The sequence below is a fragment of the Taishania pollutisoli genome (genome assembly GCF_014518315.1).
GTDB lineage: Bacteria > Bacteroidota > Bacteroidia > Flavobacteriales_D > Crocinitomicaceae > Taishania > Taishania pollutisoli.
Genome location: NZ_JACVEL010000005.1, coordinates 57,672 through 115,342 on the forward strand (window position 1 = coordinate 57,672; position 57,671 = coordinate 115,342).

A 57,671-nucleotide genomic window follows, 5' to 3' on the forward strand; every position below is an offset into this window, starting at 1 on the left:
TGAACAAGTGGTATGACGAAGGACATATCATTACGTTTTTTACCTCACGAACGGAAGAACACCGTCCGGTAACAGAAGAATGGCTGAACAAAAACGGGTTTAAATACCATGGTATTTTGTTCGGAAAACCACGGGGAGGAAATTATCACTGGATCGATAATCACCTGGTAAAGGCGACGCGATTCGAAGGTAAGTTTACCGACCTGGAGGAACGGGAAGTGAAGATACAAGTATTTAAAAAATAGTTGTTTTATGAGTAATCTGAGAGTGCCGACAATGGCAGAACTAATGGCAAGCGGAGAAACAGCCGAAATCCTTTTCTGGGTAGGTTGTTCGGGGAGTTTTGATGACCGTGCGAAAAAAATTACCAAGGCCATTGTCAAAATATTGAATCATTGTGATGTAAAATTTGGAGTACTGGGAACAGAAGAAAGCTGTACCGGTGATCCTGCAAAACGTGCCGGGAATGAGTTTACATTCCAGATGCAGGCAATGATGAATATTCAGGTGCTGGACGGTTATGAAGTAAAAAAAATCGTTACCGGATGCCCACATTGCTTCAATACATTGAAAAATGAATATCCGGAACTGGGAGGAACCTACGAAGTCATTCACCATACGCAATTGATCCAGGAACTGATCGATTCAGGGAAACTGACGGTACAGGGCGGAACATACAAAGGGAAAAAAATCACCTTCCATGATCCGTGCTACCTCGGGCGCGCCAATGATGTGTACGAAGCCCCGCGCGAGCTGATCACCAAACTGGACGCGGAACTGGTCGAAATGAAACGCTGCAAGACCAACGGACTGTGCTGTGGTGCAGGAGGAGCGCAAATGTTTAAAGAAGCTGAAAAAGGCAACAAGGAAGTCAACGTATTGCGTACAGAAGATGCATTGGAGGTTGCCCCTGAAATCATCGCGACTGGTTGTCCTTTCTGCAATACCATGATGACCGACGGTGTGAAACACTTCGAGAAGGAACAGGAAATTAAAGTGTTGGACGTAGCAGAATTGATCGCAAATGCAGCAGACTTATAACAATTTATTTGAACACCTTCCCGATTCAAGCAAAATCTGGATTTATCAGAATCAGGGAGCGATTCCACAGGAGGTACAGAAAGCAATTCAAGCGAAATTAGATGTATTCGTTCGCCAATGGGCCGCACACAAAGTACAATTGTACGGCGCTTCTGCTATCCTGGAAGATTATTTCATTGTACTGGCAGTTGACGAAAATATGACAGCCGCTTCCGGTTGTTCCATTGACAGTTCTGTTCATTTCATCAAAGAACTGGAAAAGGAATTCAACCTCCGCTTGTTTGACCGGTTGCACGTCCTGATTGAAGAGAACGGGGAAAAGAAAATCGTTCACTTTTCAGATGTAAGCAAGCATAAAGGAGCAACGTTTTTTGACCCGATGGTAACATGCCTTGGAGAGTTGAGAACAACCTGGATGAAGGTAGTTGAGTGAATTGGTAATTTTGAATACTGAATTTAAATGGATTTGGTATCACGTACAATGATCCGTGATTCTCTTTTATTCAGCATTTATTTCATTTTTTGATTAAATTTAGCAACGAATCTGTTCAGCTAAAGGATGTCGCGAATGAACTACATACTGCCCTTACTTTTTATCACACTTTTTTCCGTCCAAACGTTTGCGTGTTCGATCATCTATTACGTCGACAGTAAAACAGGCCACATCTATTTTGTCAACAATGAGGATTACTGGTATGATGTAAAACCCTACATTCAGATTGTCCCGGCTTCACACAATGAATTGGGGAGAATCTGGTATGGTTGGAAAAATTTCGGGCAGGGCGGTGTGAACGAGAAAGGACTGGTCATCGACGGTGCAACAACACCCGAGCAAAACATCCCGGAAGGATATAGCTCCTCTCCAACCGGCAATCTTACAGACGAACTACTGGCAAACTGCAGTACGGTAAATGAAGCTGTCCTCTATTTAGAAGAACAGAAAGTAGCTCTGAAAAACGCACACATTGTACTCGGAGACAGAACGGGTAGTGCCGTAATTATCGAATGGGTGAATGGTCGTCAACAGCTTGTCCCCATCCAGAACAACCGACTTGTTGCAACCAATTTTAATCTTTCGGACACCAATCAAATGGAAACTTGCTGGCGTTATCCCCTCATCCAGGAAGGTTTGGATCAACTGGATGCAGCGAATCCAACAGAAACAATTGATCTGAAGGCAGTTGGGAATGTACTGGGAAAGGTAGTTCAACTTCCTCAACCGGATGCTACCGGTAAAATAGGAGGTACACTTTATACGACTTTCATTGACCTGACGGAAATGAAACTCGTTCTGGTATACCAACTGGACAATTCAAAGGTCCACAAGCTGGATATTCTAGCGGAGTTGGAAACGGGTAAAAAAAGAAAGATTAAATTGGGGTAGTTACAAGCAAAGACACTTCTCACACGAAAACGTAAAAAATGAAGATCAGAACAGTGAAAATACGACGGAAAAACACGCCTTCGATCGCCAAATTAAACAATACGACAATTGCTGTTCACACACGATTTGTAACAAAAGGGAGTGAATGGCACATGACTATTCCGACTCAAATTATCATTGAGGAAAACAAAAACGAAACATTCATCACTTGCTACGGACAAATGACCAAACCGTTTCTCCTGTCATTGGCTTTTGGGTTAGTTTGTCCTTTTCCCGCACTTGTTAGCAACCAGTTGCTGATATACCTTCTTCTATGCCTTGGATTGTTCGCAATTTTGTTTGTTTTTTTCATGAATCGCATTGTATATACAACCAAAGATTATCTGAAAAGATTGCAAATATAAGCCATTCATGAATTAATCCCTATATCCGAAAAATTGAATAGTTTTAACCTGAAAATCGTTCACATCACTTCCATCGAATAAAAAAAGTAAAATGAAGTTAAAATTACTAGCTACAATCACATTACCCCTCTTCTTCAGTCCGTTTTCTTTTTCCCAAAATAATGTGAAAGACTTATTGGAGAAAGCGCATCTGGCACGCCAGGAAACGGGTATAGAAACAGCAATTGAGTTGTATACAAAAGTGATCGAATTAGATCCGACAAACATAGATGCTTATTATTACAGAGCAGATATTCTGGCCGTGTTCAATGCAACAAGCAGCATTGAGGACTTTCTAAAAGTAATCGAATTAGACTCCTTACATGAAGAAGCACTGCATGGTGCGGCATACTATTATTCGTTCAACGGTAATCATGAAAAAGCAGCGTATTATTTAGAAAAGGCACTCGCTGTAAATCCGCAAAGTACGAACAATCTTTTTCTACAAGTGAAACGTGAAATTCGCAAGGAAAATTACGAAAAGGCTTTAATAATGTGTAATCAAATCATATCCCAACAGGATGAGTCATCCATTTGGCCAACTTTATTAGAACGTGGACGCATCTATTTCTTTACGGGAAAAAATCAAGAAGCAATTTCAGATTTTGAAACATGTTTCAAGGATGATATGTACGGCAAGTACAGTTCACAAGACTTTGAAATGTGCGGAGATGCCTATGAGAAAATAGGAGAATTGGAACAGGCGTGTGAAAAATGGGATCTGGCAATCAACCATTTTGATGTAGACGTACCTTCCGAAACGGCCATTCAAAAAGTGGAGAACAAATGCAAAAAGTAACCGCTTATACGATTACCTTAGCCTGTGTGAAACTGATTTTGCTTTGTGTATAATTAATTGAATGCCTTTAAGAACAACCACCATGTACAATTTCAAAAACGATTATTCCGAAGGGACGCATCCCAACATTATCAACAAATTGGTAGAAACCAACCTGCTTCAGCAATCCGGTTATGGAGAAGACGCCTACTCCATTGCTGCCAAAGAACGGTTACAACAACAGTTGAACAATTCCGAAGCTGCCATCTATTTCGTATCGGGTGGTACGCAGGCCAATCTATTGGTGATTTCGGCAACACTACGTATCCATGAAGCAGTCATCAGTGCAGAGACGGGCCATATTTTTGCGCACGAAACGGGTGCAATCGAAGCAATCGGGCACCGGGTGATCACCGTTACTACCACTGACGGGAAATTATCTCCGAAAGCGATTCAAACAGTATTAACCGATTATTCATTGCGACCGCACGTAGTAAAACCGAAGCTGGTATACATCTCTAATTCAACCGAAATCGGTACCATTTACAGCAAGAAAGAACTACAGGAACTATCTGCTTGTTGCAAAGCACACCAATTGATCCTGTTTATGGATGGTGCACGATTAGGGCACGCATTAACGGCAGAAAACAATGACCTGACACTGGCAGATCTTTCTAAATTGACAGACGTATTTTACATCGGCGGAACAAAAAACGGAGCATTATTGGAGGAAGCCATTGTATTTAACTCTCCCGATTTAGCTCCTGAATTTGATTATGTATTGAAGCAAAAAGGAGCGTTGTTGGCAAAAGGCAGGATATTGGGAATTCAGTTTCTCGAATTGTTTAAAGACAATTTGTACTTCGACCTTGCAAAACACGCCAACAGGATGGCCGGGAAGATTGCAACAGCAATTCAAGAAAACGGTTATTCATTTTTAACTCCTCCTGTAACCAATCAGCTCTTCCCTATCTTGCCTCAATCGCTCATCAAACAACTCAGCGAAAAGTATGTATTTTACGAATGGAAAGTAATGGATGACCAACATTCAGTCGTCCGGCTGATTACCTCCTGGGCTACGGATGAACACATGGTCGATGAATTGATCCATGATTTAAACACATGGCATCGGTAGATCGGGAAAAGTCGTTGTGAAATTCAGCAAAAAGTGCGTATTCGTCAGACGGTAAATCTGTTGACTTTCTGTGCCTTCTCTTTTTTATTTCAAAAAATCGTTTATTTTTGGATAGAAATGATGATAGAACCGATCATCTGTAAAAAGTGTACAACAACCCTGAATTTGTATTAACAGATTGGTATCCTTTCAACGGACATTTGCAACATCATCTTAAAAACAGGAAAAAATGAAAAAAGTAATTGTAATTACAGGTGCAAGTTCAGGAATGGGAAAAGAAGCTGTAAAACTGCTCATCAATCAAGGACACTCCGTCTATGCATTGGCAAGACGCATGGATGAAATGCAGGACCTTCAACAACTTGGTGGACATCCCATGCAACTGGATATCACACATGAAGAGAACGTCCGGCAAGTCGTGGAGACCATTGTTCAGCGGGAAGGAAAAATCGACGTATTGATTAACAATGCAGGTTATGGTTCCTACGGTGCTGTTGAAGATGTTTCCATTGAGGAAGCGAAACGCCAGTTTGAAGTGAACCTGTTCGGGTTGGCCCGGATTACACAAGCGGTGCTTCCCATCATGCGGAAAAACAAATCGGGCCGGATTGTCAACATCTCTTCCATCGGAGGAAAAATTTATACCCCATTCGGTGCCTGGTATCATGCGACCAAACACGCATTGGAAGGCTGGTCGGACTGTCTGCGGATTGAAACAAAACCATTTGGAATTGATGTCGTTATTGTAGAACCGGGTGGTGTGTTGACTCCCTGGGGAACCATCGCAGCTGAAAATCTGAAAAAAACAGCTGAAAACAGTGCTTATCAAACACGTGTCAACAAAACAGCCGACTACATGATCAAAATGTATACGGAAGACAACAACCTGTCTTCCCCTGTCACAGTTGCTGCTAAGATCGTTAAGGCAAGTACCGTTCGAAAACCACGAACACGCTACGCGACCGGGTATATGGCAAAACCGATTTTATTTATCCGGCGTTGGGTGAGTGACAGAATGTTTGATTGGATTATCTCACGGTTCGGATAGGAAGGTCATGAAACCAATTATCAGCCTCCAACGCATCAGTGATATCGGGAAGTTTGATCCCGCCATCCGGATTATGCATCCGCTTGTCGCAATCGTTGATTTTAGTAAAATTGATGAGTCCCTGGAAGAAGGTACCCGCATCAGCTGTGATTTCTACACCATCATGTTTAAAAATTACTGTGTCAATACGCTACGGTACGGCAGGCAAACCTACGATTTCCAGGAAGGAAGCCTGATCTGTATCGCTCCCAAACAAGTGGTGACCATGGACAGTGAAATTGAGAAGAAAGAAAACATGATGGGCTGGGGATTGTTTTTTCACCCGGATTTATTGCGCGGAACTTCGTTGGCGAATAAAATGGCTGACTATACCTTCTTTGCCTATGAAACATCGGAGGCGTTGCATTTATCAGACAAGGAAAAACAAACGCTGCACGATTGCGTTCAAAAAATACAACAGGAATTACACGAAAACATTGATGATTACAGTCAGTCATTGATCGTTTCCAATATTGAACTGTTACTGAATTATTGTACCCGTTACTACGGAAGGCAATTCATTACCCGAAAAAACAGTAATTCAGGGACGGTAGCACAGGTGGAGCAACTGTTAAAGCAGTATTTCAAAACTGACAAAGCGCAACAGGAAGGATTTCCAACGGTAAAATACCTGGCGGACCAAGTCCGTTTATCGGCTAATTATCTGAGTGATTTGCTAAAAAAAGAAACGGGAATGAGCGCACAGGATCACATTCACTATCACGTCATTGAAGCAGCCAAAAATTTGTTATTGAATTCAGATAAGACTGTAGGAGAACTGTCTTTCATGCTGGGTTTTGAATACCCGCAATATTTCTCCCGTCTGTTCAAATCCAAAACGGGTCTGACACCCCTCGAATACCGGAATTTAAATTAATCGATAAACAGCAATTATGGTTCGAAAACAGCTTTAGCAAATGTGCACCATAAAATCGACAATAATTCAGCCTGTTTTGTATTTTTGAAGGGAAAATAGAAATATGTTTGAAATGTATTGAACTTATTCTTCCATGTATGTACTACAAATAAAGCCATCATGAAAAACATCTTTTTAGTACTGCTTCTTTTTGTCTGCTCATACCAGGTACATGCACAGGACCACCGTTTTCAAAACCGTATCCACACGCAATTTGAACTTCACGTTGATTCGTTGGAGCGTTGTACAGTGGCGCACAAACAGTATGTCGACACCGTTTATTGGTTACATTTCTCTGTAAAAAACACTTCCGGAGACACCCTTACGTATGTCACCAATTCCTGTTTTTACTACAATCATTTTACGATGATAATCGGTAGGGTACAATTTGAAGTCAATGAGAATGGGGGCTGTCTGTTTAATGAGCAGCAGCCACATATAGTAGCTCCCGGAGCATCAGTTCGCATCTCCGAATGGATTACTTCCGCAAAATTGAATCAGCTGGACACCGGAGAATGGGATGGAAAGGTAATCATTCCGCTGATACGGGACACGGAACAAATCTACCGGGTAGACGGAAGATATTTAACGCAACACGGTAACGATGTTGTCGGACAGGAAGAATACCTCATTTTTGAAGGCCGAATAAACATCGTCCAAACGTATACTGAAGGATTCAAGGGAAAAAAGAAAGGGAAATCAAAATCCAAAAAGAACGCATGAACATACAACAAACAAAACAACTGACGGACATTCAATTTCAGCAAATCAATCAACTGTGGAATGACGAATACCCGGTGACCTTGAAAGACCGGTTCGGATTGTTACTGGACGGAGTAGAAAACTATACACACTACCTCATCGAAGATGCGCAAAAAAACATCATCGCATGGGCTGTTGATTTTGAAAAAGACAATGAAATCCGGTTTTCGATCATTGTTGACGCGCAACAGCAGGGAAAAGGATTGGGACAACTCCTGATCAATCGGTTGAAAGAGGCACTTGATGAAGTGTATGGTTGGGTGATTGACCACAACAACGATCTGAAAGCAAACGGTGAATACTACCAGTCACCACTGTCTTTTTACGAGAAACAAGGTTTTGAAGTTCTCCGGGACATCCGTGTTGATACGGAAATGCTGAAAGCCGTAAAAATCAAATGGGCAAAACACCCGGTTTCAAACACCTAACAGATCCATTTGTGAGCACTACACCTTATAATTTACTTCCGCGGCGCATAAAGCTACTGTATCGGATAATCTACAGCGAACTGGTTTCGGATGACCTGACCATTTTCAAAAATAGTTCAGGTAAATGGGGAGTTCTGAAAAAAGAACAAAAATGGGGATTTACTTCCTGGTATACCTGTATTGTCAAACCACGTTACCATTCAGTCGGGTACAACAAACAACTCGAGATGATAGAAGCTGTAGAAATAGTGAACAATGAATGGGACAGTACCACCAATATTTTTTATTACTACAATACTTCCGGCAAGTTGCTTCGTCAATTGGAAAAAGGAACTTCTGCCAACATCGATCAGCATGGAAACATCATTCGAAAGAAAAATGGTTTGTACGGTCTGTTTGATACGAATTTTAATGTACTGATTGAACCGCAGTATGAGCAGCTTAGAGCAATTGACAATACGTATTTTATTGCCTCTAAAAATCAACTATTTGGTATCATTTCCGTCACGGATCAACCCATCCTGGAATTTGCATACACTGAAATTTTTGACAAAACCATCAACAACCGGGTGATCGTCGTAAAAAACTCAGCTTATTTTTCATTTGACATGATCAATCAAACACTGGAATCCTTGCCATTTGATCAGGTGTTACGTCCCACCAGTAATACATACGGTGCTCCGACTCGTAACAGTTTATCGCTCTTTAAAGCAATTTCCGATTGTACAAAAAAGGAAGACATGGAAGAAGAAGACATGGCAAAATACAGGGGAAAATGGGGAATCATAGAAGCAGACGGTAGTATTAAAATTCCATTGGAATACGACTACATTGACTTTTTACGCAATCCCCGATTCTTTAAAGTATGTAAAGGAAATCTGGTTGTCAATGACTGGGAAGATGTGGAAAGTGATTACCGGTTAAACGTCAGTGGTAATGCAAAATGGGGAATCGTTGACGCTGAAAACAATAGTATCGTACCGATTGAATACGATTGGATCGATGAAGTAGAATCTACTATCTGGGTAGTTTACAAAGGTGGTCAGGTGTACTACAATGACGATTACCAGGAAAATTACTGGACGATAAAAGGCGGAAAACTGGGAGTTTACAACGGAAAACAATTGATTACACCTATTGAATATGCTTCCATTGACAAAAACTGGTTCCGGGTAAAAGATTATATTTTTGTCCGAAAAGAAGACCACCCGGCAGATTACGATGTCTACACCTTTGACGGGAAAAAAATTGAAGCAAACAAACCTAATCCACGTGATCATGTGTATTATGGTGGATAACAATTAAGTTCAACAGTAATACAAACAGACAAAAAAAGAATGCGACAACTGGTAATGATAATGATCTTACTACTTACGGTTACAGGATGCTCTGACCAACCTCAGGTAGACAACAAACAGGAACAGGAATTGATCCAGGCATTGCTGTACCGACATGAGTTTAAAGTTTCATCAATTGTTGATGAACTTATAAAAACAGGCAGCATCGATCAAAAAATACCAACGGAACGTGTTGCCCGGACTGCTAACTTCTGGACGCCCTTGTCGTATGCCGCATTTATTGGAAATGTTGCTGCGGTAAAATTGTTCATCGAAAAAGGAGCAAATATCCATTACACGGATGCTAACGGCCAGACTCCTTTGATTTTAGCTGCTATCAGTGGGAATATGGAAGTGATTGAAATCCTGTTACAGGCCGGGGCAAACATCAACGCAATGGATATCAATAATCGTACGGCTCTTGTTCATGCTGCAACTGCAGGAAATCTATTGACGGTCAAATACCTGATAGAAAAGGGATGTGATCCCACCACTCCCCACGCGAAACAAAATGCGCTCGATTTTGCACTATTTTATCAGCACACAGAAATTGTCGACTACCTCAAAAGCAAAGGATTAACTCCCCATAATTAATCACAACCGGAACCATAACTGGTTGGAATTAGCCCTAAACCCTGATTGGAATAATGAAATACATACTGGAGACAAATCGATTGCTGTTGAGAGAACTTACTCCGAATGATGCAGAATGGTTTTACAGGTTAAATAGTAATCCCAATGTCATAAAGTACACCGGGAATACAGCATTTAAATCAATAACCGAAGCAAAGGACTTTCTTGAAAATTATTCTGATTATGCGTTGAATGGTTATGGGAGGTGGGCTGTCCTTCATAAATCAACGGGCAAAAATCTGGGTTGGTGTGGGCTAAAATACGACGCGGTAAATAATGAAACAGACATCGGGTTTCGTTTCTTTGAAGAAGAATGGAACAATGGATATGCAACCGAAAGCGCCGTCGCTTGTATAATGTATGGATTTGAAAAATTCGAATTGACACGAATCATCGGAAGGACGATGAAAGAAAATAGCAATTCTGTCAACGTGCTTGAGAAATTGGGAATGATTTACAAAGAAATGTTTGACTTCGACGGGCAGACAGGAGTGATTTATGAGCTCACACAACAGGATTTCAAGCAAAAAAGTATAAATCACAAGCCATAATCTCTTACAAATACCAGCAGAAAAGTAAAAATCCGTCCGATTCATTTATTTTTGCATAGCAGTATGCCTTTTTAAATACGGGATTTGCATACGTTATTAAAGTTGTTATGAAGAAGATAATCACATGTTTCCTGATTTGTATTTCTGGCTTTTCACATGCACAAAACATCAGTATACAAACAGCAAAAAAGCAGAGCCTTACCGGACCAGTTAAGTCTGTTTCAGAAAAATCAGTGATGCTTCCGGAAGAAGGTGAACCGTATGAACTTTTGCGCAATTACACGGAATATAACAAAGAAGGAAATCAGGTGGTGCATAAATCCATCACAAACATATATGAACAGACATTTTCCCTGACTTCAACAACCTATACCGAAACACAGCAATTGCTGGAAGTGAACATGTATGAAGACACTACATTGATTGAAACAAGACGTTATGAATACGATGCTGAAAACCGTGTAACAAAAGAATCCATGTACAAAGGGAACGGTTATTTATTTCAAAAATCCGTTTTTTCCTACGATGCTTCCGGAAACCTGTCCGAAATGCAATTGTGGAGTTCCGATACCTATTTTGTGCTGAAACAACTCTACGAGTACGATCAAAACGGAAACCGACTGAGTTTAAAAAATTACACCAATGAGCAGGTGCTCTCCTACGAATACACCTATGAATACGGCGGCAATAACAACAAAACAAAAATGGTGTATCAAAAATTAAAGTCTCCGATTATTCAGACAACCAACTATACATACAACAAAAAGAACGAATTGATCAAACTCGAACGTTACGACAACGACAAGTTAGTGCATACCATGGAGTACGTCTACAATGAACAAGGAATTGTGACAGAAACAATCAACCGTGGAATTTCCTCACAGTTTAAGACCGTTGCCCGATTTGATGAAAAAGGTTCACCCATTGAAACCCTCGAATATAAAACTGATGAGTTGACCGTCCGGCAGGTGAATTCGTACGAATACGATTCTCAAGGTAACTGGACAAAACGATCCAATTCATACAACGGAGAATCGCCCAGTATAACAGTGCGGGAAATTGTGTATTATTAGCAATAAAAGGTTTATGAACACTGTTATTTTCCCAATAGTAGTTCTCGCTTCCCCCTCTAAGAGAGGACTGAAGGGGAGGAATTTTTACTCTACCAAATAGAAACAACTACTAAAACAATTTGATAGTTTCTCAATTTTTAGTTAACTTCGTTACCATCCAACTAATTGTTAATCCATTATGAAAAAATTTCACCCGTTTTTCAGCATCGGAACCATCGGAATGGTAGTTGCTGCTTGTTTGCACATCTTTTTAGCATGGGGACTGTCATTAACAGGTGTCCATATGTCGTTTATGGTGCTTTACACACTGTTTTCAGGATTCCTGATGATGGGGGTTGCACTGACGCTAAAAGCACAGAAAGAAGCAAACTAATCTGATTTACTGTTTGGGCTCCTTCGATTGAAAATATACCTCAATCATCTCAAAAAGTCAGAAATAATGATGTTAAATCTGTTTACTTCTATACGATACCAGCACCAAATCAATAAATCGATCGGTATCAAGATACATATGAGCAGTAAAATTCGCTGCCACCAAACTCCTTCAATCGGATAGTTAAAAACGCTTAAATGAGGGAAAAATAATATTCCGCAAATAATACTCAAATGCAGGAAGACAAGCAGTAGGTACCATAGTTCAGAAAATTTTATTTTCACATGTACCATTGTGCGATTCTCTGACAGTTGTACAAGTTTTATATGAGCATCTGGTACAATCCGTACATTTTCAAATGGTTTTGCACGACGGGACAGAACAAATTTATCGTAATTAAACTCACCTGAATAGGCTAGCTCACCGGCAAAAAAGTTATTTTGTTTCATCACATACGTTCCGACAAATGTCTTTTTCAACCGATCGTTTAGATCAGCAATAGGCTGGTTCACCTCAAATTGTTTCCTTCGTAACGTAAAACATTATCTTGATTTGCTACATGAATTCGTTCAATGCAGAAACTTGATAAAATTACTATTTTTAATGTCCACAACGAAAAATTATAAAAAAACAGAAAAATTAAGAACCCTTCAAATCAATAGAAAAAGGTAATTATGATACTACTACATAGGAGTAGTTCTATGATTAAATCTACCTGATTCTATCTATTTTTGTAGCAAAACAGCATAAATGAGCATTCACATCCAACCGTACAAAACTGAATACAGAGAAGAGCTGCTTTCTGTGTGGGAAAAATCCGTTGTAGCCACCCATCATTTCCTGAAAACGGAAGATTTCCTGGAAATCAAGCAATTTCTCCGGGAGTTTGATTTTGAAACCATCACCGTTTTCTGCCTGCTGGAAGAAACAAAAGTTGTCGGATTTATCGGTATTGAAAACGCAAAAATCGAAATGTTATTTTTAGATCCTGCCCACAGCAGACAAGGATGGGGAACGCGGTTAACAGCATTTGCAATTGAACAGTTCGGAGTCAATCGTGTTGATGTAAATGAACAAAATACAGCAGCAAAACACTTTTATGAAAAGCAAGGGTTCGAAGTCGTTGAACGAACAGAAAAAGATGATCTGGGAAAAGATTATCCTTTGCTGAGAATGCAATTAAAAAACAAGAACAAATGAACATAATCTCCGTTAGAGAGTATCCTGAATACGAACAAAAAGCCATTCAGTACCTGCAAACCAGTTGGCCGGAAGTGGCTCCTGTCATTTATGCAGATTGTATTTCCAATTGCCTGCATGCCGAACAACCATTACCACAATGGTACCTGTTGGAAAAAGAAGGGCAAATAATCGGCTGTGCAGGCCTGATTACCAATGATTTTATCAGCAGAATGGACCTGTATCCCTGGCTGTGCGCACTGTTTATCGATGAACAACACCGTGGAAATAATTACGCCTCCCTGCTCATTGAACACGCAAAAAAAGACACGAAAAAGTTCGGTTTTTCGACCTTGAATCTCTCTACCGATCACATCGGATATTATGAGAAATTGGGGTTTGAGTACATCGGACAAGGATACCATCCGTGGGAAGAAGAATCACGGATTTACCAGGTGAAGGTGTAAAAGAATAGTAGTTTTATCATTGATATAAACCAACTGGCAAGATGAATGAACAAGCATTACAACAGCAACACGCGAATAATTGCGCTCAATTGAAAAAACTAATCTACTCCTGGCACCTTATTCCTGCAGCTTCGCCAAATGAGTTTGAGCGCTTGGCCAATACATTATTGAATCAGTTATATCAAGCTGCTGACCAACATAAAATCGAACGGGTACTATCAGGTGAACTTACTGTAGTATACGGTATGCATTCATCAGAATTTGATGCTCAAAAGCACACGGAATCTATCTTCAGCTGGTGGAAAGAAAATAAGAACCGGTAACACCCTTTTTTCAGTAACTTTAAATCCAAATCCAAGACGCAATCACATGAAAAGTAATAATACACGTGTTTACAAAATGTCATTTGCAGGTGTCTACCCGCATTACATCCACAAAGCGGAGAAAAAAGGACGGACAAAGGAAGAAGTAGACGAAATTATTTTCTGGCTGACGGGCTACGATCAGCAAACATTTCAACAACACCTGGATGCGAAAACCGATTTTGAAAACTTCTTTGCTCAGGCACCCCGGATCAATCCGAATGCAGCGAAAATTACAGGAGTTATCTGCGGTTACCGGGTAGAAGAAATTGAAGACAAACTAATGCAACAGATTCGCTACCTGGACAAACTGGTTGATGAGTTGGCGAAAGGAAAAGCAATGGAGAAAATTCTGAGAACGTAAATGAGACAGCCAACAATGCACATAACAATCCGGCAAGAACGAATCAACGACCAGGCAGAAGTATACGAAATCAATACGCTGGCATTCGGACAGGAAAACGAAGCTATACTGGTCGACCGGTTGCGAAAAAGTCCTTCATTTATACCTGAACTTTCCCTGGTTGCCACCATTGATGACCAACCGACAGGACACATTCTCTTCTCAAAAATCTACATCATTGACAGTAACCGGAACAAAGTTGAAAGTCTGGCACTTGCTCCAATGGCTGTGAAACCGGAGTTTCAACGACAAGGTATTGGCGGGCAGCTCATTCAAGCAGGACTCAACAAAGCACGTGAACTGAAGTACGCATCCGTTATTGTGTTGGGGCACGAACACTACTATCCGAAATTCGGTTTTTTGCCTGCGGAAAAATGGGGAATTCATGCTCCGTATGATGTCCCTTCGTCTTTTTTCATGGCATTGGAGTTGATTCCGGACGGACTGAAAGGTGTGCATGGAATGGTAAGCTACCCGGAGGAATTTGATGGGGTGTAATCACTGAATTGTACGTTTAGGAATACAAGAACTACCGTTCAAATAGCAGAATGTCAGTCACCTCTTTCATAAATTTGCTTTATGTTTACACAATCCGAAAGCACATTCATCTTGCCCGGTTGTCTGGTAAAACCACTACGATTAGTTGTATGCAAACACATAAAATTCAATAAAATGAAAACCAACGTACGCATTTTTCTGCTCGTTTTTAGCTCCTTCTCCCTATTCGCGCAAGAAAAAAAACAGTTGACCAACCCGGAAACGGATGCATTTATCAATCAACTGTCTGCAAATCTGCAGCAGACGTATTTTAACGCTGAAAAAGCAAAAGAATTAAGTACTGTCTTGAAACAAAAACTAAAGAAAAAAGAATTGTACAACATACCTCGCGATTCATTGACCAAAAAACTGACACTGCTTTTACAAGAAAAAACCAATGACATTCATTTTTATGTCGGGCAACACGTTCCGGAGAAACAACGGCCAAAGCAGTACTTTAACGGCGGCTTCACGGAAGTGAAAATAATGGACAACAACATCGGGTACATCAAATGGGATCGGTGCATTGCAGATGATGCAGCATTCAAAAAGATCAAAAGTGCACTGGTATTTTTGGAAGGAGTAGATTATTTAATCATCGATATTTCAACCAATCCCGGAGGGGACGGACGAAGCGGCGGTTTTATCAATCAACATCTCTATGCAGATCCCGCCTATCAAAATTTACTGCTGAAAAAATGTGTAGGAGAAGAATCCTGGTATCAAAGTGAAGTTCCCTACAATTACTCGGACGCACCTAAATTCTATTCAACCCCTGTGTATATCATTACCTCCGGAAATACAGGGTCGGCCGCCGAATACTTTGCATTCATCGCACAGGAAACAGGCAGGGCAACGATTCTCGGAACAACAACCGCCGGTGCAGGAAACCCGGTGACAATGGTAACGATGGACGATTTTTTCGTCTACATCCCGGTTTGCGAAATTAAGACACAAGACGGAAAATCCATCGAAGCAAAAGGTGTTGTCCCTGACGTACTGCTTTCTTCCGACAACTGGCTGGATGAAACGATCAACTACATTATCCGTCAGAAAAATAAGTAATGAGAGAAAAACGACCTGTCATTCTGTCAGAAAAATGAAAGTGGAATGATTTATGACTGTACCGTTGAAAATTAACGAGAGTTTTTCACCACAGAAGCACGAAAATATCTTATTTTTGGCTTCCATTAAAATTAAGGTACAATGTTATCAAGCTTATTAAAAAAGATTATCGGAGATAAATCTGTTAAAGACCGTAAAGAATATCAACCATACATAGACAAAGCGCGTTCTTTTCAGGACCAGTTCAAGTCAATTTCGGATGATGAATTAAGAGCTAAAACAGTCGGGTTTCAGAACCTGGTGAAACAACAGATTCAACCATTGGAAGATGAAGTAGCCGAATTGAAGGCAAAGGTGGAAAACAAAGACCTGTCAATTACGGATAAAGAAGCATTGTACGACAAAATTGATTCGATGACCAAAGTCATTGATGAAAAAATTGAAGAAACATTAACGACGATCTTACCGGAAGCATTTGCTGTTGTTGTTGAAACGGCGCGAAGATGGGCAGAAAACGGAAAACTGGTTGTAACCACACAAGATTTTGACCGTGAATTAGCTGCACGAAAAGACGGAATTACAATCGACGGAGATACTGCTACATGGCACAACAAATGGACAGCAGCCGGAGCAGAAATTACCTGGAACATGGTTCACTATGATGTGCAGTTGATGGGTGGAGCCGTGCTGCATACCGGTAAAATTTCCGAAATGCAAACAGGGGAAGGAAAAACATTGGTGGCAACGCTTCCTGTTTACCTCAACGCATTGTCAGGAAAAGGAGTACACGTGGTAACTGTCAATGACTACCTGGCAAAACGTGACTCTGAGTGGATGGGACCACTGTACCAGTTCCACGGGTTAGTTGTTGATTGTATCGACAAGCACCGTCCGAATTCCGCAGAAAGAAGAAAAGCATACAAAGCAGATATCACATTTGGTACCAACAATGAATTTGGTTTTGACTACCTGCGTGACAACATGTCAGGGCATCCGGATGAATTGGTACAACAAAAACACCATTTTGCAATCGTCGATGAGGTCGATTCCGTATTGATTGACGATGCGCGTACCCCATTGATCATTTCAGGGCCAACTCCGAAAGGTGACGAACACGAGTTTCATCAATTAAAGCCGCGTGTTGAAAACATTGTTGCGGCACAACGCCAGTATGTAAACCAATGTCTGGCGGACGCGAAAAAAATGCTGACCGTGATTCAGGATGGATTCGAAGACAAAAAGAACGGAAAAGAGATGCTGGAGCAGGGAGGAATCGCATTGCTTCGTGCACACAGAGGATTACCGAAGAATAAAGCATTAATCAAATACCTTTCCGAACCGGGAATCAAAGCACACCTTCAGAAAACAGAAAATTTCTACATGCAGGAGCAAGGAAAACGCATGAAAGAAATTGACAAAGAGTTGTTTTTCGTCATCGATGAGAAACAAAATACAATTGAATTAACAGACAAAGGAATTGACCTGATCTCAGGAAAAGACGACAGAGACTTCTTCGTCATGCCGGATATCGGGTTGCAAATTGCTGCATTGACAAAAGAAAACCTTCCTGCTGAACAATTCCAGGAACGAAAAGCAGATGTCATCCGTGATTACAGTATCAAATCAGAACGTATTCACTCGGTAAGCCAGTTATTGAAAGCGTATACGCTCTTCGAGAAAGAAGTAGAATACGTAATCATCGACGGAAAAATCAAAATCGTTGACGAGTCGACAGGGCGAATCATGGAAGGTCGCCGTTATTCCGATGGTTTGCACCAGGCAATCGAGGCAAAAGAAAATGTAACGGTAGAGGCGGCAACACAAACATACGCGACAATTACGTTGCAAAACTACTTCCGTATGTACCACAAACTGGCTGGTATGACCGGAACAGCGGAAACAGAAGCAAAAGAATTCTGGGACATCTACAAATTGGATGTAGTGGTGATCCCGACCAACAAGCCGATCCTGAGAAAAGACCAGAACGACCTGGTATTCAAAACAGCACGTGAGAAATTCTCGGCAGTTATTTCAGAAACGGAAAAATTAGTTGCACAAGGTCGCCCGGTATTGGTGGGTACAACAACGGTTGAAATTTCCGAATTACTGAGCCGTATGCTGCAAATGAAAGGCATCAAACACAATGTATTGAATGCCAAGCAGCACCAGAAAGAAGCCGAAATCGTTTCGGAAGCAGGTAAAGCAGGAGCGGTAACAATCGCAACAAACATGGCCGGTCGTGGTACCGATATCAAATTGGGGGAAGGAGTGAAAGAAGCCGGAGGTTTGGCAATCATCGCAACGGAACGACACGATTCCCGCCGTGTGGACAGACAGTTGAGAGGACGTTCCGGACGTCAGGGAGATCCGGGTTCTTCCCAATTCTTTGTGTCACTGGAAGACGACCTGATGCGCAAATTCGGTTCCGAGCGCATTGCGAAGTTGATGGACCGAATGGGATTGAAAGAGGGAGAAGTCATCACCCACTCAATGGTTTCCAAATCAATTGAGCGTGCTCAGAAAAAAGTGGAAGAAAACAACTTCGGAATGCGTAAACGTCTCCTCGAATACGATGACGTGATGAACGCACAACGAAAAGCAATCTATAAAAAGCGAAAAAATGCGTTGTTCGGAGAACGCCTGGATGTCGATGTCGATAACATGTTCTACGATACGGCTGAACACATCGTTACCTCTTACTGGAAAGGGAATTTTGAAGAATTTGAAAACGAATTACTGCGCGATTTAAGCATCCAGGCCCCGGTTACCAAAGAAGAATTTGCCGCGGCAGACCAGGTAACACTTACGGAAAAAGTATACATGGCAATGATTCGTCGTTACAACGACAAGAACGAACGCATTGTCAACCTTTGCTGGCCGCAAATCAAATACGTACAGGAAAATGAATCCAATCGTTACAAGACAATGGCGATTCCGTTAACAGACGGGCGGCGTATGATGCAGGTTGGTGTTCAATTAGAAGATGCTTACAATGCGGAAGGAAGAAACATTCCGAAGCAATTGGAAAAAGCCATCGTTCTCGGAATTATTGACAACGAGTGGAAAGAGCACCTGCGTGAAATGGACGACTTGCGCTCTGCGGTTAACAACGCACAATACGAGCAAAAAGATCCGTTGTTGGTCTACAAACTGGAATCGTTCGAACTGTTCAAATCCATGTTGAACCGTCTGAATAAAGAAGCAGTTGAATTGTTGATGAAACTGGACCTGGAGATTGAAAATAAAGTAGAGGCTTCTGCAAAGGAAATCCGCCAGGAAAACCAGTACGCCAAACAAACAACCAGCTCTGCCGAAGCTCCTCAAAAAATTGAAGGAAGTCAGGGATATCAGCAAGCCGTTCAGAACTCTGTCAATCAACCCGTGAAACAAGCTCCTGTTGTCGCAGAAGATAAGATCGGAAGAAACGAACCTTGTCCATGCGGAAGCGGTAAAAAATACAAACAGTGTCACGGTAAATAAATACGGAATATTGAATACTGAATATTGAATGATGAATGCTATTCAATATTCAGTATTCATCATTTATAATTCAACAGTCGGAGTGACAACAGTGGGTATCATCGGATCGGGAAATGTTGCATGGCATTTAACACGGGGATTAAACAGTGCCGCCGGAGTCGAAATCGCATGGGTATATAGCAGAAATCACACAACACGTGATGAACTTGCACATTTTTTTGATGTACCTGTAGCAGGAACTCTCCTCCCCGCCCCTACTGACCTGGTATTGATTTGTGTCAACGATGATTCAGTTCAAAGCATGCTCGATCTGCTTCCGGAAGAAACGAACGTCGCCTATACCTCCGGAACTGTTTCCCTGGAAAAACTGCATGTAAAACAAAAAAATTGCGGGGTGTTTTACCCACTTCAGTCATTTACCCGAAAGGCGCCTGTTGACCTGGAAAACGTACCGTTTCTCATTGAGGCAACCACTCCGGAATATGCACTGGAACTGGAACAAATTGCACAAAAACTGAGTACCAATGTCCGACAGATGAATTCGGAACAACGAAGGCAATTACACATTGCTGCCGTATTTTCCAATAATTTTGTCAATCACTTATTATTCCTGGCTCAGGAACACCTGAAAGACCGACACATACCCGCAGAATTACTGCAACCATTGATCGCGGAAACCATCCGAAAAGCAGCGGAACTGGGACCTTTTCATGCACAAAGCGGACCAGCCAGACGTTTTGACGAACAAACCATTCAAACGCATTTATCCGAATTACACGGATTGCCCAAAGAAATTTATTCCCTCATCACCGAAAGTATCAAGAAAACATATTCCACATGATGACTTACAAAGAACGACTGAATTACATTACCACCTTTATTTTTGACATTGATGGCGTACTGACCAACGGAGATGTTACCATTCACAAAGATGAAATCGTTCGTACACTAAACAGCCGTGACGGGTTTGCCATGCAACTGGCTGCTAAAATGGGATTCAATGTGTTTATCATTTCAGGAGGGAGTTCCGAACCTGTAAAAGAACGCTTGCTTCACCTGGGAGTAAAAGAAGTGTTTCTCCGCGCCTCCAACAAAGTAACGGTCTACAATGAACTGACCGAACGGTACGGACTCCGCAATGAAGAAATTTTATACATGGGAGACGACCTCCCGGATTACAAGGTAATGCAACTCGTGGGATGTGCCACTTGTCCGCAGGATGCCGCCATAGAAATAAAAGAAATCTCGCATTACCAATCTCCGTTTTACGGAGGTCGGTTCGCTGTGCGTGATATCATTGAGCAAACACTTCGTGTACAGGAAAAATGGCTGACGGAACACGCATTTGAATGGTAAAGAAAAAAGAAGCATCCAACTGCTAATCTTCGCTGAAAACGCGGAAAAATTCAATTGGTTTGCCACTATGCAAATTCATAATTAAAAAAGCCGGATAGATGTTAACACAAAAAGTATAATGTGTTAATTTTATAGTAGACTACACATCTATCCATATGAAAACAAGCTATTTAAAAAGCACTCTTGATTCAACATTCCGCATAATTGTCTGCTCTGTATGGTTGATGATCTGCGGACATCTTTCCGTGTATGCACAAACAGAAGCATCCGGGATGGATTCAAGACCCAATAATTACACATCGTTTGGAGTAAACAGGTTATCTTCTCCCCAATCACTGCCGTATAATGCTCCGTGTACCGAATGTGAAGAAGATCTTTCTGCACGGACCGAATTTACCAAGACATATTACGGGAAAGGAAAAAACGCAGACAAGATTTATACGCAATCCGGATATTCTCCGCTCCACATTAAAGACGCAAGAGGAAACTGGATCACTTTTGACAGCAGATTGCGGAAACAGGCTCCGGGACTTTACACTGCACCAGACCAGCACTCGCCTGTAACAATTGATTTGAATGCAGGTAGCAGCAGCGTACGCAATGCAGACGGGGAAATTCATTTCAACAACCGGCCTGAACTGCTCTGGAAAACAGATACGGAGATAAAATCGTTAGGAAAAGCCGATTTCAGCAACCACACAGCCGGGGATGACGGAGTCTATGTCACCAATGTGTGGCCGGGAATCGACATGGAAATGCGCGTATTAATGGGCGCATTGAAAACCAATTTCATTCTCAAAAACAGACCTTCACAACAATCCGGAATGTTCATTATCCGGGATGAACTACAGCTCTCCGGCGGACTGAAACTGCAAAAAAATGAAGGTGAACTGCAAATTGTAACGGCTACCGGAACAGAAGCATTCACCATTGCGACCTGTGTCGGACATGACAGCCATCCGGGCAGAGACAACGGCATTCAAATCTTTGATTACGCACTGAACGGCAACACTGTTGACATCTTATTACCACTTGAAGTATTGAAATCTCCTGATCTTGTATATCCGTACACCATTGACCCGCTGGTAAACTCTGCCAACACACTGGCACAGGCTTCCATCACCGGATCGGGATATGGTGCTACCTGTTTTTCAAATTACTGTTCATATAACCTTACTGTTCCTACACCTGCGAACGCTGTTATTGTGGATGCCCTGTGGTCATTCAACTACATTGCATCCGGACTGTGCTGGACATCAGACGGAGCGGTTACTTTTGCAACCGGAGCATGTGTAAGCCCGAATCAGGCAGGGTATTATTGGTTTTGTAACGGAATTGGCTCGGGAACATGTACCGGAAATAACATTTCACTTTTCTCTCATGTCAGCTCGTGTCTTCCCGCGCCTTCCTGCGCACCGCAAAACGTGAGCTTTTCCATGCGCTTTTACCGGTGTTACAGTTCCGGAGGATGCAGCAATACATGTATCGGAGCAGCGTCCCCCTGGACAATGACACTTGTCGGAAGAACATTGGAACATACCAACCCGACCAATCCGATAACGGTCTCTTCTACCAGTGTATGCCAGGGACAAAGCATCAATGCATCAACGGCAGGATCGTATGGTGTTCCTCCGTATACATACAACTGGAGTCTAAGCCCGACCGGGACACCATCTGCAGGTACAGGCAGTAGTGCAAGCATTACTTTTCCGACGGCAGGAAGCCAAACCTTGTATGCCACAACGACAGACGCATGCGGGCAACAAGTAACAAGTTCGGTTGCAATTACAGTCAATCCGGGACCTTCGGTTACAGCAGCACCCAACCCGGTCAATCTCTGTAGCGGTGCAACAACGGGAATTGCGCTGACATCAACACCAACAGGAGCAACATTTAACTGGACGACAACACCGACGAATGTTTCGGGATCAGCTGCAGGAAGTGGCAATACAATCAGTCAGACGCTTACCGCAACAGGAGCAACACCCGGAACAGTCGTATACAATGTCACAGCAACGGCAAATGGGTGTACGTCTCCACCGGCAACTGTCAATGTAACTGTCAACCCGATACCAACAATTGTTGTAACACCTGCCACCCAAACGATTTGCAGTGGTTCCTCAACATCACTGGCATTAAGTTCGCCTGTTGCAGGAGCGGCTTTTAACTGGACAGCTACCAATTCCAACACCAGCGGAGGAGGAACAGGTTCCGGAACCACAATCAGTGAAACCCTTACCAATGTAGACGGAATCAATAACGGTACAACAACGTATTCAATCACGGCATCGGCAAATACCTGCTCGGGTGCCCCTGTCAATGCTGTCGTTACTGTCAACCCCTCTCAAAATGCAGGTTTTACTTACTCACCGTCATCCATTTGCATCACTGCTTCAAATCCGACTCCCACATTGAGCGCTCCTTCCGTAACAGGTACATTTTCAGGAACAGGAGTTGTGTTTACAAATGCCGCAACGGGGACTATTGATCTGGCAGCTACGGGAGCCGGTAACTATACAATCAGCTACACCACTTCAGGGCCATGCCCGGCCACACAAACACAGAATATAACGATTTCCAATGCCCCGGATGCATCTTTCAGCTATGCATCTCCTTTCTGTCAGAATGCGACGAACCCGGCTCCTCAGTTAAATCCCGGAGCGGTGAACGGCGTGTATTCTGCATCTTCTCCCAATCTGGTCATTAACAGTACGACAGGTGTGATTAATTTAGCAGGTTCAACACCCGGAACATATACCGTTACCAATACAATTGCCGCAAGTGGCGGATGTAGCGCCACCAGCCAGACCGCATCGGTAACCATCTCAGCCGTTCCGACGGCCACACTTTCAGGAGGAGGAAGCTATTGCCAGGGAGGCGCCGTTCCAACTGCTTCCATCCAACTCACAGGAACAGGACCCTGGACGGTTGGCATCACCAATGGATCAACCCCTCAGACATTGACGGTTACCAGTTCTCCATATGTCTATACACCAGCCGGTCCGGGAACATATACCTTAACATCCGTCAGCAATGCAAATTGTTCGGGAACAGTATCCGGATCTGCAACTGTGACACTGAACCCGACACCATCTGTGAATCCGATGTCTCCGGTTACTGCCTGTGCCAATAGTACGGTAACTGTACCAGCCTTCACAGGAACTCCTGCAGGAACGACATTTACCTGGACGAATTCATCTACGCAGATCGGACTTGGGGCAAGTGGCGGGGGAAATGTTAACAATTTTACTGCAACCAATACAACAACGGCCCCTATTTCAGGTCAGATTACTGTAACACCAACCCTAAACGGATGCACGGGAACCCCCGTCAATTTTACAATTACCATCAACCCGAAACCAACACCTATCATCACCGGAACAACGACTTATTGCGCGGGAGTCCCTGCCTCCCCCCTGACTGCAAATCCTTCTTCCGGAGGGCAGATTACCTGGTACAGTAATCCCGGTCTGACAACCGTCGTTGGAAATGGTACTACATATACACCACCATCTACTGTGGGGACAACCACCTATTATATGACGGAGAATTTCAACGGTTGTATTTCGAATGCCGTTCCTGTTACTGTGACAGTGAATCCGCTTCCAACAGTCAATGCAGGAAATGATCAAACGCTCTGCGCCAGTACACCTGTCGTCCTGACGGGAAGCGGGGCCGTTTCATACACCTGGAACAACGGAGTCACCAACGGGCAACCATTTACACAAGCTCCCGGAAGCGTCACTTATACCGTTACGGGTACAAATGCGAATGGCTGTAGCAATACCGATCAGGTAACCATCACAACAATCGACAGCCCTGCATTAAGCGTTGCCAATACACAACATGTTACCTGCTTCGGATTGGCAAACGGATCGGCAACGGTCACTGTTACCGGAGGAATTGCCCCATACACCTACAACTGGTCTCCATCCGGAGGAACAGGAGCAACAGCCTCAGGCCTTCAGGCAGGAACATATACTGTTACTGTAACGGATAATGTCGGCTGCTCAGATAATACACTTATCACCATTACACAGCCCGGTCAGTTAACTGTAACTCCTTCTGTCGTTGATTACAGTTGTGGTATAACAGATGGAGAAATTGCACTGTCTGTAACAGGCGGCACCGGACCGTATTCGTACAACTGGTCTCCGAATGTCAGCACATCCAACACGGCAATCGGATTAAGCGGTGGTAATTATTCCATCATCGTCACCGATGCACAGGGATGCAACCAAACAACTCAGGTAACGGTTGATGTCATTGAAAGCGATCTCATCTCGATTTATGCAGATGCCTATATGGTCAATGAAGGGGAATCTACCGGGCTGTATGCAGAACCGGCTCCGGGGCTCGTGTATGACAGTGTCGTATGGTCGCCTGCAACCGGTTTAAGTTGTACAACCTGCCTCAATCCTACCGCCACTCCGAGTACCCCGACAACGTATTATGCGACGATTTACACTCCTGACGGGTGTGTTGATACCGATACGTTGATGGTATCCATCAGCATTCCGTGCGGGGAGGTATTCATTCCAACCATCTTTTCGCCGAACGGAGACGGATTAAACGATTTCCTATGTGTAAAAGGTCCGTGTATTGTTCTGTTGGAGTTAACCATCTATGACAGATGGGGAGAAATGGTGTTCTATACAGACAAAAAAGACATCTGTTGGGACGGGTACTTCCGGGGAAGACCTGCACAATCCGGTGTGTATGTATACAAAGCAACTGTTACACTGGATGATGGTAAAAAATTGACCGATTCAGGAAGTATTACTGTGACGAGGTAATTAACAAACGTTTTGTTCTAAGTATTTTTACCGCAGATTCTCGGGTTAAAAGGAAGCAATAGATGGACAATGGTACGGATGAATGATCAATCTGTCAATCCGTGGTTATAAAACAATGCATCAACTTTCTAACAACGTAAATAACTTACGTACTTAGCAATGTATCTTTGTAATCTAATAGACAGATTATGAATATACATGCAATTTACAGTTCATCCAAAACAGAACATGGAAAACTACCACTACAAACTTTCAACTATCAGTTATCGTTTACTAAAATAAACAATAAAAATGTCCGTTACTTTTTAAACCGGTACGTGTTATACACTACAGTACAGGAAGTAACACACGGATATTGTTATTCTGCTCATCTATCAATTCTTTACACAACTATGTAATTTTTCTTGTTTTAATACGTTAAAATTCACATATTTGTAACTTTTATTAATACTTACACCAATCATCGACACTATGAACGTCAGGTTATTATCACTATTTATCACCTTATTAGTAGGTCATCAGGTACACGGACAGCTGACCGGCGGCCGTGAAAACAGTCAGAAATCCCCTTCGGTAAGTGAAGTCGGGAAATTATCCGGGGGCATCTACTCGGGCGATGTCAATACCTTTACCGGAGGGCATCAATCCTCCATTCCGTTAGGAAGCGTTTCCACCCTTTCAGGGCTTGGCTACACGCTGGAACTCAACAGGGGAAGTTCCTTTTCATTCGGAAGCAACGAACCTAAAGTCAAAGGACTCCTGTACGGGGACGGCTGGGAGTTGAACATCCCGGTGATCACGGTCACAACAGACAACTTTCACCGCTTTAACAATGGCGATGAATGCAATGACAACGGCAGTAACATTTTATTTAACACCAATACAAAAACCTCCGACTACGACCGTTCCTGGGAAGGCGACGTGTTCTGGTTGGAACCCTATGTGAGCATTCCGGGCGTAGGCAGCGGGCGTGCTGTTTTTAAATACGTGGATGCCGTGGATGCCAACTGCGCGGTGTTTGTGCTCAACAAGTTTTCCACTTCCGTGGAACTTCGTTTTTACGGAACGTCCTGGGTGGTTAACGTCGGGGACGGAAGTGTATATGTTTTTGAGGGAACCATCCGCCAGTTTTCCGCTCCATCCAATAAACGGCAGTTTCACTTTCAGAACGATGGAAGTTATGAAACCGGGGACGAAGGGACAGCCGTTGTACTGGAAAACAACTATCCTTCAAAAGAGGATGCGGTCAATGTCATCGAACCGAAAATCTATTACAACAGCTGGTATTGTTCCCGCATTTTCCATCCGAATTATCAGGGGCAAAATATTCTGTTTGAGTACGAGCGTTACGGAGAAGTGAACTTCTTTCAGGAGTTTCAGCAGGAAAATTACCAGGACGTACACCGTTCCGTTTTTCTGGATCGGTCAGCAAGTTACCTTCCCGACTATACCACCTATCGCGACATCGTACTGCAACGGGTGATCGGTTCCTCGGTGGATGGCAATACGGACATCATCGAACTGGAATACGGCATCGACGGGTCTTTATCCAGTAATTACCTGTTGACACCGGGTGTATCCGGCGCGGTTGCCACCGATCCGATGTACTGCTCACAGGTTGTGAAACGCTACGACGGAACATCATCCAACTCTTATTCAGGTTGGCATAGATATCCGCATGCGAACCGCAATAAAACAATCAATCCGGAAGACATCAATGAAACCAATCCGTACATCAATCCGTCCGGCAATTACCAACGCGAAGGGGTGACAGCGGTTGCATCCGGCATTCCGTTTGACCACGGCTTTCTGGAAAGTCCGCGCATTTCGGATGGTGCTGCTCTGGTAGCCGGTGATCTCTACGAAATCCGCACACGTGTAACCCGGCCAAGCGGATCGGATCTCAAAAACGGGAACGGAACGCTCGACATTGCCGTGGTAACAAACAATGATGCAACAATCTCCTATTCCGAACCGTCTTCACCCATACTGCATACGGTTTATGGAGCTACGCGCGGCGAGCAACTCTTTTCCACCTTTAATATGGCCATGAAATGGCAGATGGGTTGGGGTGATGAAGTACTGCAAACCAGTAATTTATTTGTCATGCCGAACCTTCCAACTAATTTTCAAGGGTTCAACATTCAGGTAGGCCCCGGGAACTCTGATATTGACTACGACTATTATTCCAATACGGATTTATATTATACCACGACCACTCCGGTTCAGAGTATTAACCGTCCGAATGCATTGTGGGCGTATCCGCAACTCAAAGGTTATACGCCTTTGAAATCTTCCGGAACCATTGCCCGTAATTTCGGTACCGGGCATCCCTGGGGTAACATGATACCCGTGTACAACCACCGCGCACTCGTTGGCGCAAGCGGAACGGGTTCTCCCGCTTCTTTTGAGGAATTATATAAGGGAACCTGGTCGATGACGGCAACTGATATTGCGACGCACGGTGATCACCACAACCCGACCAAGTTCAACAACACGGTGGAACTGGAAGAAGTGGAACTGATCCGTCACGGACGAACGGGTTACATGCTCATGGGCGTGAAACAATACCGCATGGAAGGCGAATACGGAGGGCCTGTTACAACCGGTAAAAAACTCGTGTCCCAAAAACGCATCAAGTATGAAATCAAGCATGTGGATGTGCGTCAGAACAGAAATTATGCAAATGGCAATTCAGTTGTGATGGGGACGAATAACAGCGATGTTATCCTATTGAAGTCCGTTCACGAAGTACCGCTGGAAGGCAACCTGTACGCAAGCAATTTTGGGCTAAGCGACCCGACGGTTGTACTGACAACGGATTTTGAATACACCAACCTGCTTCCTGCCTCGGGAACCTATTCACAGGCTGCACCCTATGTCGGGCTGGTGTATTATGCGCTGACCAAATTCACTGACAATTTAGGTGGCATTACCGAAATAGAATACTACCCGATCCATGCAGCACCGACACGTACCTACTCCACCATGAATTTTAACTGGAACTGCGGAACCTATTCCCCGGCTTCCTATGGCGTGGAAAAAAGTTTTACCATGAACCTGGCGGTGAAATACATCACCAAACGCTCAGCTGATTACGATGCATTGACACAGGCATTCGTTCCTTCCACACGTCGATGGGAATACGTGTACGATCTGACCAAACCCACGTTCAGTTTCAAACGCTTTGAACTCCCATCCGGGCACTTCAGGAGTCGTTACGCCAACAGTTATGAAAGGGGCTATGCGAAAGTAACGGTATACGAACCGGCACTGGAAACGGGGGAACGTAATTATACCGTGCACGAATTTTATGGGAATGTCAATTATCCGTATACGTTGCCGGGAACAACCACGATTACCGATTACCTCTATTACGGGAAACCGAAGAGTGTAAGAACATACGATCACCAGGGAAAAATCCACCGGGAAAAATTGTTTGATTACAGTTACACGCTCGCGTTTGAAGATGGGTACGGACGCCCTAATTTCTACCGCGACCAGGTGAACCGATATCACCAGCCGATCACCGACAATTACGAATACCGGGATTATTATACCGGCGAAGAGCTGACGGCTCTGGTTGGTTCCACGCTCCTAACCGGGGATGCTGCCAAATGGACCATTGCAGGAGACGTACGAGGTCTTGCCGGCGCGGAAGGTTACTCGATGGAACATCCGAAGTACCTGCCCTTTTATTTCCACGATGAACTGCGGGCATCTTTTACAATGTCTGATGTCAATGGTGATTCACTTACAAGCGGGTACATGAACCCTGCTTATGCATTCAATTCCTACTTCGTAAAACTGGTTTCCGAAATTGACCGTACTTATGAAGACGGACTGACCACGCAATTGATTTCCAACCCGGTTGTTGTGACCGATCCGGTGCGGAACAAGGAACCAAAAGCACCCAATCCGTTTGGCGGTGGTATCGTAAAACCGGCAACGGCATTTGACTCGCTCTATCTGGACATGATTACAAACGCACCTGCTGAATCGGCTTACAATGCCCTGATGCAGGCAGGTGGGTCACTCTCCGAACAGGTATTGGGTGCAATGGGACAAAGCGACTCGTTCACGTTTGACCAGAAAGTGGATATCATGGCTAATCAGAACGGATTAACGGACGGCATCTGGCTCGGTATTCTGGATATGTCAACATACCTGACTTCCCTGCAATTGCAACGCCTGGTGCTGAGCCAGCCGTATTTTACCGATACCATCCAGAAGAAAGCCATTGAGGTACGGCTAACGGACAAAAGTATCCTAACGGCGATCCTCACACACAATGCGTATTTATCGGATGACGTGGTGGGCTACATTACCCGAACCCCGTCGGACTGGCTGGGTGCAAGTTACGAGGATGCACTGGCCGCACAGCCGCACCAGTTTACGGATTCCCTGTTAAAAGTCATTGTTGAAGACGATAAGCTGAAATCCTCCATACTGACAGACGTATTGAAACACCAGCAACCACTAGATGATCATTACCGGATTCTGATTGACCGCACGGAGTTCACCACAGCATCCATTGCCGATCTGTTTCTGACCGGAGACGGAACACCTTCCGATACCATCCTCTATTATTTTTTCACCGAGCGCACAACGGATTCGGCAACGGCACAGGCCATCATTGACCATGTCGCACGTCCGCTTCCTAACTACCTGAAGGGACACCTCCAAATTACCTTTCCGCTGATTGTTTTCCACAACTGGGAGACGATGCCGGGCTACAACCCGCTGAGTGCCTATTGCGGGAATCCCGTCAGCGGTTCACGGATTTACATCGAGACAAAAACGGAGTACGAATACTACGAAGCCGATTACAGGGGGCACGCACAGGGGAAAGCGTACGAACTGCTCATGGGAATGATTTCTTCCATTGATGAGCCATCCACTTTTCCGAAAAACGTACCGACGTATTCAATGGACGATGTGTACATTCCGGCACTGCGCCTGAAATACGAACCTTCGTGGCAGGTATTTGCCAAAAAAGTAACCTCACCGCACCTGCCGGGTGCTTACCAGCGCGAAGAATATTTTTACCTGTATGATTTGCAGAACCGCTACGGACGTCACTGGGCCAACTACGATGTAACCAATTACGACAAGTACCAGGTGGAGGAATTTTGGGACACCGGTATACCATTGGATACCATTGTATACAATAACGACTTAAATGCTGTTTACCACCCGTATGGTCAACTTCCCGAAATTCCGCAGTACGACGGGATGGTGAAGTCGCGGGAATACAACATGCGGGGCATTCCGTTCCAGAAAACCAATTTCTCCCGGACAGCAGCCGATCCGGCGGTCGTTTCCCGATCGGAATACTACCACTACGATGCCCGCTGGAATTTTACGGATTTGCCGGGTGCATCCATTGAACGCACATTTACGGGCGACACCTGTATCATACCTCCCGGTGAACCCTCTTGCCCTTGTGTGTACGAAAACCACATTTTCGGGGACTACGAAATGGGATTACTGGAACAGCGTTACCCTTTGGAAGATTATTGTTACTACCACCTGGGCGGGGACGGAACCGGATGGCAATATGCTTACTGGGTGTGTCCGCAGTCGGTCGATCCGTATCTCTGCTATGACGGCATCACTTCAGCGATCTGTGCTGAACCGGAAGGACCTGAATCACCGGAAAACCCGGGCGGGCCGATCGCCATTTACCCCATCGGGGAAGTCCTTTCCAAAACATTGCAATTGCGCAGTACATACGTACAGGTGGATACCGTGGATTACTTGTCAGATCACGATTTCCTCGACAATAAATGGGATCGAAAGAACCGCTACATTGCAGAATTCGGGATGGATGGTATCGGACCGGACCCCATTGACGGGTTTCAGGGAGTAAACTACCGGATGATCCTGCCGTTCACCTCGCTGTTGTCAGAAAAAGTACTGGAGCGCAACCGCCATACACAGGTTGCACTCCTGGAAGATGCAACGGGGCTTAAAACAAAGTACCATTACCAGAAACCCACGTTTTATCACTACCGCAATACCCGCTGTGAAAGCGATGGGTACAGTACCGTTGTGTACCGGAATACAGGGCTGCCGTTCCGTGTAACGGTGGGTTACGGACGTGCCGACTCCATGGGAACCGATTATGCCTATACCGAAGCCGCACAGGTAGCCACCACTATCAATCCGTTCGGGCTGGAAATGCGCTACACCTTTGACGGGTTCAACCGCCTGATCCGGGTAAGCGAGTTTGACGGTACTAACACGCTCGTTCTGTCCGAAGCCGCCTACCACCTGTGGGACAGAGGCTCTGCATCGGATGACTTTATGGAGCGGGCGGCACAGAACTACGTGGAAAAACGCGTCTTCAACAGCAGTGACCCGGCCGACTACTCCTTTACCCGTGAGTATGCCGACCCGCTGGGCCGTGCTGCTGGGGCAGTGACGGTTTACAATGAGCAGGGAGATACCCGTTTCATCCATACCGGAAGTATTTGGTATGACAAATGGGATCGGGGTATCCGGCAGTTCAAGAATGTATCTGCTTCGGCGAGCATTCCATCCGGACAAACACATGCCATTCCTGCATTGCAGTGGGATTTTACGACGTCTTTTACGGAGTCTGATCTGGAACGTACCCCGAAAAACCGGGCGAAAGAAGCAGCGGACTTTGGTGTGAGTATCACCTCTCCGCTCGACAAAACGGTGCGCAAGAGCTATGCCATTGCCAGCAATGTGTACACGTCCTGCGAACTGGAATTGTCCGGTGACGAACTCCGGGCGATCATGACCGATGGCAATACCGCAGCATTCCGTTTTTTCCGTGTGCAGACACTCGATCAGGACAACAACAAGTCGGTGGTGTATACCAACGCGTTCGGGCAAACCATCGGAACGATTTCTTACCTGACTGCCTCCGACAAAGTGATTACCCTGTTTGTGTACGACAACATGGGGAACGTGAAAAAGGTGATCAACCCGGTGAAACTGGAAAACACCTATGAATACAACCTCTTGGGACAGTTGTACCGCGAAACGACACCGGAAGCGGGCGAAAAAAAATACATGTACAACAAACGGGGGCAGGTTTCCCTGGCACTGGATCAGGAATTGTGGAGCCGCATGGACGGGCCAGACCGTGCTCCGCTGTATCGTGAATACCGTTACGACGCTTACGGGCGTCCATCGGAAGTCGGGTTGATTGAAGGGCCTGTTTACAGGGAAAGCACCCTGTACGGACCATTGCATTACAAAACGGAATTTTACGGTTTTCTTGAAGATGGTATCAAATACCCTTTGTGTGATGTGCCTCACTACAGCTCAACTCCACCACAGGAGTGCGCGTATTTTGATTACGTGTTCTCACACAGTTCCACTCAGGATTGGTTATTGCGCTACCAGGTAACAGAGCTTGAAGGCGTCTTTAACCCTGGCACATATCCGGCTGACTATCTGTGGGATGTTGTGTTTTCAACACCAGCCTACCATACACTGGTGCAGTCAGAGAAAAAATACGTGTACCAGAACAATACCGGATTGCTGGCACGCACGGAGAGCTATGATTTGTCCGGTTATGAAATTCAGCGGGTGCTGTACGGATACAATGCGCGCGGGCAAATTAACCATCAGAAAACCTACTTCAATGAAACACCGCAAACCATTACCGATATTACACTGGTGGAGTCTGCAGTGATTGAATACCCCGCATATAGCACACAAGGCTTACCACTGCATCAATCGGTGGACATGGACAATGATGGTAATCTCGAGCTACAATATTTCTACCAGTACGATGCCTTGGGCAGACTACGCGCCATCAAGGTACTGGATAACAACGGAATCGCAGATAATGCCACCACCATTGCCCGGTACACGTACAACGACGTAGAAGGTGTATTGGCAGAGCGCATGCACGAACTGGATAAATCCTTGACCAAAACAAACTACAGTTATGATGTGCGGACCCGTATTAACCGAATTTCTTCGTCCAACCTGACACTGGATAATCCAACAGTACTGGTAAGTCATTTTTACAGCTATGACGGAAATGCCCCAACGTACCAGGGGCAGTACATTCCATCTTGCGGGTTCAGTTACAACGGGAACATCAACGCGGTGATGAGCAGCTATAACTTCAGTGGTGTCTACGGCAGCGCGCCTTCCGAATTTAACTATGCTGCCGTTTACGGGTATAAATACGACCGTTTGAACCGATTAACGGATGCCGACGGCATGGTCGGTGATTTCGTGGTGCATGCAATGGGGCTTGGTCTTGGGCAGGGACCAGTGAATGATGCGTTAGCGATCGGAGATGAACGTTACAGCTACGATAAGATCGGGAACATCAAACAGTTGAGCAGAACCGTCCGGCATTCGGATCCGATGAACACCGCGGTGGTAAGCAAAGTGGAAGGATGGAATTATTATTACAATGGTTTCAATAAACTCACGCAGGTAAACGGATTCCCGGGAACAACCACCCGCACCTATACCTACGATAAAAACGGAAACCTGCTCACGGACAGTTACCGGGAAATTGCCGCAACGGAGTACGGTAGAACCGCTTATCCGTATTATTTAGAAGCAGATAACAACAAAATTGCTTATCTTTATTCCGTTGATGACCAACGTATGTACAAGAAAGTAGACAGCCCGACAGAAACAACAACGGAATTTTACCTGCAGGATGCGACAGGAAAAACCGTTGCACTGCGCCGCAAAGTTGGTTCGGCTGCTGCTACCTGGGAATATTACGTTACCGGAGCGGAGCGCGAAGCACGCATCAAAAATGTAACACACGATGGTGATCTGGAACCCAACGAAATTGAGTTTTACCTGTATGATCACTTGGGCAATACACGTGTAGTATATGAGCATACCTATGCAGGTAGTGCGCTGGAACTCGTAATTAACTACGCAGCAGATTATTTCCCTTACGGTAAAGTCCTTCGTGAATATGTCAATACCTCTACCGGAGACCCGGAAAAATTCCTCACCACCCAGCATGAACGGGATAAGGAAACCGGGTTGGATTACAGGGGAGCGAGGTTTTATGATTCTGATATTGCTCGCTTTCTATCACTTGATCCGTTGGCAAAAGAGTTCCCTACATGGAGTGCATATAATTATGTGATGGGGAACCCAATTAGCTTGATAGACCCTGATGGACGAAGTCCTGAGAATACTAATGGAGGAGGTGAAAAACTAAATAGAATGCCTAATTGGGCTAGCCAAAAAGGCTTCTATGTGCATCAAAGAGCAAATAACTTGGCAAGCCTCCAATTATTTTCCGATAAAAGTATCGACTGGAATACATCTATTGTATTAATAAAACAACTGAATAAAGCAGCAGTCTATGCCGACAGTAAACAGTTTCAAACATCTGAATATTCATACAGACATGCTATGAGAAATGGTGAGCAAACTGTTGAACAAGCAAAAGAATTAGCTGATGCGTTCGTTAGAGAAAGGTACCTGTGGGCTCGCTACGATTATGATAATGGGAATTACGAACAAGCATATTTTAATCTTGGTGTTGCCCTTCACGCTATTCAAGATGCAACATCTCCTGCTCATGGAGGCTTTCAAAAATGGACAGGAGAAGAGTCTGTTGGTCAATTAGTTGATCATGCAACAAGTGAGCTGTACTATCCAGGAACCAAGAGTAATCTACAAAAGGAGACTAATAGTTTTTTGCAATCCTTTTTTAACAAACAGGATTTACCAGAAGGAAATATCTTTGATAATATTAAAATAGACCAGCCAAAAGAAAGAGAAGTTCTTAGAGGCGACTAAACATAATCATATATGGAGACGATTCTTTTTATTTCAGCCTTCGTTCTTGTAAATAGTCTAATAATACTCTTGTTTTATTATTTTTTGCAACGAGTTTCACCTGTTCTGTTTATTCTTTTGTGCTTAACAGAATTAGCTGTTATCTATTCAATAGCAGAACTATTTAATCAGCTTGATATTTATCTGCTGAAAAGAAAGGTATTTATTGAATTGGGGCATGCTAAAATTATTTTATTGGAAATCCTCCTCGGTTCTCTTGTAATTGCGGTTATTTCCATGATCATTAGTATAGTAAATAGAAGCCGTAAAAAATGGTAACTTATACTTAATCAAACCCCATTAAAACATATAAAGGGGTAGTGTTCCAAACTTGCACCTGAGTTATTTTTAAACAATTAATCAATTGAAAACCAGAAACAAATTGTTTCTGGTTTTTTGTTTTTTCCACTACCTGTGGTATATCTCTACTCAAAAGAATCCAAAACAGGTATCTTAAAAGCAGCGTTTTCGTACCACGTGTTCCAAATCTGCACCTGATGGAAATGGGGTCATGTATCAGCATTCCTGCCCCGACGCAGGGTGACAGCTTGCGAAGGGATTTGCTGGTTGTTTTGGCTTGGAGGGAGTAAATTTACCAGCGGAAAGCCTGAAAAACAACAGCAAAAACCGAGCAACTACAACCCGGAGACGGACAAGGCAGCCAACAAGAAAGTAAACGGCATTTCAGACAATGCCACCACCATTGCCCGATACACATACGACGATGCAGAAGGTGTGGTGAACACACGCGTCCACGAGTTGAGTAAACTCCTGACACAAACCACTTACAGCTATGACGAGCGGGCGCGTCTGGATAGCATTATCACCAAGAATCTAACTGTTACCCCTTCTTCTCCCGAACTGATGAAACATCTGTATCACTATGACGGAAGTGTACCTTTGTACGGAGGGCAATATATGCCGCAATCAGGACTCAGCTATAACGGGAACATCAATGCAGTGCTGAGCAGTTATAACTTTAGTGGTGTTTATGGAAGCGCACCTTCCCAGTTTAATTATGCCACGGTGTACGGCTACAAATACGACCGCCTGAATCGACTCACGGATGCCGATGGATTTGTGGGTGATTTTGTAGTTGCAGCAATGGCACTGGGCACCAATCCGACGATTGCCGCTGTTCAAATCGGCGACGAACGCTATACCTACGATAAGATCGGGAACATCCGTACGCTGAAACGTACCATCCGTCATTCAGATCCATTGGACAATACAGTAGTAAGTAAGAACGAAAACTGGACGTACCAGTACGATGGATACAACAAACTTACCCAGGTGACCACGGGAGGTTCGGCTCTGTTAAACCGTAATTACACCTACGATAAAAACGGAAACCTGCTCACCGATAGTTACCGGGAAATTGCCGCAACGGAATATGGAAGAACCGCTTATCCGTATTATTTAGAAGCTGACAATAAGGAAATTTATTATCTTTATTCAGCCGAAGACCAACGCATGTACAAAAAAGTAGTAAGCCCGACAGAGACGACAACCGAGTTTTATCTTCAGGATGCGACCGGGAAAACCGTTGCCCTGCGCCGCAAAGTTGGTTCGGCTGCTGCTACCTGGGAGTACTACGTAAACGGGTCGGTGCGCGAAGCCCGCATCAAGAATGTAACCCACAACGGGATCATTGCTCCGCAGGAAATAGAGTTCTACCTGAGTGACCACCTGGGTAATACACGTGTGGTGTACGAACCGACCTACGCTGGCGGTGTATTGGAACTGGCGATCAATTACGCCGCGGATTACTTCCCTTACGGTAAAGTCCTCAGAGAGTATGTGAATACCTCCACCGGAGACCCGGAGAAGTTCCTCACCACCCAGCACGAACGAGATAAGGAAACGGGACTGGATTACAGGGGAGCTCGTTTCTACGACTCCGACGTGGCGAGGTTCTTATCTATAGATCCTCTCCAAAAAGATTATCCGTCTTTTTCTACCTACCATTATGTAATGGGGAATCCGATTTCGTTGATAGACCCGACTGGAAAAGGAGCAGAATCTACACATATTGATAAGAGTGGAAAAGTAATTGCCGTTTTTAATGATGGGGATAATGGTGTTTATCAACATGGAGACAATGCAGATGGGGGAACTCCTACAGAGTACATGATTTCCAGAAGACAAGAAAAATGGGGAACATCTGCAAATGGAACCAAAGTAGGAACAACTAAATATTGGGATGAATTTGTAAATATTGAAAGTGGTAAAGCAGAAGGAGTTTTGAAATTAGGAGAAAGTTGGGATAAGGCTGTTGAAACATTGCACAATTCAGCTATGAAAAATATGAATCTTTATCAAATTGCTGAAGCGTCCAGACCTAACAAAGCCCTTGATATAAAATCCAATACTACAATTGCTCCATTTGGAGTAATGACAGGTAGATTATTAAATGGAGAGTATGCTACTGCAAGAAGTGCAGGAAATTATCTAGCTGGGATGAATGGAAGACACGGCACTATAGCAGGAGAAAATATATCTCAGACAAAGTATATGATGTTGGCAGGAGCTCTGGACAAAGGAGTCTATAGTAAAAAAGTAGCAGGATTAATTGTTTCCGGTTTTATGACCACCAAACAATGGCCTTGGCCTGCCCCCTACTATGGCGAAGATGAATATTCAGGGCGGCGTATATTAGAAGGTTGGAACAAAAAATAAATATTAATAAAATGAAATTTAGAGACTTATTAATTATTTTCAGTTTTCTTATTGGATGTAATCTTGGAGACAAGGAACGGGTTATTATTCCTTTAGAAAAGGGTGATTGCAAGATTTTTTTAAAAAAGGTTTCCTGGTTAACGGATAATAGCAGAACCTATATAAGTAATAATGATGATTGGAATGATACAATAAATGAGCCTTATTTCACTTCATTGGATTTCTTCTACAAATTGGATACGACTCACTGCAAATTAATCATTTATAAATCGGATTCTTTACGTCGGAGTAAACTTTTAAGAGTACCAATTGTACTAAATGGCACAGAAAAAATAGATTTTAGTAATTATAAGAAAAAAGGATTTGACAATATTCTTTACCAATGAAAGAATAGGATTTACCAAACCCCATTAAAACATACAAAGGTGTTCTGTTACGAACATCTTTAAAGTATTTGTTATTTGAAAATAGAAATACGCCACTGATTACGTCATGGTAAAATCCTTCGGGAGCATGTGAATACCTCTACCGGAGACCCGGAGAAGTTTTTGACAACGCAGCACGAGCGGGATAAGGAAACAGGGCTGGATTACAGGGGAGCGAGGTTTTATGATAGTGATATAGCACGGTTTCTAAGCCTTGACCCGTTGGCAAAAGAGTTCCCGGCATGGAGTGCGTATAATTATGTGATGGGGAATCCGATCAGCTTAATTGATCCCACTGGTAGAAGTCCGGAGGGAATAGATGATCCCAAAAAGAAAGACGAACAAAAAGAAGGTCGTAAAGATTTGGATCCTAATGTGGGGACAGATTTACCCGAATATACAGTAGAAGAAGATGCTCCGGATTATGGAGGAATGATGCAGGAGCGGAATAGTAAAAATTTGGATAATGCGATTGCCGCTCTGACTGGAAATGATAAAAAAATAATAGCAAATGTAACTGAAACGACAGGGTATATAGGTACTATTATTAGCACAGTAGGAGAAGTAATGAAAACAAGGAGTGAAGAAATGTATCGACAAGGATTCAGACAAGGATTCAGACAAGGATTGTCAGGGAATTATCAACTAACAGGACGTAATTTATCACAATTTGGAAACTTACCTGCAAAACCTTATACTCTTCCCTTAAGTGGTATGTCTAAATGGGGCGGGAGATTAGGAACAGCTGGTAATGTTTTTGGTGTTGCGGTAATAGGAGCTGATACTTATTCATATACAAACGGGGAAATGAGTGGTATACGTTATGGTTACCATTTAGGATCGTATGGAACCTCTATCGGTGTTGGAATGCTTGCTGGAGGTCCTGCCGGGTTCTTTGTTGGTAGCGCGTTGTCAACTGCGGAAGCTGGTTATGATGCTTCTAAAAAAGTAGAAACAGAAATGAAACAAAGCTACAACCATTTCTACAATAACATGATGAGTAATTTTCTGAGATTTAGATAATGGATAATATACAAATGGATAATATACAAGAATACAAACAATCGTTAAAGCATCATTGGGAAAATGCTAAATCTGTAGTCTTTTATATTCTTGGATTAATTGGTTTCCCTGCATACATGATTTATAGATTTGGATGGGAAGACTCAACAGTGTTTATTCGTTACGCTTTAATTGGCTTTTCGGTATTTCTTATCCCTCAGTTAATTCTTCATATTCGATATTATTACATAAATCGGGGATATATTTTTTACTATTATCCCCAAGAATTAAAAATAAAGATACGGACGACAACTGGGGAAGAAACCGAGTTTTATTTTGATGATATAAAGCAGGTATACTATGTTAAAAGCTTTCCACAGGCAGAAAATCGAATGCAATGGTTGGCGACAGATAGCTATAGCTTTGCACGTATTTATTTAAAAAATGGAAAGCAATTTTTAATTACTAGTTTGATTATTCCAAACATGAATCTTCCATTAGAGAAAGAAAAGATACGAATTAGTAAAACATTTTATGCCTATCCTTTAACAAAGGAACGACCGTTGAAGGAATTGAAGAAAAAGCCTATTAAAGAAGAAAAGCAGTACAGGAATTTTTATTAGTTATTGATTTCATTAAAAAATGAAAACGTGTTTGTGACAACGTACCGTTAAAGCATTTGTTCTTTGAAAATAGAAATACGTCTGTAGGGTTTTAATTCAAATGATCATGGAAAAACTTAAAAAAGTATATTATTACCTGTTTTATCAGTTTTATAAATGGTACGAAAAAGGTCCGTCTGTTTGGTGGAGTGATTGGAAAGCAGCATTGTCAATTGATGTATTGTCAATATTTTTAGGTATATCATTCATTACTTATTATACTGTTTACGTTGACAAATATTTTCGACTTGGAGATGGTAAATTTTTTTTATTGGGTTATGTGTTGTTAGTTGCTGTGCCTAATTATTTTATTTTTCACCATAGGGACCAATGGAAAGACATTGTAAAGGAATTTGACCAATTGCCCAAACGTACAAACAAAATAGGCGGCTGGATCGTGTTTGGGGTGGTAATGTTAGTCATTACCAATATGGTATTTGCTTTTTATCAAATGAGTTTGGTAGACTGGAGCCAGTATAGATAACATTAAATATAAAACCATGAATAAATCAGAATTTATCAGAGCCATTGCCGAAAAGTCTGGCAACTCGCAAGCAGAAACGAAGCGTTTTTTGGAAGCGCTTACAGCTACGGTAGAGGAAACGTTAGCCAAAGGCGATAAAATTACTTTGGTCGGCTTCGGAACCTGGGATGTACAGCAAACCAAAGCACGTACCGGGAGAAATCCACAGACGGGCGCGGTACTGAAAATAAAAGCAAAGAAGAAAGTGCGTTTCAAAGCTGGTTCAGAACTGGCAGGGAATATTAGTAAGAAATAAAAGCTGATTGGTGTTAAATCCATCCATTCGATCATTTTGTTCTTTGAAAGCATAAATTAAAACTGAACGAGCACGCATCAAGGATGTAACGCACGATGGTGATCTGGAACCCAATGAAATTGAGTTCTACCTCTACGATCATTTGGGGAATACCCGGGTGGTGTACGAACCGACCTACGCTGGCGGTGTATTGGAACTGGCGATTAACTACGCCGCTGATTATTTCCCATACGGTAAAGTCCTTCGGGAGTATGTGAATACCTCTACCGGAGACCCGGAAAAGTTTTTGACGACGCAACATGAACGGGACAAGGAAACAGGACTGGATTATCGTGGGGCGAGGTTTTATGTGTCAAATTTTCATATCGTGAACAAAGCGATAAGATCGTCGTAACGTTTCCGGGAATTAAAGTCTCGTCAACTAATCAAAAATCCCTTAACAAGCTAAGCGTTTTAGGTGGAGGTGGCTAAAACCCGGATTCTGGTGTTTGTTTATTTTGTAACTTTGATTATCATATAAATCAATCCAGAATGCTCAGACACAAGGGAAAGGCACGTACCTTTATCCACAATCTAAGACTAGCTTCCGTTCTATCCACCGTCGCAGGTATTGTCAATATTACCGGGGTTCTTTCTTTAGGAACATTAACCACAAATGTAACCGGTCACTTTGCTTATTTTTCCGAGGAATTGTTCCTAAAGGAATATGCTACTGCCATAACTTTTCTTTTTTGTATTCTTTTTTTTCTGTTCGGTGCATTCATTTCCAGTTTTATTATGGAGTGGACTTCGCGACACAGACACATGCCTTCCTATATAATTCCAATTTCCGTAGAGATTGTCTGTATAACAGCAGTAGCATTCTCAGATTTGCTGAGGGAGGGTGGATTTCCACAACAACCTATAGTATTTTCTTTTGTCCTTCTGTTTGCTATGGGTTTACAGAATGCACTTGTTACCAAAGTTTCGCAGTCCGTGGTCAGAACCACGCACTTAACAGGACTGTTCACGGACCTGGGGATTGAGCTATCCCAATTACCGTTCCACAAAGAAAGGCAGCAAAAAATCAGGTTGAAAAGAAGTATTTACCTGAAACTCTCAATTATTGGTTGTTTCTTTCTTGGAGGCATTTTGGGAGGCTATGTACATCGCTATGCCGGACTTATGACACTTCTCGTACCCGCCATCTTACTTTTGTATGTGATGTGGTATGACAGATTGCTGTTCCAATATTATCACATCAAGAGAAAATTCCGGTAAGTTGTACAGGTATATCAATCTGAATAATGGATAGGACATCAAGAACACTTTTCTTCATATTCAGCGATTAACATTGTAGAAAGTTCCGTTTTCAAATTAATATTGTTATGATAAATTAAAGATTTAAAAGAATAATATTTTGTTGTAATCTTCTCCAATTCTACTTTTTTCATCATGAGTTCATGAATTTGTTGTTTATCACAAAACACTATCTCTGTGTAAACTTCCCGAATTTGTTCCCTTTTGTATTCTATGACAAAAAAGATGTTGATGACCATAATTATACACAAAAGGGGTTTGGTAACATTGCATATCAGTAACTACAATATAGTCAGTCACATATTTCTTTTTTCAGAATACAACAGCAAAAAAAGAGCCGGCGTATTGCCGGCTCTTTCTCATTCGTTTATTCCGTTCGATTTTATCGGATCAACACACTTTGATTCGTAGATGACGTTGCCGTTCTGACATTCAAAATATATTTCCCGGTAGCAAGGTTATCCAGGTCAATCACTTTCTTCAATTTGGAATCTGAAGTCGTATAAATAGTTCTACCTGTCAAATCCATAATCGAAATGGTATATTCTTCGGTTAAATCCTGTGCAAATTCAATCGTGAATTTACCGGAATTCGGGTTTGGATACACCGCAAAGCTATGCGCATCTGCACTGTTGATTCCTACAGAACTCTGAACGACAACCGTTGCGTTTGTCACCGTACCGCAATCATCCGTTACGGCAACGGTATAAGTTCCGGGTACCAGTCCTGAAAGATTTTGATTCGACGATGTAAATCCTCCCGGCCCTGACCAGCTGTAAGTATATGGAGAAACTCCCCCGTTCGGAGTCACTGTCGCGGTTCCGTTATTTCCACTGCTGATGGTACTTGCTGTTGTTGCCGTCAAAGGAGAAGCAGAGCTACACGGTGATGCAATACCCAAACAGAAGTTGTGAGAAGCAATTGCCCCAAACGTAGCAGAGGTCATTGACACCAGCGTAGTACTTCCGTCAGAAATACTGTATCCTGCGCCCGAAGTGCTGCATCCCGGACCGGAACTGGAAGATAAACCGTCTCCGTAATCATCATATATTTCAAATGTATAACATCCTTGTGGCAAACATCCCGGAATGGCGTACGTTGTCGCGTTGCCATACGCTCCGGCACCTGAGGCTGAAGCATTCTGTACTCCTCCCGGAAGTTGAACCGACTGGTTACCACCGGATAAAACCACTGCAGAGCTTCCATCCAGAATTCTCCAGTAGGTTTCATACCCGTAACAATCCGTAGAGATCGTTACAGTCAAAGGAAGCGCATTGGCTGTCGCTGTAAACGTAGATGTTTTCAAATCATTTGCCGTATTGTTATCTGCCACACCATTTGGTTGTGATGTCTGAACGGTAAATGTCGAGTTTCCGTTGTTCACCGTCATCGTCGGCAACACAACCGTTGCTGTAGCTCCCGGAGCCAGTGTCCCTGTCCAGTTATACGTTTGTTGCGCAACACCGGTAGAAGCATAAAGAATTGTTACACTTGTCAGGTTGTTCATTCCATAGTTTCTCAAGACAACAGAAGGTGTCACCGATGTTTCACAGTACGTCCCCATCGGCTCGGTAACAGACTGAATGCCGGCATCATCACTCACCGATACCGCATTCGGATCATAACCGTCCAGAACTGTCACTCCGGAGCCGGAAGGATCCAGCCAGTATTTCAATTGGTTGGTGGAATTACTTCCTGCCGGTTCCCATGACTGGGCGACACGTCCGTAATAGTCAGCAGCAGAAAGGTTGGAACACGAAGCTCCTCCACCCCACAACTGACCGATAATCCGGTGGTTTTGATCAAACAAAGGAGATCCGGAAGACCCTCCTTCCGTTGTGGTATTGCGATCCCAGGAAACCATCCAGCTACTGGTTGCTTCAGACGATCCCATTGCCTGTACCGCAGAAGCAGGATTGTCGTCAAATGAAATTTTCTTGATATCTCCGTCCGGATGGTGAATACTCACCGTAGACGTTGGAACCGTACCCGAATTGTCCCAACCTGAAAAATACGTGTTGTACGATGCCGGAACAGTTCCTCCCTGCAATCCTCCGGTGATTTCCACCAAACAAAAATCAGTTGGTGTTCTTCTTGATCTCAAAACAGCGCCACTCAACGATTGAAACGTAGGAGACGTAGTCGGGTTAGTGCATGTCGCCGCTTCCCAATTGAACCGGAAAATCCAGGTTGCCGGGTTACTATAACAGTGATTCGCTGTCAATACGTACGGTTTTCCGTCATTTGCCGTATTGTTGATCATTGATCCGGAGCAGAATCCGTTTGAACCGGACACCAGCATCACTGCTCCCCGTTTCTGATCGCCCCAGGCAGCTCCGTCCGGGCAATTCACATTCATGTTACAGTTTCCGGAGGTATTCAATCCTTTCTCAACATATTCAGATGCCGTCCGATAACCATGTGTTACTTTGTCAATGGAAAGTGAAACGGGAATAGCCTTGTTTTGAGGAGCAACATAATACTCTACAATTGCAACTTCTCCGGGAACCAATTCTGTTCCCAACTGGCCTTCATATACGTGATTATCGGTAAATTTACCCAGGATAAATGACTTATCTTCATTGTACACATACAGTTCATTGCCTTTCGGAATAACCAGGTTCTCAAACGTCAGATTGACCGTGTACGCATTTTTGCATTTTAATTTAATTATCCAGAGTTTTCCGCCATTGGTCAGCTCATACCATTCTCCGGCATTGTCCATGTTGATCCATGTATCGTTATTGTACCCGAATCGCCACGGTCCTGTCTTTTCAGCATCATTGATTGCATCTTCTGCTCTTAACGCTGCCACATCCGGCTCCTGAAAAAGAACGGTTTTTAATGCTGAAGGTTGAATGGTTTTACTTTTAGGCGCCCCTCCGTCGCCTTGTATCTGTGCCGATGCCGTTAAGCAAAAGGAGAAAAAAGCACAGACCGTTACTAGCTTGATTTTCATATCGTATAGTTTTATAACCGGGAATGATTTCCCACATAATTTAGCAATTATAAAATTAACATTTTTTTTAAATAATCTGCGTTTTTTTACGGATAAAAAACAACCGAAGCTCGAAATATTGTAACTTTGACACATGAAAATAACAGCAAATTCTGTGGTTTCGTTGGATTACACATTAAAAAACAACGCGGGAGAAGTACTTGACTCTTCACAGGGAAGAGCTCCTTTATTGTACTTACACGGAGTAGGTGCATTAATCCCGGGTCTTGAAAACGAAATCGATGGAATGGAAAAAGGACAATCGAAAGTGGTAGTTGTTCAGCCAGAACATGCATACGGTCACAGAAGTGATGAATTACTGCACATTGTTCCGAAAAGCGGTTTCCAGGGAGATGAGGAAATGCAGGTAGGAATGCAGGTTCAGCTGGAAACAGAACAAGGACCGGCGATTGCAAGTATTTCAAAAATTGAAGGAGAAGACGTGACATTGGATCTGAACCATCCGTTGGCAGGTGAAGTCCTGACATTTGAAATTTCCATTGCGGATGTAAGAGAAGCAACAGCCGATGAGATTTCCCACGGACACGTACACGGACCGGGAGGACATCACCACTAGAAATAAGTGATAATCGCATTTCAATAACCTTTCTCAATCCGGGAAAGGTTATTTTTTTAGGGTTCTGTTCTAAAAGTTGGACGATATTTTCACCACGGATGCTCGGATTGAAAAGGAACGAACAAAGAAAAAAATGACACCGACTTAATAGTCAATAGAAGTAATCCGTGTATCTGTGGTTATGGAACAACGGGCGGTACCGTACAAAAGTGGCTTCAATACAGTCAAGGATTTGAGCAATTTATTCAACATGATTTCATCACCCAACTTTTAGAACAGAACCTTTTTTAGTTATTCCTTCGAAAAAAGGCTGAAAATGACATTCCCATATCCCCTGCTCAATTCAAAGTGAGGCAATTCACTTAAATCGGTTCGTTTTCCATGTTCAATGATCAACAAGCCGTTTTCATTCAACAAGTCGCGCTCGTACACTAACCGCACAATGTCGGCATGAAATTTTGCTTCGTACGGAGGATCTGCAAAAATTAAATCAAACTTTTCAGTTGTTTTTTCGAGGTATTTCACAACATCCGACTGAACGATCTGAATAAATGATTCCATTTCAAAAGACTTCGTCAGGGAACGGATATGCCGGACAACATTGAAATTACTGTCAACCGCAACCGCTTTACCTGCTTCTCTCGACAACCATTCAAAGGAAATATTTCCTGTTCCGGCACACAAGTCCAATAACTTCAGATCAATAAAATCAAAGCGGTTCTCCAGCATATTGAACAACCCTTCTTTAGCAAAATCAGTCGTCGGCCGGGAAGGAAAATTCTTCGGCACCGTGATTTTTTTCGTTTTTAGTATCCCCCTTATTATACGCACAATTGCTGGTATTTTTCGATCAGATGATTGCCTGTCAACACCTGAACATTGGTTCCGTGAATCGCTTCTAAACTTCGCTTTAATTGTTCTGTATCCAGCTCTGCTCCGGCTCCGACAGCTAATTCAATTTCATTTGTCAACTGACTCTTTCCTTGTTGCTGAATGGAAAAACTATAATAATAAACAATGTCTTCCGGCGTGTTCCATTCAAAAGAGGAATAAAACTGTACATTATTTTCCTGAACAATCAACATCAGAAAATGGGTTTCATGTACCACCAATTTTGTCTTCAGTTTGAATGTCTGACCTGAAAAAACACCGCGAATCAAATGTGTTCCTTCGTGCTGGATGACAATGCGGGGAAAACGGATGACAAAAAATGATTTCACCCACATCGGAATGGAAAACACGTTCACCACTCCCTGCACGGGCAACCGGTTGTAATCAATTTCATCGTTCTGAACATGCCGGCCGAACGACAATGCAAAAATTGACTCCTTATCCGATTCATTGAACACATTCACGGGAACCAGGGAAGTCTGCTTCTCCGACCAGGATAAGCTGACATCGTCAAAATCAGTTTCCTTCCATCCGGTTTGTTCCCAGAATTCCTCCAGTTGCTGCTTGTACCGGTAATCTTGCTTATCAGTAAAACGAATGTTTTTTTCCTGAATTACAAAATCGCCGTTCAATTTAACAAAACGAACCGCAGATGTATTAATGTCTATTGCCAGGTGATTTTTTGCCATGTGTGTTTGGTATCTCATTGCATTTTAAGACTGGAACAAAGCTACGTTTTTTAATCAAATACACACATAGTTAGTCCCGAAACAGTAAAATATTTGTCGCTGAAAAGTGTCCTTTTTTAAAGCGTTAACGATTGTTAAAGTCAAAAAAGCAATTTATTTTTTTACTTACCTTTAGAAAAAGCCGGTTGAAAATCAATCTGCATAAATAGTAGAAACCTTTTACAATTAGATGTTATGATTACAAAAAATTTAGGAGTATTGGCCGTTGGACTATTCATTTCTGCAGCAGCGGTTGCTCAAGACGATTTAAGAGAAAGATTTACTTTTGGTGTTAAAGCAGGTGCAAACGTTTCCAATATTTGGGATACAAAAGCGGAAGATTTCTCCGCTGACCCGAAAGCAGGGTTCGCAGGTGGTGTTTTCGCAACCATTCCACTGGGAAGAATCGTCGCCTTACAACCTGAAGTGATGTTTTCTCAAAAAGGGTTCAGAGGATCAGGTACATTTATGACGATTCCTTATGAAATGGAACGAACTACGAATTACCTTGACATTCCCCTGCTTGTTGCCATCCGGCCCGCACCGTTCCTGAGTATTGTTGCCGGACCGCAAATCGGGTTCCAGCTCAGCCAAAAGGATAAACTCTCTGTCGGAAACCTGTCAAGTGAAGATGAACAACAGTTTGAAAACGACAACTGGAGAAAAAACATGCTGGGAATCCACCTGGGACTTGATTTCAATATCCGTCACTTTGTCATCTCTCCGAGAGCGGCTATGGACTTCCAGGACAATAAGGGGGATGGTACATCCACCGACCCGCGGTACAAGAATTTCTTGTTGCAATTGACAGTGGGATACCGTTTCTGATTGGACCATCCGACCGTTTTTGTCCGCTGAGGACATTCCTGTAATGGTCGTCAATATATATAACTGAAGCCGATTGTTTCAGTCCCGCAAGGACGACAATCGGCTTTTTTAATGACATACGGCTCATTTTCTAAACATCTCATCGTTCATACTTTCATAAAAAGGATGTAATTCACATTGTGATTCACCTTAGTTTTGAAACAAACTAATAAAATTATGGAAGATATTTCGTTTTACTTTGCCCCGGTCGCATCTGAACGCCTATCGGAAAGTGGGCTGGGACAAGAAATCGATATACATACTGAACATGGGTTCCCGGAACTGAAAAAAGGAGGAATTGCCGTATTCTATGTTCCTGAATTCAGAAAATCCAACTATTCAAATCCCGCAAGCGAAAAATTCAGGGAACAGTTGTATGAACTTCATTCATCCGGTGGTTGGGAAAAACAACTGTACGACCTGGGGGATGTGTTACCCGGAGAATCTGTCAACGATACATACTTTGCTGTCGGAAAGATTGTCGCGGAGCTGGTAAAAAACCAGATCATTCCCGTTTTAATCGGCGGGTCGCAGGACATGACAATGGCGTTGTACAAAGGTTATGAAAAATTAGAACAATTTGTCAACCTGTGCAGTATTGATTCCAAATTAGACATTGGTAATCCCGACGAAGAAATTCATGCGGAAGGGTACATCAGCCAGCTACTGGTTCAACGCCCCTGCTACTTGTTCAATCACGCCAATATAGGACTTCAGATTCCGTTTGCTAAAAAAGATGAACTGGAATTATTTGAAAAACTTTACTTCGATTATTGCCGCCTGGGCGAATTCAATGCCGATTTCAAACGCGCTGAACCACACCTGAGAAATTCAGACATCCTGAGCATTGATCTGACAAGTCTGCGGTACAGTGAACTGGTCGATAGTCAATATACAAATCCCAACGGGTTTTATGCAGAGCAAATGTGTCAGATGGCACGCTATGCCGGGGTAAGTGATAAGTTGACCAGCATCGGGATTTTTAATTATTTGCCCGAAAAATCGACTGCTGTAAACATCTCGAACCTGGTCGCACAAATCATCTGGTACTTTATCGACGGCGTCAATGCACGCGTAGGCGATTTCCCGATCGGAACCCGGAAAGAGTACATGAAATTCATTGTTCACCTGGATGATTTCACCGAACAATTGACATTTTATAAAAGTGACAAATCTGCTCGTTGGTGGATGGAGGTTCCCTACCCTGCGGAAGAAGGAAGAAAATATGAACGGCATTATTTAGTTCCGTGTAACCAGGAAGATTACGAGCGGGCCATGAAAAATGAAATTCCGGATTTGTGGTGGAAAACCTATCAGAAACTTGTATAATTCCAATCAAAGCAATCTTCTTATTGTCAGCTGGTTAACTGTGCAAGATCATGTTTTAGACATGTTTAAAACCAACAATAATTAGTTTAAAATCAGTTTTTTATCTGTCATTAGCAGTGTACCTTTACATCACACTAATAAGAAAAGCTATGAACAGATTTTTACACACGATCGCACTTCTGTTGTTAAATTTCCACTGGATACAGGCGCAGAATTATTACACCACAATGGATGTAAATAATGCTGAATACAGGGTTTCCAATTCAGGTGTTTTTTTCAATGACCCCATGTTTGCCAGAGGTGTATACTACGTACCAAAATCACTCAACACATCATTAATCTATGCTACAGCCTTCTGGTTCGGGGCAGTTGATGAAAATGGTCAAATCAAGTTAGCCGGGATGCGGTACGGAGAATCCGGGTCTGATTTCAAACCGGGCCCGTACAGCACATCCGATTACGGAAATGCATACGGCAATGCAATCTGGCAGGTAACAAGCGCCGAAATAGAAACACACATGCAATCCTGGAATACACCCGGATATGTGATTCCGTCCGGCATTTTGAATTGGCCGGGAAACGGAGACACTGATTTTGGAGTTGCCGAAAAATTGGCTCCTTTCCGGGACTTGAATCAAAATGACATCTATGAACCGCAACTGGGAGAGTATCCGCTCATCAAAGGATGCGAAGCAATTTACATGATACTTAACGATTATACCTTACACACCGAAACACAGGGAGAACCCATCCACATAGAAGTACATTACATGTTTTACCAGTACTTATCAGATAACGCGTTGAACAACACGACATTCATGGATGTAACAGTTTACAATCGGACAAATACGATGTGGCAAGATTTTAAAATCAGCTTATTTGCCGACAATGATATCGGTAATTCGACAGATGATTATGTCGGGTGTGATACAACTAAAAACGTATTTTATGCTTACAATGCCGATAATATTGATGAACCCAATTCAGGAATTCCGGGTTTTGGTACAAACCCGCCTGCTGCAGGTTTCCTGTCTTTGAATCAAAAAGCAAGTTCATTTATTGCCTACAAAGATATTAGTAGTTCAAGTTATCCTCACATATTACCATCTTTTGCCTCCGGAATGTGGATGAATATGAACGGGTACTGGAGTGACGGAAGCAACATACTCGACAATAACGGGAATCCTACTCGTTTCATGTACCACGAAAGTCCGTTGGTTAGCAACTCATACAGTGAAACTGGTATAGGAAACCCTCCGCGTGACGTACGAACATTAACCACATTCGACGCTATCCTGCTCCCGGGAGGTAAAAAAGAATTATCCTTTGCCATTTTGTACAACAGAAGCGGCAACAGCCTTCAGAATGCAGCTGATTTACTACTTGTTGCTGACAGTATTCAGCAATGGTACGATGCGGGAATAGAGGGGTGTACAATCCAACCATTGGGTGTGGAAGAACTTCAGTCGCTATCAACTTTTACAGCATTCCCCAATCCGGCTGCGGACAACGTCACCATTCGGTTTGAGCAACCTGTAACAGGAAATCTGACCATTTCTTCTGTCAACGGGAATGTGGTATCGAAATTTCCGGTCAATGCACAAGAAATAACCATTCCTACAAACAAGCTAAGTGAGGGTGTTTATTTTATTGGTCTTGAATCTGCCCGGTCGAGCTATAACAAAACCAAATTGGTAATCGTTCATAAGTAAACCAAAAACCGGAGCACCTCCGGAATCACTGAATTTCGGGGGTGTTTCTTTTAATCACGGGTATACTCCATTCGCTTTGCCTTGATAAAGCGCGGAATGTAGTATTTACTGTTCTTGAAGTTTTCAATAATGACCCCTCTGGAAGTCGATGAGTGAATCATTTTAATCTCATGTTCATTTGCCTCAACAACCATTGCGACATGTCCGACAGTCGTCGAATTGATGTTTCTTCCTTTAAAAAACAGTAAGTCTCCGGGTTGTACTTCTGACAGCTTGACTGTTTTTCCCAGTTCAGCGATGGCGTAACTGGATCGGGGCAATGAAAATCCAAAACCTCCCATTACATAATTGATAAAACCAGAGCAATCAAACCCGGAAGGAGAACTTCCCGAATACCGATAGGGTGTTCCCAGGAATGTTTTGGCAAATGAAATCATGTCGTCGATGTGTTTCCCGTTTTTCAAAACAGGTTTTTCATTCACAGTAAGTGAATCTGTTTTTTTAACCGAAATTGTATCCGTACCAGCAGGCGCAGACTGACCAAAAGACCAGGCTGAAAAAATACACGCTGCCAATAGAGAAACAATAAATTTCATTCGTTCATTTTCCTGAAGTTGCAAAATTATAACTAATTTCGGATAAATAAAAAACCGGTTTGACTCCTAAAATCGACATAAAATCCTTAAATAAACTGTATTACACGATTGGTGAGGTAGCAGAAATGTTTGACGTAAACCACTCGTTGATAAGGTTTTGGGAAAAAGAATTTACACTTATTCAACCCAAAAAAAATAAAAAAGGAAACCGTCTGTTCTCTCCAAAAGACATCGAAATTTTTAACAAGATTTATCAGTTAGTTAAAATTCAGGGGTTTACTTTGGAAGGTGCTAAAAAGGAATTGAAAAAGAAACAGGCACCTGTTGAAACAGTAACACATGATGTTGATGCTGTCATCTCCCGGTTGGAATGGATTAAATCCCAACTTTTAATGTTAAAAAAAGAACTTTGACTGCCCGCAATAAGGCACAATTCAGTACTGTTCACTCGAAAAAACCAATCTTTGAAACATTATTCTGAAATAAAGCACCTATTTTTCCGTTTGTAAGGTTATTTTTGCCCCCATGCGTAATTGGATTTTTCTGATTTTCTTATGTTTTCTAACCCATGCTTTCTCACAGGAAGTAGTGGTCAACGGACGATGCATCAATAAAAAACAGGAAGGTGTCAGCGATGTTCTGATCCGGATAAATCAGCGAAACACCCCGATTTTCAGCGATCTAAACGGGCACTTTTCATTTTCCGCACATGTAGGAGACTCCCTGGTCATTCAATATACCATTCCCGGAGATTCATTTAAGCTGGTTCAGCAATTTTATGTACAGGATCAACAGTCGACTTCCCTGCCTCCGGTTCAAACAATTCCGGAAGTGAATGTAAGAGACTTGCAGGGACACACCGTCATCCACAACATTGAAAAACCTTTTGAACTGACTCCCATCAAACTCAGGGATTGGCAGACAATTCCCCTGCAGAGTCCGGAGCATGTACTGGTGTTCACCACTGCGGCGCGTTCAAGTAATGAACTCACTTCCAACTACAATGTACGGGGAGGTAATTACGATGAAAACCTGGTCTATGTGAACGGGTTTCAAATCTATCGACCTTTTTTGACACGGGCCGGGCAACAGGAAGGAATGAGTTTCATCAACAGTGCACTGGTTGAATCTCTTAGCTTTTCCGGAGGAGGGTTTGATGCGCAATACGGCGATAAAATGAGTTCCGTACTGGATATAAAATACCGGACTCCTGAAAAATTTAAAGGATCGGTCATGGCCTCCATGCTCGGGGTAGAAGGACACCTGGAACAACAGTTGGGGAAAAAGAAACGGTTCAGCTACATGATGGGGGCACGGTATCGCTCCAATGGCTACTTCCTGAATTCCCTTCCCACAAAAGGCGCTTACAATCCTGTATTCTGGGACGCACAGTTACTGACGGAGTACATCATCAGCGATAAATGGACCTGGTCTGCAATTGCACATATTTCGGACAACAATTACTCATTCACCCCGCAAACGGCACAGACCAACTTCGGTCCGGCCAATGAAGCGTACTCCCTGATGATTTACTTCGACGGAAAAGAGCAAACCCGTTTCCGTACAATGATGGGAGGAACAAAATTTGCGTTTGCTTCTGAAGACAGTAAAACCAAATTAAATTTCTTTGCCACGGCATTTCATTCCGATGAACGCGAGTACTTTGATGTACAGGGACAATATTACATCAATCAGTTGGAAACAGATCCTTCCAAAGAAGAATACGGAGACTCCATTGCGGTACTGGGAGTGGGAACCTTCCTCGACCATGCACGCAACCGCCTGCGCGCAACTATTCTGAACATCTATCATACCGGAAGCCGCTCCCTGAAAAACGGGTTTCTGAATGCCGAACGTACAAAACACAATCAATTTGATTTGTTGTGGGGACTCAATTACCAGCAGGATGACTTTTATGACGTGCTAAGCGAGTGGAAACTTGTTGACTCAGCAGGATATAGTTTACCGCAATCGAATGACCACAAGGTCAATTTATCGGAAGTCATCAAAGGGAAATTAAACTTGCAGGCCAGCAGGCTCAGTGGTCACGTTCAGTTGAATTCGGTATGGTCACGTACAAAAATTGATCATCCGGTACAACTCTCCAAAACATACAAAGACGCAAATAAAGTCAAGCACAAAGTTACCTTCCGGGACACGATACAGGCATCTGCCACCAAATGGGCGCTTTCCGTAGGAACACGTGCTGCTTATACCAGTGTAAACAATGAGTTCTTTGTTACACCGCGTATTTCGGTGATGCACTACCCGAGAGCATACCTGGTAAAAGATTCTACCATTGAACGCCGGAATGTGAGCCTGCGTTTCTCTACGGGGTTGTATTATCAACCACCGATTTACCGGGAAATGAGGACATTCCAGGGAGCTTTAAACACCAATGTACTGTCCCAGAAATCATACCATGCCGTACTCGGATATGACATGTTCTTTTTCATGTGGGGAAGAAATAACCCGTTCAAATTTACCACGGAAGTATTCTACAAGTACATGTGGGATGTGAATCCGTACAAAGTTGAAAATGTCAGAACCCGCTACTATGCCAACAATGACGCAACTGCGTATGCTGTCGGAATTGATTTTAACCTCAACGGTGAATTTATTGAGGGAATCACTTCGTATTTCAAGCTGGGAATCATGCAGACGAGAGAAGACATCAAGTCTGATTCCTATACGGAATATTACAATGCTGCGGGCGAAAAGATTTATTTCGGATACAGTGATGACCAGGTCGTGGTTGACTCAGCTGTCATTTCTCCGGGGTACATTCCGCGTCCGACAGACCAGTTGGTCAATATCGGAGTACTGATTCAGGATCAGATGCCGAATTTTGAAGCATTGAGCGTTCAGGTGGGACTGCAATTCGGAACACCACTTCCCTTTGGCCCTCCGGGATATGATCGTTATAAAGATACCTTGCGCATGAAATCCTATTTCCGGGTTGACTTCGGTACTTCATATGACTTTCTCTACAATAAACGCATGAAAGAGAAGAACAATCAGCAGGTAAAAACAAACTTTTTCAATAAAGCATTTACCGATGCGATTCTTTCATTTGAAGTCTACAACCTGTTAGGCATAAACAACGAGATGTCCAAACAATGGGTTCAGGATGTCAATGGCGGGTATTATGCCGTACCGAATTATTTGACGCAAAGACGATTCAACCTGAAGCTGATCTTAAGATTTTAGGGTATATTTGCAGGGAATTTCAGAAACAATGACCGACGTTACAGTAATCATTATCGACAGAGAAGGACAGGAACATGCGTTACTTGCCCCCACAGACATGAACATGAACATCATGGAACTGTGTAAATCCTATGAATTACCTGTAGCAGGAGAATGCGGAGGAATGGCGATGTGCGCCACCTGCCAGTGTTACCTGGAATCAGATCATGAATTACCGGAACAATCCGATGATGAGCTGGACATGCTTGATCAGGCATTTTTTGTAAAGCCAAACAGTCGCCTGGGATGCCAGATTCACATTTCAGAAGCCATCGACGGTATCCGGCTACGGCTGGCACCGGAAGCATAGCATACAGAAAACTAAACTTCCTTAAAAATGTATTTCATTTCAAATGTGGCGGTGTGCACCATCACACCATTGCTGTATACACTTTTCACTGATTGTGATCACCAATTACCTCAAAAACAGAAATGTTAAACGAAACGATAAAAATTACCTGATTGTTAAGAACAGGTGTTTACCCTTGATCTGAAATACAGTGCTTTAAATACCTTTGTCAAAAACTATTTTAGATGAAAAATTTTACTTACTTACAGATTTCCATCGGAGTTCTGCTATTTGTGTTATTAGTTAGTTCCAATGCATATGCACAGCCTTGTTCGGTTATTCTCAGCTCCACGGATTCATTGATCTGCGCCGGAGACAGCATCACTCTCAATGCATTGGCAAACGGAGAAGGTATGCAACTTCAGGCTTCCAATACAGCAGGGAACAATCACCGTGGAAATATGTTCGACATTGTGGCAACGAATGCGGTAACCATCCTCTCATTTGATGCTTCTCCAATGGGAAACACAACCATTGAGATTTATTACAAAACCGGCACCTGGAATGGTTTTGCCAACACACCTTCAGCATGGACGTTCATCGGTTCTGCACCTGTAGCATATACAGGAGGGTTTTCACCGGTAGCAGTCGATGTGAACATCACAATACCTGCAGGAGAAACGTACGCATTCTATGTAACTTCCAGTGTACAGGGAGGAGTCGCTCTGAACTATTCAAACGGTACCAATGTGGGGAACGTATACAGCAGCGATGCTAATATTACGTTTCTTGAGGGAGGTGGCATGGAATATCCGTTTACCATGGGAACCGGTGCCGTTTATCAACCGCGTGTATGGAACGGGATGATTCATTATACATTGGCCGATCAACCCGGAACAGTAATAACATGGGGAACAGGAGAAACAACAACTTCTATTCCGGCAGCACCGTCAATGACAACGGAATATACTGTGTCAGCAAGCATTCCGGGATGTGCAACTACATTGCACGATACACTTGATGTAGTTGTTTCCATACCCGTTGTAGAAATAACCAGTACAGCGTCAACAGTATGTGCAGGTACAGAAGTATTGCTTTACGGTACAGGGGCAGAAACCTACGCATGGGATAATGGTATTACAGACAGCGTGGCATTTCTGGCAGATACAACTGTAACTTATTCTGTCATTGGTACCGACTCAGTAGGATGTACGGGAACCGATCTGTTTACCCTAACCGTCAATCAGAACCCGGATGTTTTCGCAGGACCGGATTTCAATGTCTGTGAGGGTAATTCTGCGACACTGGCAGGACAAGGTGCCACTTCTTATGTATGGAATAACAATATAACGGATAACGTTGCGTTTGAACCGGAAAATACAGCAACATACATCGTTATCGGAACAGATGATAACGGGTGTAGTAAAGAAGATACGGTCACCATAACCGTCAGCGCACTACCAATCGTTTCGGCAGGACCGGATGTGGATCTTTGTAAAGGAGAAGAATACACGCTTTCCGGAACAGGGGCAGAAACCTACGCCTGGAATCATAGTGTAACGGATGGAATGCCATTTACGCCTCAGGCAACCGGAATTTATACGGTTACAGGAACAGATACGAACGGATGTACGGCAACTGACGAAATGAAAATTACCGTTCATACAGTGATGGCATCAATTTTTTCATCAGGGCCTGTACTTAGCGCAGGAACACTTGTCGACATGACAGCTCAATGGGTGAACTGTTTCGACATGTCTCCGGTTTCCGGTGAAACAGGTGCATCATTTGAGGCACAGCACACAGGAAGTTATGCGGTCATCATCACAGACAATGTTTATGGTTGCTCAGATACTTCAAACTGCATACAAGTTGACTTCGTGGGAATCGACGAACTGCAACAAGATGCAACACTTAGTGTTTATCCTGTACCAACAAACAGCACGGTTACGATTACGTCAACTGATGCCCCGATTGAGCGTACAGAACTGATCGACCTGCTTGGAAAAGTACTTGAAACGACTGAGCCACATGCAGCGCAAACAACATTTGATCTTTCAACCTATCCGTCAAATATATTCTTTGTTCGCGTTTATCGTGGAGATCAAATGACACTGATGAGAGTAATAAAGGATTAACGACAGGTTGTAAGAATAGTTAGAATAGATAGTATGACAATGGCTCCGA

At 43.1% G+C, this 57,671-nt stretch carries 49 protein-coding genes (1 of these 49 only partly in view); 44 read left to right on the top strand and 5 right to left on the bottom strand.

Annotated elements, in window-relative coordinates:
• The 16 genes from H9Y05_RS08995 to H9Y05_RS09070 all read left to right on the top strand — a co-directional run.
• A protein-coding gene (locus H9Y05_RS08995) for an LNS2 domain-containing protein (protein ID WP_163492727.1) crosses the window boundary here: on the top strand, window positions 1-245 show its 3' portion. It extends 187 nt beyond the left edge of the window; 245 of the gene's 432 nt are visible here — the last part of the coding sequence; its start codon lies beyond the left edge, outside the window; its stop codon occupies window positions 243-245.
• 7 nt (window positions 246-252) lie between these two features.
• On the top strand, window positions 253-1,041 hold the full coding sequence (locus H9Y05_RS09000; protein ID WP_216714084.1) for a (Fe-S)-binding protein: 789 nt from the start codon (window positions 253-255) through the stop codon (window positions 1,039-1,041).
• Window positions 1,025-1,474 carry a hypothetical protein gene (locus H9Y05_RS09005; protein WP_216714085.1) on the top strand — a complete coding sequence of 150 codons (450 nt, stop codon included), beginning with the start codon at window positions 1,025-1,027 and terminating at the stop codon, window positions 1,472-1,474. The genes H9Y05_RS09000 and H9Y05_RS09005 overlap by 17 nt, the downstream gene beginning before the upstream one ends.
• Window positions 1,475-1,609: 135 nt before the next feature.
• Entirely contained in the window at window positions 1,610-2,425 is an 816-nt protein-coding gene (locus H9Y05_RS09010) for a carcinine hydrolase/isopenicillin-N N-acyltransferase family protein (RefSeq protein ID WP_216714086.1), read from the top strand.
• A 38-nt stretch (window positions 2,426-2,463) separates the two neighbouring features.
• A complete protein-coding gene (locus tag H9Y05_RS09015) occupies window positions 2,464-2,829 on the top strand; it encodes a hypothetical protein (protein ID WP_163492723.1) in 366 nt (121 codons plus the stop codon).
• Window positions 2,830-2,920: 91 nt separating this feature from the next.
• On the top strand, window positions 2,921-3,667 hold the full coding sequence (locus tag H9Y05_RS09020) for a tetratricopeptide repeat protein (protein WP_216714087.1): 747 nt from the start codon (window positions 2,921-2,923) through the stop codon (window positions 3,665-3,667).
• Between the two features lie 82 nt (window positions 3,668-3,749).
• Entirely contained in the window at window positions 3,750-4,781 is a 1,032-nt protein-coding gene (locus H9Y05_RS09025) for a threonine aldolase family protein (protein ID WP_216714167.1), read from the top strand.
• Window positions 4,782-5,010: 229 nt separating this feature from the next.
• Complete coding sequence (locus H9Y05_RS09030; RefSeq protein WP_216714088.1) at window positions 5,011-5,829, top strand: oxidoreductase; 819 nt, start codon at window positions 5,011-5,013, stop codon at window positions 5,827-5,829.
• Window positions 5,830-5,836: 7 nt separating this feature from the next.
• Window positions 5,837-6,745: a helix-turn-helix domain-containing protein gene (locus tag H9Y05_RS09035; protein ID WP_216714089.1), complete on the top strand. Its 909-nt coding sequence runs from the start codon at window positions 5,837-5,839 to the stop codon at window positions 6,743-6,745.
• 159 nt (window positions 6,746-6,904) lie between these two features.
• Window positions 6,905-7,507 carry a hypothetical protein gene (locus H9Y05_RS09040; RefSeq protein WP_216714090.1) on the top strand — a complete coding sequence of 201 codons (603 nt, stop codon included), beginning with the start codon at window positions 6,905-6,907 and terminating at the stop codon, window positions 7,505-7,507.
• A complete protein-coding gene (locus H9Y05_RS09045; protein WP_163492718.1) occupies window positions 7,504-7,974 on the top strand; it encodes a GNAT family N-acetyltransferase in 471 nt (156 codons plus the stop codon). The genes H9Y05_RS09040 and H9Y05_RS09045 overlap by 4 nt, the downstream gene beginning before the upstream one ends.
• Window positions 7,944-9,272 carry a WG repeat-containing protein gene (locus H9Y05_RS09050; RefSeq protein WP_216714091.1) on the top strand — a complete coding sequence of 443 codons (1,329 nt, stop codon included), beginning with the start codon at window positions 7,944-7,946 and terminating at the stop codon, window positions 9,270-9,272. Before H9Y05_RS09045 ends, H9Y05_RS09050 begins: the two co-directional genes overlap by 31 nt.
• 60 nt (window positions 9,273-9,332) lie before the next feature.
• Window positions 9,333-9,905, top strand: coding sequence for an ankyrin repeat domain-containing protein (locus tag H9Y05_RS09055; protein WP_216714092.1), 573 nt, complete (start codon window positions 9,333-9,335; stop codon window positions 9,903-9,905).
• 53 nt (window positions 9,906-9,958) lie between these two features.
• Window positions 9,959-10,495, top strand: coding sequence for a GNAT family N-acetyltransferase (locus tag H9Y05_RS09060; RefSeq protein WP_163492715.1), 537 nt, complete (start codon window positions 9,959-9,961; stop codon window positions 10,493-10,495).
• Between the two features lie 107 nt (window positions 10,496-10,602).
• The gene (locus tag H9Y05_RS09065) at window positions 10,603-11,568 is read left to right on the top strand and encodes a hypothetical protein (protein ID WP_216714093.1); all 966 of its coding nucleotides are present in this window, start codon (window positions 10,603-10,605) and stop codon (window positions 11,566-11,568) included.
• 178 nt (window positions 11,569-11,746) lie between these two features.
• Window positions 11,747-11,941, top strand: a complete 195-nt coding sequence (locus tag H9Y05_RS09070; protein ID WP_163492713.1) for a hypothetical protein — start codon at window positions 11,747-11,749, stop codon at window positions 11,939-11,941.
• A 44-nt stretch (window positions 11,942-11,985) separates the two neighbouring features.
• Here H9Y05_RS09070 and H9Y05_RS09075 read toward each other — a convergent pair whose 3' ends face one another.
• Window positions 11,986-12,453 carry a hypothetical protein gene (locus H9Y05_RS09075; RefSeq protein WP_216714094.1) on the bottom strand — a complete coding sequence of 156 codons (468 nt, stop codon included), beginning with the start codon at window positions 12,451-12,453 and terminating at the stop codon, window positions 11,986-11,988.
• Between the two features lie 238 nt (window positions 12,454-12,691).
• On the opposite strand from H9Y05_RS09075, the gene H9Y05_RS09080 reads away from it, so the two are divergent.
• From H9Y05_RS09080 to H9Y05_RS09175, 20 genes are all read left to right on the top strand, one after another.
• The gene (locus tag H9Y05_RS09080; protein ID WP_216714095.1) at window positions 12,692-13,141 is read left to right on the top strand and encodes a GNAT family N-acetyltransferase; all 450 of its coding nucleotides are present in this window, start codon (window positions 12,692-12,694) and stop codon (window positions 13,139-13,141) included.
• A complete protein-coding gene (locus tag H9Y05_RS09085; RefSeq protein ID WP_163492711.1) occupies window positions 13,138-13,587 on the top strand; it encodes a GNAT family N-acetyltransferase in 450 nt (149 codons plus the stop codon). The genes H9Y05_RS09080 and H9Y05_RS09085 overlap by 4 nt, the downstream gene beginning before the upstream one ends.
• Window positions 13,588-13,628: 41 nt before the next feature.
• Window positions 13,629-13,910, top strand: coding sequence for a hypothetical protein (locus tag H9Y05_RS09090; RefSeq protein WP_216714096.1), 282 nt, complete (start codon window positions 13,629-13,631; stop codon window positions 13,908-13,910).
• 46 nt (window positions 13,911-13,956) lie between these two features.
• Window positions 13,957-14,313, top strand: a complete 357-nt coding sequence (locus H9Y05_RS09095; RefSeq protein ID WP_163492709.1) for a DUF2200 domain-containing protein — start codon at window positions 13,957-13,959, stop codon at window positions 14,311-14,313.
• Entirely contained in the window at window positions 14,314-14,850 is a 537-nt protein-coding gene (locus H9Y05_RS09100; RefSeq protein ID WP_235992172.1) for a GNAT family N-acetyltransferase, read from the top strand.
• A gap of 174 nt (window positions 14,851-15,024) precedes the next feature.
• Window positions 15,025-15,954 carry a S41 family peptidase gene (locus H9Y05_RS09105; RefSeq protein ID WP_216714097.1) on the top strand — a complete coding sequence of 310 codons (930 nt, stop codon included), beginning with the start codon at window positions 15,025-15,027 and terminating at the stop codon, window positions 15,952-15,954.
• Window positions 15,955-16,095: 141 nt separating this feature from the next.
• Window positions 16,096-19,434: a preprotein translocase subunit SecA gene (gene secA / locus H9Y05_RS09110; RefSeq protein ID WP_163492707.1), complete on the top strand. Its 3,339-nt coding sequence runs from the start codon at window positions 16,096-16,098 to the stop codon at window positions 19,432-19,434.
• A 28-nt stretch (window positions 19,435-19,462) separates the two neighbouring features.
• A complete protein-coding gene (locus H9Y05_RS09115) occupies window positions 19,463-20,275 on the top strand; it encodes a Rossmann-like and DUF2520 domain-containing protein (RefSeq protein WP_163492706.1) in 813 nt (270 codons plus the stop codon).
• Window positions 20,272-20,790 (top strand): KdsC family phosphatase, encoded by a 519-nt coding sequence (locus H9Y05_RS09120; RefSeq protein WP_216714098.1) that lies wholly within the window; start codon window positions 20,272-20,274, stop codon window positions 20,788-20,790. Before H9Y05_RS09115 ends, H9Y05_RS09120 begins: the two co-directional genes overlap by 4 nt.
• Before the next feature lie 155 nt (window positions 20,791-20,945).
• On the top strand, window positions 20,946-25,586 hold the full coding sequence (locus H9Y05_RS09125) for a PKD-like domain-containing protein (protein WP_216714099.1): 4,641 nt from the start codon (window positions 20,946-20,948) through the stop codon (window positions 25,584-25,586).
• A gap of 471 nt (window positions 25,587-26,057) precedes the next feature.
• Window positions 26,058-35,363, top strand: a complete 9,306-nt coding sequence (locus H9Y05_RS09130; protein WP_216714100.1) for an RHS repeat-associated core domain-containing protein — start codon at window positions 26,058-26,060, stop codon at window positions 35,361-35,363.
• A 12-nt stretch (window positions 35,364-35,375) separates the two neighbouring features.
• Window positions 35,376-35,681, top strand: coding sequence for a hypothetical protein (locus H9Y05_RS09135; RefSeq protein ID WP_216714101.1), 306 nt, complete (start codon window positions 35,376-35,378; stop codon window positions 35,679-35,681).
• Between the two features lie 261 nt (window positions 35,682-35,942).
• The gene (locus H9Y05_RS16545; RefSeq protein ID WP_216714102.1) at window positions 35,943-38,081 is read left to right on the top strand and encodes an RHS repeat-associated core domain-containing protein; all 2,139 of its coding nucleotides are present in this window, start codon (window positions 35,943-35,945) and stop codon (window positions 38,079-38,081) included.
• Window positions 38,082-38,092: 11 nt separating this feature from the next.
• The gene (locus H9Y05_RS09145) at window positions 38,093-38,467 is read left to right on the top strand and encodes a hypothetical protein (RefSeq protein ID WP_216714103.1); all 375 of its coding nucleotides are present in this window, start codon (window positions 38,093-38,095) and stop codon (window positions 38,465-38,467) included.
• 129 nt (window positions 38,468-38,596) lie between these two features.
• Entirely contained in the window at window positions 38,597-39,529 is a 933-nt protein-coding gene (locus H9Y05_RS09150; RefSeq protein ID WP_317170295.1) for an RHS repeat-associated core domain-containing protein, read from the top strand.
• On the top strand, window positions 39,529-40,131 hold the full coding sequence (locus H9Y05_RS09155; protein ID WP_216714104.1) for a hypothetical protein: 603 nt from the start codon (window positions 39,529-39,531) through the stop codon (window positions 40,129-40,131). Before H9Y05_RS09150 ends, H9Y05_RS09155 begins: the two co-directional genes overlap by 1 nt.
• Before the next feature lie 106 nt (window positions 40,132-40,237).
• Entirely contained in the window at window positions 40,238-40,654 is a 417-nt protein-coding gene (locus tag H9Y05_RS09160) for a hypothetical protein (RefSeq protein WP_216714105.1), read from the top strand.
• A gap of 1 nt (window position 40,655) precedes the next feature.
• Window positions 40,656-40,949: an HU family DNA-binding protein gene (locus tag H9Y05_RS09165; RefSeq protein WP_317170297.1), complete on the top strand. Its 294-nt coding sequence runs from the start codon at window positions 40,656-40,658 to the stop codon at window positions 40,947-40,949.
• Window positions 40,950-41,091: 142 nt separating this feature from the next.
• On the top strand, window positions 41,092-41,343 hold the full coding sequence (locus H9Y05_RS09170; protein WP_216714107.1) for an RHS repeat-associated core domain-containing protein: 252 nt from the start codon (window positions 41,092-41,094) through the stop codon (window positions 41,341-41,343).
• A 137-nt stretch (window positions 41,344-41,480) separates the two neighbouring features.
• On the top strand, window positions 41,481-42,209 hold the full coding sequence (locus H9Y05_RS09175; RefSeq protein WP_216714108.1) for a YoaK family protein: 729 nt from the start codon (window positions 41,481-41,483) through the stop codon (window positions 42,207-42,209).
• 421 nt (window positions 42,210-42,630) lie between these two features.
• On the opposite strand, the gene H9Y05_RS09180 is transcribed toward H9Y05_RS09175, so the two are convergent.
• Entirely contained in the window at window positions 42,631-45,207 is a 2,577-nt protein-coding gene (locus tag H9Y05_RS09180; RefSeq protein WP_216714109.1) for a T9SS type A sorting domain-containing protein, read from the bottom strand.
• A gap of 133 nt (window positions 45,208-45,340) precedes the next feature.
• Between H9Y05_RS09180 and H9Y05_RS09185 the strand changes: the two genes are divergently transcribed.
• On the top strand, window positions 45,341-45,823 hold the full coding sequence (locus H9Y05_RS09185; protein ID WP_163491404.1) for an FKBP-type peptidyl-prolyl cis-trans isomerase: 483 nt from the start codon (window positions 45,341-45,343) through the stop codon (window positions 45,821-45,823).
• A 291-nt stretch (window positions 45,824-46,114) separates the two neighbouring features.
• Here H9Y05_RS09185 and H9Y05_RS09190 read toward each other — a convergent pair whose 3' ends face one another.
• Complete coding sequence (locus H9Y05_RS09190) at window positions 46,115-46,612, bottom strand: RsmD family RNA methyltransferase (protein ID WP_317170296.1); 498 nt, start codon at window positions 46,610-46,612, stop codon at window positions 46,115-46,117.
• A 32-nt stretch (window positions 46,613-46,644) separates the two neighbouring features.
• The gene (locus H9Y05_RS09195) at window positions 46,645-47,421 is read right to left on the bottom strand and encodes a DUF3822 family protein (RefSeq protein ID WP_216714110.1); all 777 of its coding nucleotides are present in this window, start codon (window positions 47,419-47,421) and stop codon (window positions 46,645-46,647) included.
• Between the two features lie 216 nt (window positions 47,422-47,637).
• On the opposite strand from H9Y05_RS09195, the gene H9Y05_RS09200 reads away from it, so the two are divergent.
• The 3 genes from H9Y05_RS09200 (at window position 47,638) to H9Y05_RS09210 (ending at window position 51,350) form a co-directional block, all read left to right on the top strand.
• A complete protein-coding gene (locus H9Y05_RS09200) occupies window positions 47,638-48,270 on the top strand; it encodes a porin family protein (RefSeq protein WP_163491410.1) in 633 nt (210 codons plus the stop codon).
• Between the two features lie 216 nt (window positions 48,271-48,486).
• Window positions 48,487-49,638 carry a formimidoylglutamase gene (locus tag H9Y05_RS09205; RefSeq protein WP_163491412.1) on the top strand — a complete coding sequence of 384 codons (1,152 nt, stop codon included), beginning with the start codon at window positions 48,487-48,489 and terminating at the stop codon, window positions 49,636-49,638.
• A gap of 149 nt (window positions 49,639-49,787) precedes the next feature.
• A complete protein-coding gene (locus tag H9Y05_RS09210) occupies window positions 49,788-51,350 on the top strand; it encodes a T9SS type A sorting domain-containing protein (protein ID WP_216714111.1) in 1,563 nt (520 codons plus the stop codon).
• Window positions 51,351-51,400: 50 nt separating this feature from the next.
• Here the strand turns inward: H9Y05_RS09210 and H9Y05_RS09215 are convergent, their stop codons facing one another.
• On the bottom strand, window positions 51,401-51,946 hold the full coding sequence (locus tag H9Y05_RS09215) for a C40 family peptidase (protein ID WP_163491416.1): 546 nt from the start codon (window positions 51,944-51,946) through the stop codon (window positions 51,401-51,403).
• Window positions 51,947-52,017: 71 nt separating this feature from the next.
• Between H9Y05_RS09215 and H9Y05_RS09220 the strand changes: the two genes are divergently transcribed.
• The 4 genes from H9Y05_RS09220 (at window position 52,018) to H9Y05_RS09235 (ending at window position 57,622) form a co-directional block, all read left to right on the top strand.
• Window positions 52,018-52,359 carry a MerR family transcriptional regulator gene (locus H9Y05_RS09220; protein WP_163491627.1) on the top strand — a complete coding sequence of 114 codons (342 nt, stop codon included), beginning with the start codon at window positions 52,018-52,020 and terminating at the stop codon, window positions 52,357-52,359.
• A gap of 112 nt (window positions 52,360-52,471) precedes the next feature.
• Complete coding sequence (locus tag H9Y05_RS09225) at window positions 52,472-55,156, top strand: TonB-dependent receptor plug domain-containing protein (RefSeq protein ID WP_216714112.1); 2,685 nt, start codon at window positions 52,472-52,474, stop codon at window positions 55,154-55,156.
• Between the two features lie 28 nt (window positions 55,157-55,184).
• A complete protein-coding gene (locus tag H9Y05_RS09230; protein WP_163491420.1) occupies window positions 55,185-55,505 on the top strand; it encodes a 2Fe-2S iron-sulfur cluster-binding protein in 321 nt (106 codons plus the stop codon).
• A gap of 224 nt (window positions 55,506-55,729) precedes the next feature.
• Window positions 55,730-57,622, top strand: coding sequence for a T9SS type A sorting domain-containing protein (locus tag H9Y05_RS09235; RefSeq protein ID WP_163491422.1), 1,893 nt, complete (start codon window positions 55,730-55,732; stop codon window positions 57,620-57,622).
• Window positions 57,623-57,671: the final 49 nt, after the last annotated feature.

What these genes read in the sequence shown, in the direction of transcription:
- H9Y05_RS09125 (WP_216714099.1), top strand. Translation starts at nt 20,946, where the DNA reads ATGAAAACAAGCTATTTAAAAAGCACTCTTGATTCAACATTCCGCATA.
- H9Y05_RS09025 (WP_216714167.1), top strand. Translation starts at nt 3,750, where the DNA reads ATGTACAATTTCAAAAACGATTATTCCGAAGGGACGCATCCCAACATT.
- H9Y05_RS09050 (WP_216714091.1), top strand. Translation starts at nt 7,944, where the DNA reads ATGGGCAAAACACCCGGTTTCAAACACCTAACAGATCCATTTGTGAGC.
- H9Y05_RS09085 (WP_163492711.1), top strand. Translation starts at nt 13,138, where the DNA reads ATGAACATAATCTCCGTTAGAGAGTATCCTGAATACGAACAAAAAGCC.
- H9Y05_RS09175 (WP_216714108.1), top strand. Translation starts at nt 41,481, where the DNA reads ATGCTCAGACACAAGGGAAAGGCACGTACCTTTATCCACAATCTAAGA.
- H9Y05_RS09200 (WP_163491410.1), top strand. Translation starts at nt 47,638, where the DNA reads ATGATTACAAAAAATTTAGGAGTATTGGCCGTTGGACTATTCATTTCT.
- H9Y05_RS09045 (WP_163492718.1), top strand. Translation starts at nt 7,504, where the DNA reads ATGAACATACAACAAACAAAACAACTGACGGACATTCAATTTCAGCAA.
- H9Y05_RS09020 (WP_216714087.1), top strand. Translation starts at nt 2,921, where the DNA reads ATGAAGTTAAAATTACTAGCTACAATCACATTACCCCTCTTCTTCAGT.
- H9Y05_RS09090 (WP_216714096.1), top strand. Translation starts at nt 13,629, where the DNA reads ATGAATGAACAAGCATTACAACAGCAACACGCGAATAATTGCGCTCAA.
- H9Y05_RS09070 (WP_163492713.1), top strand. Translation starts at nt 11,747, where the DNA reads ATGAAAAAATTTCACCCGTTTTTCAGCATCGGAACCATCGGAATGGTA.
- H9Y05_RS09135 (WP_216714101.1), top strand. Translation starts at nt 35,376, where the DNA reads ATGGAGACGATTCTTTTTATTTCAGCCTTCGTTCTTGTAAATAGTCTA.
- H9Y05_RS09155 (WP_216714104.1), top strand. Translation starts at nt 39,529, where the DNA reads ATGGATAATATACAAATGGATAATATACAAGAATACAAACAATCGTTA.
- H9Y05_RS09180 (WP_216714109.1), bottom strand. Translation starts at nt 45,207, where the DNA reads ATGAAAATCAAGCTAGTAACGGTCTGTGCTTTTTTCTCCTTTTGCTTA.
- H9Y05_RS09015 (WP_163492723.1), top strand. Translation starts at nt 2,464, where the DNA reads ATGAAGATCAGAACAGTGAAAATACGACGGAAAAACACGCCTTCGATC.
- H9Y05_RS09205 (WP_163491412.1), top strand. Translation starts at nt 48,487, where the DNA reads ATGGAAGATATTTCGTTTTACTTTGCCCCGGTCGCATCTGAACGCCTA.
- H9Y05_RS09160 (WP_216714105.1), top strand. Translation starts at nt 40,238, where the DNA reads ATGGAAAAACTTAAAAAAGTATATTATTACCTGTTTTATCAGTTTTAT.
- H9Y05_RS09005 (WP_216714085.1), top strand. Translation starts at nt 1,025, where the DNA reads ATGCAGCAGACTTATAACAATTTATTTGAACACCTTCCCGATTCAAGC.
- H9Y05_RS09100 (WP_235992172.1), top strand. Translation starts at nt 14,314, where the DNA reads ATGAGACAGCCAACAATGCACATAACAATCCGGCAAGAACGAATCAAC.
- H9Y05_RS09185 (WP_163491404.1), top strand. Translation starts at nt 45,341, where the DNA reads ATGAAAATAACAGCAAATTCTGTGGTTTCGTTGGATTACACATTAAAA.
- H9Y05_RS09115 (WP_163492706.1), top strand. Translation starts at nt 19,463, where the DNA reads ATGATGAATGCTATTCAATATTCAGTATTCATCATTTATAATTCAACA.
- secA (WP_163492707.1), top strand. Translation starts at nt 16,096, where the DNA reads ATGTTATCAAGCTTATTAAAAAAGATTATCGGAGATAAATCTGTTAAA.
- H9Y05_RS09080 (WP_216714095.1), top strand. Translation starts at nt 12,692, where the DNA reads ATGAGCATTCACATCCAACCGTACAAAACTGAATACAGAGAAGAGCTG.
- H9Y05_RS09040 (WP_216714090.1), top strand. Translation starts at nt 6,905, where the DNA reads ATGAAAAACATCTTTTTAGTACTGCTTCTTTTTGTCTGCTCATACCAG.
- H9Y05_RS09130 (WP_216714100.1), top strand. Translation starts at nt 26,058, where the DNA reads ATGAACGTCAGGTTATTATCACTATTTATCACCTTATTAGTAGGTCAT.
- H9Y05_RS09195 (WP_216714110.1), bottom strand. Translation starts at nt 47,421, where the DNA reads ATGAGATACCAAACACACATGGCAAAAAATCACCTGGCAATAGACATT.
- H9Y05_RS09225 (WP_216714112.1), top strand. Translation starts at nt 52,472, where the DNA reads ATGCGTAATTGGATTTTTCTGATTTTCTTATGTTTTCTAACCCATGCT.
- H9Y05_RS09210 (WP_216714111.1), top strand. Translation starts at nt 49,788, where the DNA reads ATGAACAGATTTTTACACACGATCGCACTTCTGTTGTTAAATTTCCAC.
- H9Y05_RS09145 (WP_216714103.1), top strand. Translation starts at nt 38,093, where the DNA reads ATGAAATTTAGAGACTTATTAATTATTTTCAGTTTTCTTATTGGATGT.
- H9Y05_RS09065 (WP_216714093.1), top strand. Translation starts at nt 10,603, where the DNA reads ATGAAGAAGATAATCACATGTTTCCTGATTTGTATTTCTGGCTTTTCA.
- H9Y05_RS09035 (WP_216714089.1), top strand. Translation starts at nt 5,837, where the DNA reads ATGAAACCAATTATCAGCCTCCAACGCATCAGTGATATCGGGAAGTTT.
- H9Y05_RS09095 (WP_163492709.1), top strand. Translation starts at nt 13,957, where the DNA reads ATGAAAAGTAATAATACACGTGTTTACAAAATGTCATTTGCAGGTGTC.
- H9Y05_RS09010 (WP_216714086.1), top strand. Translation starts at nt 1,610, where the DNA reads ATGAACTACATACTGCCCTTACTTTTTATCACACTTTTTTCCGTCCAA.
- H9Y05_RS09215 (WP_163491416.1), bottom strand. Translation starts at nt 51,946, where the DNA reads ATGAAATTTATTGTTTCTCTATTGGCAGCGTGTATTTTTTCAGCCTGG.
- H9Y05_RS09230 (WP_163491420.1), top strand. Translation starts at nt 55,185, where the DNA reads ATGACCGACGTTACAGTAATCATTATCGACAGAGAAGGACAGGAACAT.
- H9Y05_RS09030 (WP_216714088.1), top strand. Translation starts at nt 5,011, where the DNA reads ATGAAAAAAGTAATTGTAATTACAGGTGCAAGTTCAGGAATGGGAAAA.
- H9Y05_RS09235 (WP_163491422.1), top strand. Translation starts at nt 55,730, where the DNA reads ATGAAAAATTTTACTTACTTACAGATTTCCATCGGAGTTCTGCTATTT.
- H9Y05_RS09105 (WP_216714097.1), top strand. Translation starts at nt 15,025, where the DNA reads ATGAAAACCAACGTACGCATTTTTCTGCTCGTTTTTAGCTCCTTCTCC.
- H9Y05_RS09055 (WP_216714092.1), top strand. Translation starts at nt 9,333, where the DNA reads ATGATCTTACTACTTACGGTTACAGGATGCTCTGACCAACCTCAGGTA.
- H9Y05_RS09000 (WP_216714084.1), top strand. Translation starts at nt 253, where the DNA reads ATGAGTAATCTGAGAGTGCCGACAATGGCAGAACTAATGGCAAGCGGA.
- H9Y05_RS09060 (WP_163492715.1), top strand. Translation starts at nt 9,959, where the DNA reads ATGAAATACATACTGGAGACAAATCGATTGCTGTTGAGAGAACTTACT.
- H9Y05_RS09120 (WP_216714098.1), top strand. Translation starts at nt 20,272, where the DNA reads ATGATGACTTACAAAGAACGACTGAATTACATTACCACCTTTATTTTT.